General features: G+C 67.1%; 54 protein-coding genes (2 of these 54 only partly in view). 23 read left to right on the forward strand and 31 right to left on the reverse strand.

Annotated elements, in window-relative coordinates; all coding sequences use genetic code 11:
* A protein-coding gene (locus ACX9GQ_RS18580) for a YncE family protein (RefSeq protein ID WP_459631072.1) crosses the window boundary here: on the forward strand, window positions 1–71 show its 3' end. It extends 910 nt beyond the left edge of the window; 71 of the gene's 981 nt are visible here — the last part of the coding sequence; the start codon falls outside the window, past its left edge; its stop codon occupies window positions 69–71.
* Between the two features lie 394 nt (window positions 72–465).
* On the opposite strand, the gene istB is transcribed toward ACX9GQ_RS18580, so the two are convergent.
* From istB to ACX9GQ_RS18610, 6 genes are all read right to left on the reverse strand, one after another.
* Window positions 466–1194 (reverse strand): IS21-like element helper ATPase IstB, encoded by a 729-nt coding sequence (gene istB / locus ACX9GQ_RS18585; protein WP_459631073.1) that lies wholly within the window; start codon window positions 1192–1194, stop codon window positions 466–468.
* The gene (gene istA / locus ACX9GQ_RS18590; protein ID WP_459631074.1) at window positions 1091–2692 is read right to left on the reverse strand and encodes an IS21 family transposase; all 1602 of its coding nucleotides are present in this window, start codon (window positions 2690–2692) and stop codon (window positions 1091–1093) included. Before istA ends, istB begins: the two co-directional genes overlap by 104 nt.
* A gap of 71 nt (window positions 2693–2763) precedes the next feature.
* A complete protein-coding gene (locus ACX9GQ_RS18595; protein WP_459631075.1) occupies window positions 2764–3084 on the reverse strand; it encodes a phosphoribosyltransferase family protein in 321 nt (106 codons plus the stop codon).
* A 39-nt stretch (window positions 3085–3123) separates the two neighbouring features.
* Window positions 3124–3486, reverse strand: coding sequence for a ribose-phosphate pyrophosphokinase-like domain-containing protein (locus ACX9GQ_RS18600; RefSeq protein ID WP_459631076.1), 363 nt, complete (start codon window positions 3484–3486; stop codon window positions 3124–3126).
* A complete protein-coding gene (locus ACX9GQ_RS18605; protein ID WP_459631077.1) occupies window positions 3483–4967 on the reverse strand; it encodes a thymidine phosphorylase family protein in 1485 nt (494 codons plus the stop codon). Before ACX9GQ_RS18605 ends, ACX9GQ_RS18600 begins: the two co-directional genes overlap by 4 nt.
* A gap of 23 nt (window positions 4968–4990) precedes the next feature.
* Window positions 4991–5218, reverse strand: coding sequence for a hypothetical protein (locus tag ACX9GQ_RS18610; protein WP_459631078.1), 228 nt, complete (start codon window positions 5216–5218; stop codon window positions 4991–4993).
* Between the two features lie 587 nt (window positions 5219–5805).
* Between ACX9GQ_RS18610 and ACX9GQ_RS18615 the strand changes: the two genes are divergently transcribed.
* The 5 genes from ACX9GQ_RS18615 (at window position 5806) to ACX9GQ_RS18635 (ending at window position 9377) form a co-directional block, all read left to right on the forward strand.
* Window positions 5806–6402: a hypothetical protein gene (locus ACX9GQ_RS18615; RefSeq protein ID WP_459631079.1), complete on the forward strand. Its 597-nt coding sequence runs from the start codon at window positions 5806–5808 to the stop codon at window positions 6400–6402.
* Between the two features lie 10 nt (window positions 6403–6412).
* Entirely contained in the window at window positions 6413–6679 is a 267-nt protein-coding gene (locus ACX9GQ_RS18620; protein WP_459631080.1) for a DUF2933 domain-containing protein, read from the forward strand.
* A 10-nt stretch (window positions 6680–6689) separates the two neighbouring features.
* On the forward strand, window positions 6690–7352 hold the full coding sequence (locus ACX9GQ_RS18625) for a methyltransferase family protein (RefSeq protein WP_459631081.1): 663 nt from the start codon (window positions 6690–6692) through the stop codon (window positions 7350–7352).
* A gap of 78 nt (window positions 7353–7430) precedes the next feature.
* The gene (locus ACX9GQ_RS18630) at window positions 7431–8876 is read left to right on the forward strand and encodes a multicopper oxidase family protein (protein ID WP_459631082.1); all 1446 of its coding nucleotides are present in this window, start codon (window positions 7431–7433) and stop codon (window positions 8874–8876) included.
* Window positions 8877–9083: 207 nt separating this feature from the next.
* Entirely contained in the window at window positions 9084–9377 is a 294-nt protein-coding gene (locus tag ACX9GQ_RS18635) for a hypothetical protein (RefSeq protein ID WP_459631083.1), read from the forward strand.
* 60 nt (window positions 9378–9437) lie between these two features.
* On the opposite strand, the gene ACX9GQ_RS18640 is transcribed toward ACX9GQ_RS18635, so the two are convergent.
* The 5 genes from ACX9GQ_RS18640 to ACX9GQ_RS18660 all read right to left on the reverse strand — a co-directional run bounded on the left by ACX9GQ_RS18640 (window position 9438) and on the right by ACX9GQ_RS18660 (window position 13931).
* On the reverse strand, window positions 9438–10181 hold the full coding sequence (locus ACX9GQ_RS18640; RefSeq protein ID WP_459631084.1) for an amino acid ABC transporter ATP-binding protein: 744 nt from the start codon (window positions 10179–10181) through the stop codon (window positions 9438–9440).
* An 11-nt stretch (window positions 10182–10192) separates the two neighbouring features.
* Window positions 10193–11293 (reverse strand): amino acid ABC transporter permease, encoded by a 1101-nt coding sequence (locus tag ACX9GQ_RS18645; RefSeq protein ID WP_459631085.1) that lies wholly within the window; start codon window positions 11291–11293, stop codon window positions 10193–10195.
* 1 nt (window position 11294) lies between these two features.
* Window positions 11295–12491, reverse strand: coding sequence for an amino acid ABC transporter permease (locus ACX9GQ_RS18650; RefSeq protein ID WP_459631086.1), 1197 nt, complete (start codon window positions 12489–12491; stop codon window positions 11295–11297).
* A gap of 52 nt (window positions 12492–12543) precedes the next feature.
* Window positions 12544–13575 carry an amino acid ABC transporter substrate-binding protein gene (locus ACX9GQ_RS18655; protein WP_459631087.1) on the reverse strand — a complete coding sequence of 344 codons (1032 nt, stop codon included), beginning with the start codon at window positions 13573–13575 and terminating at the stop codon, window positions 12544–12546.
* A 95-nt stretch (window positions 13576–13670) separates the two neighbouring features.
* Complete coding sequence (locus tag ACX9GQ_RS18660; protein WP_459631088.1) at window positions 13671–13931, reverse strand: heavy-metal-associated domain-containing protein; 261 nt, start codon at window positions 13929–13931, stop codon at window positions 13671–13673.
* Between the two features lie 343 nt (window positions 13932–14274).
* On the opposite strand from ACX9GQ_RS18660, the gene ACX9GQ_RS18665 reads away from it, so the two are divergent.
* From ACX9GQ_RS18665 to ACX9GQ_RS18680, 4 genes are all read left to right on the forward strand, one after another.
* Window positions 14275–16821, forward strand: a complete 2547-nt coding sequence (locus ACX9GQ_RS18665) for a heavy metal translocating P-type ATPase (RefSeq protein ID WP_459631089.1) — start codon at window positions 14275–14277, stop codon at window positions 16819–16821.
* A gap of 4 nt (window positions 16822–16825) precedes the next feature.
* On the forward strand, window positions 16826–17857 hold the full coding sequence (locus tag ACX9GQ_RS18670; protein WP_459631090.1) for a 2Fe-2S iron-sulfur cluster-binding protein: 1032 nt from the start codon (window positions 16826–16828) through the stop codon (window positions 17855–17857).
* A gap of 9 nt (window positions 17858–17866) precedes the next feature.
* Entirely contained in the window at window positions 17867–18382 is a 516-nt protein-coding gene (gene cueR / locus ACX9GQ_RS18675) for a Cu(I)-responsive transcriptional regulator (protein WP_459631091.1), read from the forward strand.
* 67 nt (window positions 18383–18449) lie between these two features.
* Entirely contained in the window at window positions 18450–19619 is a 1170-nt protein-coding gene (locus ACX9GQ_RS18680) for a trans-sulfuration enzyme family protein (RefSeq protein WP_459631092.1), read from the forward strand.
* Window positions 19620–19705: 86 nt separating this feature from the next.
* On the opposite strand, the gene ACX9GQ_RS18685 is transcribed toward ACX9GQ_RS18680, so the two are convergent.
* The 7 genes from ACX9GQ_RS18685 to ACX9GQ_RS18715 all read right to left on the reverse strand — a co-directional run bounded on the left by ACX9GQ_RS18685 (window position 19706) and on the right by ACX9GQ_RS18715 (window position 27584).
* Window positions 19706–19954, reverse strand: coding sequence for a hypothetical protein (locus tag ACX9GQ_RS18685; protein ID WP_459631093.1), 249 nt, complete (start codon window positions 19952–19954; stop codon window positions 19706–19708).
* A gap of 110 nt (window positions 19955–20064) precedes the next feature.
* Window positions 20065–21177, reverse strand: coding sequence for an ABC transporter permease (locus ACX9GQ_RS18690; RefSeq protein ID WP_459631094.1), 1113 nt, complete (start codon window positions 21175–21177; stop codon window positions 20065–20067).
* Between the two features lie 2 nt (window positions 21178–21179).
* Window positions 21180–23927, reverse strand: coding sequence for a ribosome-associated ATPase/putative transporter RbbA (rbbA, locus tag ACX9GQ_RS18695; protein ID WP_459631095.1), 2748 nt, complete (start codon window positions 23925–23927; stop codon window positions 21180–21182).
* Window positions 23924–24997, reverse strand: a complete 1074-nt coding sequence (locus ACX9GQ_RS18700; RefSeq protein WP_459631096.1) for an HlyD family secretion protein — start codon at window positions 24995–24997, stop codon at window positions 23924–23926. The genes rbbA and ACX9GQ_RS18700 overlap by 4 nt, the downstream gene beginning before the upstream one ends.
* A gap of 264 nt (window positions 24998–25261) precedes the next feature.
* On the reverse strand, window positions 25262–26665 hold the full coding sequence (locus ACX9GQ_RS18705) for a sensor histidine kinase (RefSeq protein WP_459631097.1): 1404 nt from the start codon (window positions 26663–26665) through the stop codon (window positions 25262–25264).
* 2 nt (window positions 26666–26667) lie between these two features.
* The gene (locus tag ACX9GQ_RS18710) at window positions 26668–27327 is read right to left on the reverse strand and encodes a response regulator transcription factor (RefSeq protein WP_459631098.1); all 660 of its coding nucleotides are present in this window, start codon (window positions 27325–27327) and stop codon (window positions 26668–26670) included.
* Window positions 27324–27584 (reverse strand): PepSY domain-containing protein, encoded by a 261-nt coding sequence (locus tag ACX9GQ_RS18715; RefSeq protein WP_459631099.1) that lies wholly within the window; start codon window positions 27582–27584, stop codon window positions 27324–27326. The genes ACX9GQ_RS18710 and ACX9GQ_RS18715 overlap by 4 nt, the downstream gene beginning before the upstream one ends.
* 469 nt (window positions 27585–28053) lie before the next feature.
* Between ACX9GQ_RS18715 and ACX9GQ_RS18720 the strand changes: the two genes are divergently transcribed.
* On the forward strand, window positions 28054–29718 hold the full coding sequence (locus ACX9GQ_RS18720; protein WP_459631100.1) for an ethylbenzene dehydrogenase-related protein: 1665 nt from the start codon (window positions 28054–28056) through the stop codon (window positions 29716–29718).
* Entirely contained in the window at window positions 29715–31229 is a 1515-nt protein-coding gene (locus ACX9GQ_RS18725; protein WP_459631101.1) for a 2Fe-2S iron-sulfur cluster-binding protein, read from the forward strand. Before ACX9GQ_RS18720 ends, ACX9GQ_RS18725 begins: the two co-directional genes overlap by 4 nt.
* On the opposite strand, the gene ACX9GQ_RS18730 is transcribed toward ACX9GQ_RS18725, so the two are convergent.
* Window positions 31200–31691 (reverse strand): hypothetical protein, encoded by a 492-nt coding sequence (locus ACX9GQ_RS18730; RefSeq protein ID WP_459631102.1) that lies wholly within the window; start codon window positions 31689–31691, stop codon window positions 31200–31202. The two genes, ACX9GQ_RS18725 and ACX9GQ_RS18730, sit on opposite strands and share 30 nt — an antisense overlap.
* 108 nt (window positions 31692–31799) lie before the next feature.
* Here ACX9GQ_RS18730 and ACX9GQ_RS18735 point away from each other — a divergent pair, with 108 nt between their 5' ends.
* The 7 genes from ACX9GQ_RS18735 to ACX9GQ_RS18765 all read left to right on the forward strand — a co-directional run bounded on the left by ACX9GQ_RS18735 (window position 31800) and on the right by ACX9GQ_RS18765 (window position 38652).
* A complete protein-coding gene (locus ACX9GQ_RS18735) occupies window positions 31800–33038 on the forward strand; it encodes an urea ABC transporter substrate-binding protein (protein WP_459631103.1) in 1239 nt (412 codons plus the stop codon).
* Window positions 33039–33208: 170 nt separating this feature from the next.
* On the forward strand, window positions 33209–34702 hold the full coding sequence (gene urtB, locus ACX9GQ_RS18740) for an urea ABC transporter permease subunit UrtB (protein WP_459631104.1): 1494 nt from the start codon (window positions 33209–33211) through the stop codon (window positions 34700–34702).
* Window positions 34699–35820 (forward strand): urea ABC transporter permease subunit UrtC, encoded by a 1122-nt coding sequence (gene urtC, locus ACX9GQ_RS18745; protein WP_459631105.1) that lies wholly within the window; start codon window positions 34699–34701, stop codon window positions 35818–35820. The genes urtB and urtC overlap by 4 nt, the downstream gene beginning before the upstream one ends.
* Complete coding sequence (locus tag ACX9GQ_RS18750; RefSeq protein ID WP_459631106.1) at window positions 35817–36524, forward strand: ATP-binding cassette domain-containing protein; 708 nt, start codon at window positions 35817–35819, stop codon at window positions 36522–36524. Before urtC ends, ACX9GQ_RS18750 begins: the two co-directional genes overlap by 4 nt.
* A 17-nt stretch (window positions 36525–36541) precedes the next feature.
* Window positions 36542–37231 (forward strand): urea ABC transporter ATP-binding subunit UrtE, encoded by a 690-nt coding sequence (gene urtE / locus ACX9GQ_RS18755; protein WP_459631197.1) that lies wholly within the window; start codon window positions 36542–36544, stop codon window positions 37229–37231.
* 22 nt (window positions 37232–37253) lie between these two features.
* Window positions 37254–38192, forward strand: coding sequence for an acetamidase/formamidase family protein (locus tag ACX9GQ_RS18760; RefSeq protein WP_459631107.1), 939 nt, complete (start codon window positions 37254–37256; stop codon window positions 38190–38192).
* A 115-nt stretch (window positions 38193–38307) separates the two neighbouring features.
* On the forward strand, window positions 38308–38652 hold the full coding sequence (locus tag ACX9GQ_RS18765; protein WP_459631108.1) for a transposase: 345 nt from the start codon (window positions 38308–38310) through the stop codon (window positions 38650–38652).
* Window positions 38653–38709: 57 nt separating this feature from the next.
* Here ACX9GQ_RS18765 and phnE (ACX9GQ_RS18770) read toward each other — a convergent pair whose 3' ends face one another.
* The 5 genes from phnE (ACX9GQ_RS18770) to phnD (ACX9GQ_RS18790) all read right to left on the reverse strand — a co-directional run bounded on the left by phnE (ACX9GQ_RS18770) (window position 38710) and on the right by phnD (ACX9GQ_RS18790) (window position 43329).
* Window positions 38710–39522: a phosphonate ABC transporter, permease protein PhnE gene (phnE, locus tag ACX9GQ_RS18770; RefSeq protein ID WP_459631109.1), complete on the reverse strand. Its 813-nt coding sequence runs from the start codon at window positions 39520–39522 to the stop codon at window positions 38710–38712.
* Window positions 39519–40322 (reverse strand): phosphonate ABC transporter, permease protein PhnE, encoded by an 804-nt coding sequence (gene phnE, locus ACX9GQ_RS18775; RefSeq protein WP_459631110.1) that lies wholly within the window; start codon window positions 40320–40322, stop codon window positions 39519–39521. The genes phnE (ACX9GQ_RS18770) and phnE (ACX9GQ_RS18775) overlap by 4 nt, the downstream gene beginning before the upstream one ends.
* A complete protein-coding gene (gene phnC, locus ACX9GQ_RS18780) occupies window positions 40319–41119 on the reverse strand; it encodes a phosphonate ABC transporter ATP-binding protein (protein WP_459631111.1) in 801 nt (266 codons plus the stop codon). Before phnC ends, phnE (ACX9GQ_RS18775) begins: the two co-directional genes overlap by 4 nt.
* A 65-nt stretch (window positions 41120–41184) precedes the next feature.
* Window positions 41185–42237 (reverse strand): phosphate/phosphite/phosphonate ABC transporter substrate-binding protein, encoded by a 1053-nt coding sequence (phnD, locus tag ACX9GQ_RS18785; RefSeq protein ID WP_459631112.1) that lies wholly within the window; start codon window positions 42235–42237, stop codon window positions 41185–41187.
* A 9-nt stretch (window positions 42238–42246) separates the two neighbouring features.
* Complete coding sequence (gene phnD / locus ACX9GQ_RS18790; protein ID WP_459631113.1) at window positions 42247–43329, reverse strand: phosphate/phosphite/phosphonate ABC transporter substrate-binding protein; 1083 nt, start codon at window positions 43327–43329, stop codon at window positions 42247–42249.
* A gap of 102 nt (window positions 43330–43431) precedes the next feature.
* Between phnD (ACX9GQ_RS18790) and ACX9GQ_RS18795 the strand changes: the two genes are divergently transcribed.
* The 3 genes from ACX9GQ_RS18795 to ACX9GQ_RS18805 all read left to right on the forward strand — a co-directional run bounded on the left by ACX9GQ_RS18795 (window position 43432) and on the right by ACX9GQ_RS18805 (window position 47188).
* Complete coding sequence (locus tag ACX9GQ_RS18795) at window positions 43432–44112, forward strand: response regulator (RefSeq protein WP_459631114.1); 681 nt, start codon at window positions 43432–43434, stop codon at window positions 44110–44112.
* Between the two features lie 2 nt (window positions 44113–44114).
* The gene (locus ACX9GQ_RS18800) at window positions 44115–46562 is read left to right on the forward strand and encodes a sensor histidine kinase (RefSeq protein WP_459631198.1); all 2448 of its coding nucleotides are present in this window, start codon (window positions 44115–44117) and stop codon (window positions 46560–46562) included.
* Window positions 46563–46846: 284 nt separating this feature from the next.
* Entirely contained in the window at window positions 46847–47188 is a 342-nt protein-coding gene (locus ACX9GQ_RS18805) for a DUF1398 domain-containing protein (RefSeq protein ID WP_459631115.1), read from the forward strand.
* 23 nt (window positions 47189–47211) lie between these two features.
* Here the strand turns inward: ACX9GQ_RS18805 and ACX9GQ_RS18810 are convergent, their stop codons facing one another.
* The 6 genes from ACX9GQ_RS18810 to ACX9GQ_RS18835 form a co-directional block, all read right to left on the reverse strand.
* Window positions 47212–48150 carry an FAD:protein FMN transferase gene (locus tag ACX9GQ_RS18810; RefSeq protein WP_459631116.1) on the reverse strand — a complete coding sequence of 313 codons (939 nt, stop codon included), beginning with the start codon at window positions 48148–48150 and terminating at the stop codon, window positions 47212–47214.
* Window positions 48131–50314 carry a PepSY domain-containing protein gene (locus ACX9GQ_RS18815; protein WP_459631117.1) on the reverse strand — a complete coding sequence of 728 codons (2184 nt, stop codon included), beginning with the start codon at window positions 50312–50314 and terminating at the stop codon, window positions 48131–48133. Before ACX9GQ_RS18815 ends, ACX9GQ_RS18810 begins: the two co-directional genes overlap by 20 nt.
* Window positions 50315–50326: 12 nt before the next feature.
* Window positions 50327–50797, reverse strand: coding sequence for a DUF2271 domain-containing protein (locus ACX9GQ_RS18820; protein WP_459631118.1), 471 nt, complete (start codon window positions 50795–50797; stop codon window positions 50327–50329).
* A gap of 29 nt (window positions 50798–50826) precedes the next feature.
* Entirely contained in the window at window positions 50827–51165 is a 339-nt protein-coding gene (locus ACX9GQ_RS18825; protein WP_459631119.1) for a hypothetical protein, read from the reverse strand.
* Window positions 51166–51255: 90 nt separating this feature from the next.
* Entirely contained in the window at window positions 51256–52557 is a 1302-nt protein-coding gene (locus ACX9GQ_RS18830) for an ATP-binding protein (RefSeq protein ID WP_459631120.1), read from the reverse strand.
* Between the two features lie 65 nt (window positions 52558–52622).
* Complete coding sequence (locus tag ACX9GQ_RS18835) at window positions 52623–53294, reverse strand: response regulator transcription factor (protein ID WP_459631121.1); 672 nt, start codon at window positions 53292–53294, stop codon at window positions 52623–52625.
* Window positions 53295–53422: 128 nt separating this feature from the next.
* On the opposite strand from ACX9GQ_RS18835, the gene ACX9GQ_RS18840 reads away from it, so the two are divergent.
* Window positions 53423–53719, forward strand: a complete 297-nt coding sequence (locus ACX9GQ_RS18840; RefSeq protein WP_459631122.1) for a PepSY domain-containing protein — start codon at window positions 53423–53425, stop codon at window positions 53717–53719.
* A gap of 56 nt (window positions 53720–53775) precedes the next feature.
* On the opposite strand, the gene ACX9GQ_RS18845 is transcribed toward ACX9GQ_RS18840, so the two are convergent.
* Window positions 53776–55172 carry the 3' portion of an MBL fold metallo-hydrolase gene (locus ACX9GQ_RS18845; protein ID WP_459631123.1) on the reverse strand. Its footprint extends 187 nt past the window's final position, so 1397 of the gene's 1584 nt are visible here — the last part of the coding sequence; its start codon lies beyond the right edge, outside the window; it ends in the stop codon at window positions 53776–53778.

Consider the following 55172-nt stretch of genomic DNA (forward strand, 5'->3'; position numbering starts at 1 on the left):
ATCTCGCGACCCTGAAGGAGACTGCCCGGTACCCCGTCGGCAAAGGGCCGAACGGGATCGTCTCTCCTTGACTACCGGTCAGGAAGGCCCTGCGCGCGAGCGCCCGCCTAGCTCCGGGTTAGCTGGCGTATTGCTTCCGCAACGCTCGGAGCAATCTCGATGCGGTTCGTAGGGTGGGGCACCGTGTTGGTGCTTGCGATCAGGGCGCTGGATTGGTCGAGTTCGTCCGAGGCGGTGCCTCGCGCCAGATAGTGCACGGGCACGCAGACAGGCTTGGGGAAACGCGCCTGCTGCAACAGCCTCGACGCCTCGACGATCGTCTGTCAATCGGCTTTGGAACGGGACCCCGGATCGGCGTGCAATCGGGACCCCTGTTAGATGAGGCGGAAGATCAGCCCGTCGGAGCTGGTCTGGGTTGCGCAGACGGGCTGATCGCGGTGGAGCGTGGGTTGATCGGGGTGACGATCAGGCTCGGTTCTTGAACCGCCAGCTTTCGTTGCCCGTCTCGACGATGTCGCAGTGGTGGGTGAGGCGGTCGAGCAGCGCGGTGGTCATCTTGGCGTCGCCGAACACGGTGGGCCATTCGCCGAAGCTGAGGTTGGTCGTCACCATGATCGAGGCCTGCTCGTAGAGGCGGCTGATCAGGTGGAACAGCAACTGTCCGCCGGACTGAGCGAAGGGGAGATAGCCGAGTTCGTCGAGCACGATGAAGTCCATGCGCGACAGATAGTCGGCCATGCGTCCCTGGCGGCCGGAGCGGGCTTCGGTCTCGAGGCGGTTGACGAGGTCGACGACGTTGAAGAAGCGGCCACGGGCGCCGTCACGGATGCAGGCGCGGGCGACGGCGATGGCGAGATGCGTCTTGCCGGTCCCTGTTCCGCCGACGAAGACAACGTTTCGCTCGTGAGCGAGGAAGTTGCCGCCGGCCAGATCGCGCACCAGCGTCTCGTTGATCGGTGTGCCATCGAAGGTGAAGTCGTCGATATCCTTGGCCAAGGGTAGCTTGGCGATCGTGATCTGGTACTTGATCGAGCGGGCCTGCTTCTCGGCGATCTCCGCGGTCAGCAGGTCGCCCACGATACGCTGCGGCTCATGGGCCCGCTTCACTGCCGTGGTGATGATCTCGTCGTAGGCCGCCTTCATGCCGAAGAGCTTCAGCTCGCTCATGCTGGCGAGGATCTCGGAGCGTTCCATCACAGGGCCTCCTCAGGCTGTCATAGCGGGCGCAATCGGCGACAGGGGTGTGCTGCAGGCGGAGCGCCTGCGGGGTCATGATTGTCACCGGCGCTGCCGGTTCGCGCTGGCGCGCCAGGATGTTCAGGATGACGTCGGCGGAATGGACGCTCTCGCGCAGCGCCTCGGCACAGGCGGCCTCGACAGCCGGCAGGCCATCGCTCAGCACGGCCGTGAGGATGTCGACCATCTGCCTGTCGCCATCGCTGGATCCCGCCAGCTTGCGGCGGACACGCTCGATGCTGGCGGGCAGGATCCAGTCCTTGAACGGCGCCCCGTTGCGAAGCGCTCCTGGCTTGCGGGCCAGCACCGGGACGTAGTGCCAGGGATCGTAGATCGTCTGGTCACGCCCGAAGCAGCGAGGGTGAGCGGCGACGATGCGCCCGTCCTGGCGCAGTTCGATGCGATCGGCATAGGCGCGAACTTCGACGGGGCGGCCGACGGCATTGGCGGCCACCGAGTACTTGTTGTTGTCGAAGCGGACGAGGCAGGTCTTCGACACAGAGGCTGGGACGGCATGGAATCCGTCGAACCGGCCGGCATAGGGGACGAGGCTGGGCCGCTCCGCCTCGAACATCTCCCAGATGGTTTTGTCCCGGACTTCGGGATGGCGATGGGCCTTGGCGTAGGCGATGCACTGGTCCAGAAGCCACGCGTTCAGCTCGTCGTAGCTCTTCACCCGCAGGCGGGGCGTGAAGAAGCGCTCGCGCACGAGGCCAACCTGGTTCTCGACCTGGCCCTTCTCCCAGCCGGACGCTGGCGTACAGGCGACGGGGTCGACCAGATAGTGCCCGCACATCTGCTGGAAGCGGCGGTTGTAGGCCCGCTCCTTGCCGACGAAGATCGTCTCCACCGCCGTCTTCATGTTGTCGTAGATGCCCCGCGTGCACGCCCCCTTGAAGAAGGCGAAGGCCCGGTCGTGGGCGTCGAACACCATCTCCTGCGTCTCGCGGGGATAGGCCCGTACGAACGGCATGCGGCTGTGGCAGAGCCGCAGGTGGGCCACCTTGACCATCACCGTCGTGCCGTTGATCAGCACGACCTCGTGGCTCCAGTCGAACTGGTAGGCCTCGCCGGCCGCGAAGCTCAGCGGCACATAGGCTTGCTTGACGACCGCGGCTCGCTCCTCCCGCCAGCCCTGGGCATAGCGGCGCACGGCGTCGTACCCGCCACCATAGCCCTGCCGGCGCAGCTCCTCGAAGATCCGGATCAGGGTCAGCCGCTCGCGCGCTGGCTTCGCGTCATTGGCGGCCAGAACTTCGTCCAGCGCCCCCTTGTACGGACCGATCTTCGGAAGCGGCTGAACCGTGCGTTCGTACTCGAACGCAGTGGCGCCAGATCGGATGACCTTGCGGACGACCTTCCTCGACACCCGCAGGTCGCGACAGATCGCCTTGATCGATTTGCCTTCGCCGAAATACGCACGGCGGATCTTCGCAATCGTCTCCACGACCAGCATCCCAAACTCGCCTCCGGTCAGCCCGGAGGCACTGTGGACCCATCAATGCGGGGGTCCCGTTTGGACGCCGATCACCCCGAAAACGGGGTCCTTATTCCACGCCTATCTACAATCGTCCGGCCGGAGGAGACGATATCGTCCACCAGCACAGGTGTGCGGCCGCCAAGACCGGAGAGGTCCGGCAAGGTGATTGCCACATCCGTGTCGCCGGAGCGCTGCTTCACGCAAACCCTGTGCGGCGCTCCAGCCGACGCTGCCACCTCGGCCACCCACTGCTCACTTTCTTCGTCCGGGCCTATGATAACCGGTCGTGAGACATGTTCGCGGATCCAGTCGGCAATCAGGGGGGCGGCATGCGCCACCGCTGTCGGAATGGAGTAGATCTCCGCCAAGGAGCGGTGGCGATGCAGGTGGGGATCGACCGTGACGAGTCAGTCGACCACGCCACTGAGCAGCCTGGCGAACTGGACTGACGTGACGCCCTCGCCGGCGTGAAATGCCTTGTCCTGGCGCATGTAGGACAGGTACGGGGCCACGAGCCCGACGGACCGGGCGCCCAGATCCCGTGCGGTCGCGGCCGTGAACGTCAGCGCCAGGAACTTGGGGTCCGGGTCGTTGAGCGTGCAGACCAGCGCGACTTTCCGATCCGTGAGGTCGTGCTCCACGCGAACCAACGCCTCGCCGTCCGGAAAGACGTGGAACGTGGCCCTGCCGACCTCACTCCCGAGCCTGCTGGCGAGTTCTCCGGCAAGGGCTTCGTTGCCGGGCAATGGCAGAAAGACGTGAGATCTCATGATGCGATCCCGACCATGGCCGTGTGCGCGCGGGCATAGTCGAGCGCGTAGCCCAGTTCGCCAGCGCTTTCCGCATGCACCGTGTAGAGCGGCTGGCCCTTCTGAACGGCGTTGCCGAGCCTCACCCTGAGATACACTCCCGCGGCCTTCACTTCCGGGGCGCCTGCGAGTTTGGCGACCCTGGCGATTTGCCTATTGTCGATGCTACCGACCGTCCCACTCAACTCGGCGACCACGTCATGCCGCAGATCTGCCGAGGCCGGCTCCCGGAAGCCGCCCTGTGCCTCGCAGATGGCGAGGAACTTGCGCAGGGCCCGCCCATCGGCGAGGCAGGCCTGCGCGACCGCATGCCCCGTTCCGGGGTCCGCGTGACCCGACAATTCAAGCAGGGCACCTGCGATCGAACAGGACCGCTCCGCCAGGTCCTGCGGTGCACCTTCTGCCCCACGCAGCACGGCCAATACGTCTTGCGCTTCGAGCGCTGGCCCGATCCCACGACCCACAGGCTGTGTCCCGTCCGAGAACACGATCCGGGTCGAGATCCCGAAGAGAGTGGCCACCCGGTCGAGGCGATCCCCGAGGACCCTGGCAGCATCGGTAGACCTCACTTTCGCCGTGGCTCCGACCGGAACATCGAGCACGAGGTGCGTGGCCCCGGCCGCGATCTTCTTGGAAAGAACCGAGGCCACCAGTTGGCCTTCGCTGTCGAGATCGAGCGCGCGCTCGATCCGGATCAAGATGTCGTCCGCCGGGCTCAGCCTGACCGACCCGCCCCACACCACGCAGCCTCCCTCCCGTTCCACGACCCGGCGGATCGCCGCAATGTCGAGGTCGACGGGAGCCATGGTTTCCATCGTATCTGCCGTTCCCGCCGGTGAGGTGATGGCTCGCGAGGACGTCTTCGGCATCGTCAGGCCGAGTGCGGCCATGATCGGGACGATGATGGGGGTGGTGCGGTTGCCCGGCAGGCCTCCCACGCAGTGCTTGTCGACGACGAGTCCGCTGGGCCAGGTCAGCCTGTCGCCAACGTCGACCATGACGCGAGTGAGCGCGACCGTCTCGGTGTCGTCGAGCGGAAGCGTGGCGCATGCCGTCAGGAAAGCCGAGACCTGCACGTCGGAATAGAGACCCTTGAGGATATCCGAGATGACGGGCTGGAGCGCGCGCTCGTCGAACCGGATGCCATAGATGCGCGATCGGACGCTGCTGAGGGAGGCAACCGGCTCGGGATGGCTGACGGTCAGCATGTCTCCTTCGAGAATTCCGAGATGCTGCCATGCAGCCTCAGAGAGCCCTGCCTCGTGGGGCGGCAGCCAATCCCCGGACACCTGGTACAAGGTCGCGATGATGCTTCGTTCCCTGCACCGGAGCAGAACCCGCGAGCGTGGTGAAAGCCCCTCGGAACGGCAGACGTGGCAGTCAGTCCGCATGAAGACGATCGCCTCGTCCTGCGTGTGGATCCCGATGCGGCGGGCCCTCATTCGGCCGGGTTCGAGGCCGCCGTTCACAGGACGGCCCGCTGGAACGGCTCCGGCACTACGCACGTCCAGCCGAGCTCGTCCTGGATGCGGCGGCGCAAAGCTTCGGAGGCCTCCGGCTCGCGAAGCCTCAGGTTCCTAGGGCCCGGGAACGAGCCGCAGTCGACGAGGACTTGCTGCCCCTTCGCCTCGATCAGGGACCGCGAGCCGGTGACCGTGCCGGCTGCTCCGTGGAAGGTCAGCGAGGAACTCATGTCCGGCCCTCTCTCATGCCGTTTCTGATCGATGCGAGCCAGACAGGAAACGGATCCTGACGCCACGGTATCACCCTCACGCACGACGCATATCCGGATCGTCGCGGACGCGAGTTTGATCGAGCGCAATGCCAGGAGTACGATCCGGGTTTATTTTTTAAACTATGAGTACCCGGCTGCCCCCCCCCCACCGGCCATTGGCCCGCATCATCGCTGTCCTGGGGGTGCTTTGCCTCTCGCTCATGTTCTCAGGTCAGGCCCAGGCACACAGGGTTCCAGACCACGGGACGGCACTGCAGCAGCACCAACCCATGCTGGACGTGTCGGCAGCGGGGCTGCCCGATGAGCAGGCGGCGTCCCAGGCTTGTGCGTGCTGCGTCGCGGGGCCCTGCTGCTGCGCCATGGCGGACGACGCCCTATCCACACCGGCAATGAGCCAGACCACGCTGCCGCACGTCTCCACGACACTGGCTTCCCTGCGCGGTGTGGAGCCTGCACCGGGGGAACCGCCCCCCAAGCCTCGTCGAGTTTGAGCCAATAGCCGTCGCCGCTTGCGACGAACTCAAATCTTCCGATGAGGATCCAACATGCGCACCGCAGCGATACTGCTCGCCATCAGCACGCTTGCCACTCCCGTTTACGCCCAGTCGGCCGAAAGCCAGGACCATTCCGCGCACCACCCTGCCGCCGAGGCGGCGGCAGTTCCCATCGAGAGCGGGGCCGCGACGGCTGAAGCGCCGTCCACGCCGGGGGCACCGGCTCGCAGCGCGGCCTCAGGAGCCATGAACTGCTCCATGATGCCGGAGATGATGCAATCGATGATGCGCGGCATGATGCAGGGCATGCGCGGCTCCGGCTCGGCCGGAATGGGTCCGGGGATGGGCTCTGGCATGGGCGGCGCGATGGCCGGCGGTCAGATGCAACCCGCCGATCAGAGCCTGTCTGCGATCACTTACCGGGCCATCGCCCAGCGCACCGTTTCTGCCATCCGGGTTGCCCCCGCCAAGGGCGACGCGGAGTTCCTCCGACTGGCTGCAGTGCTGGAAGAGGCGCTTGCCGATGCCGCGAAGGCCGCCGCCGCCTTCTCCGACAGTCCCGAGGTTCGGCAGAAGGCGCAACAGATGGTCGCCGCCCATCAGGACGATCTACGAGCCCTGCGCGCCCTGCTCGACGCCCGGAAGTGAGAGGGAAGCCATGTCTCACCATGACCTCCCGCACGGGCCCGATGCCCAGCGGCCGTTCTGGAGCTCGCCCGCCGGACTGGGTCTGGCGGTCCTCCTGGCCGTCGCCGCGTTCTATCTCCTGACGGAGCACCAGGCCCACCTGTTCGGTGTCCTCCCGTACCTGTTCCTGCTCGCGTGCCCGCTCATGCACATGTTCATGCATCGAGGGCATCACCACCACGGGGCAGCCGGAGCCCCACCCCGGGGGCCCGGCGGCGCCGGCCGTCAGGACCCGTGAGGATCAAGCCATGCACGACACCCCCGCGTATGGCCTATGGGCCCTCGTCATCATCAACTCGATCTTCTTCATCGCCTTCGCGGCGAGCTTCAGCGGTCTTCGCTGGGATAAGGACTGGCGTTCGCTTGGTCCGTACTCGGCGTTCATCGTCGCTCTCTTCACCGAGATGTACGGCTTCCCGCTGACGATCTATCTCCTGTCCGGCTGGCTCGGCCAACGGCTTCCGGGTGTTGACCTGTGGTCGCACGACGCCGGCCACCTGTGGTCGACGGTGTTCGGCTTCAGGGGCAATCCGCACTGGAGCGTCCTGCATCTGGGGAGCGCGGTCATCATCGGCGCCGGGTTCTGGCTGCTGGCCGCATCCTGGAAGCGGTTGTTCGATGCCCAACGCAATGGCGTCATGGCCACGAAGGGGCCCTACGCCCGCATCCGGCATCCCCAGTATGTAGCTTTCGTGCTCGTGATGTTCGGCTTCCTCCTCCAGTGGCCGACCATCCCGACCCTGGTGATGTTCCCCGTGCTCGTCGGCATCTACGCGCGGCTCGCGCGCCGGGAGGAGCAGGACAGCCATCGCCGCTTCGGTGGTGCGTACGCCCGCTACGTGGCGTCCGTGCCGGCCTTCATCCCTCGCTTCGGTGGCACCGAGGCATACGGCGGCGCTGCGTCAGCCTGACCGTGGCGCCCCGCGTAGCGGGGCGCGCATCCAACCGTCACCCGCGTGCCCCAGCGCCCGCGAACCGAGAGATCCGTCATGACAACCACTCGCCGTGAATTTCTCCGCACTGCCGCAGTCGGCGCTTTTGCGCTCGGCACCCTTCCACCATTCGTCCGGTCCGCCCTGGCGCAGGCCGGACCAGAGGCGTCACCCAAGGTTCTGAAGGCGGTCACCCGGATCATCGAGGTCAACCGCAAGGCCGCTACGGTGTTCGGCCTGCAGGGGGCCGACGGCCGTTCAGGCCTCACCTTCACGGAAGGCGAAGCTTTCGCCGTCGATCTGCGCAACGAGCTCGCAGAGCCGACCACCATCCATTGGCACGGGTTGACCCCGCCCTGGACCGCGGACGGCGTCGCCAATGCCCCGGAGCCTCTCGTCGCGGCCGGGAGTTCGCGCCGCTACGCCTTCCCGATCGGTAGCGCGGGCACGCACTGGATGCACGCCCACACGCTGCAGGAACAGAACCTGCTCGCCGCGCCGTTGGTGGTGCGGGACAAGAACCAGGCTGCTCGCGACGAGCAGGAGGTTGTCGTGCTGCTCCACGACTTCTCTTTCACACCGGCGGCTGAACTCCTTTCCAAGTTGAAGGGCCCCACGGCGACGGAGACCATGGCCTCCATGAACGGGCATGGCGCGATGAGCCACGCGATGGGCCATGCGGGAATGTCCCATGGCGCCTCCGCTGCCGACATCAACGACATCGAGTACGACGCCTATCTGGCCAACGACCGCACGCTGGACGACCCCGAAGTGGTCCGCGTGGAGAGTGGAGGCCGGGTGAGGCTGCGTGTCATCAACGGTGCAACTGCAACCGCATTCTGGATCGACCTTGGGGCGGCCAGTGGCGAGGTCGTCGCCGTCGATGGCCAGCCGGTCCAGCCATTCATGGCATCGCGCGTTCCGCTCGCCATGGGGCAGAGGGTTGATCTCGTCCTCACCGTGCCCAAGGACGGATCCGCCTTGCCCGTCCTTGCACTGCGTGAAGGCGCTCGCGAGAGGACAGGCTTCATCCTCGCACCGCCCGGAGCGAAGATCGCCAAGCTCACGGCAACGGCAGGTGCTGCGGCGCCCGTCATCGGCATGGATTTCGAACGGAAGCTGCGGAGCGCGGCAGCCGGCCCGGACGCCGGCGGGGTGACCTACACCGTTGATCTCACCGGAACAATGGCCGGTTACCAGTGGGGCATGAACTCCGACAAGCCGATCATCGTGCGGCAAGGGGCTACCGTGGCGGTCACGATGCGCAATCGAAGCATGATGGCCCATCCCATGCACCTGCACGGGCATCGCTTCCGGGTGGTCGCATTGGATGGGCAGAAGGTCGGCGGCGCCTGGCGCGACACCCTGCTGCTCCCCGCCATGGCGTCGGCGACGGTCGTCGTCGAAGCGAACAATCCCGGCCGGTGGGCCTTCCACTGCCACCATCTCTACCACATGGCGGCGGGCATGATGGGCACCTTCGCCTACGAAAACGTCGGATAGGGAGACGGTGCGATGATGGACGGCGGCTCGATGGGATGGGGAATGCCTGGCATGGGCATTCTCGGCCTTCTTGTCCTCGTGGCCCTGATCCTCGGCATCGCCGCTCTCGCGAAGTACCTGATGAAAGGCTGAGCCTGCCCGCGTAGGCGGGCAGGCTCCGGCCGAGCAAGCGAGGGAGCGGCTATCTCAAGCGATGGGAGACAGCGGATGGCGAACGAGCACTTCGGCACGGTCGACCGGGGCGCGGGCAAGCTCGACCTGCTCGCATGCGGGGTCGGGCTGACGGCTGCCCTCGTCGGCCTCTTCCTGCTTTGCGATCTGGCAGCGGTGCTCTGGCCGTCGGCACGGCTCGCCCACGGCTGGATCGGCCTGTTCGCTGCAGATCCTAGCGATGTCGGCCGCACGCTGCTTCAGGGCGTCGTCGGCAGCACAGCCGGAGCCTGGGTCGCAACTGCACTGTTCGTACCCGTCTACAATCGGATGAGCGCACGCCGTCACTGATCTGAGTGCGCGACAAATTTCCGCTGGAAAGCCTGCGGCATCCGGCGCGGTGGCGGATCCTCAGCTGTGCAGGATCGTGCTGAGGAACCGGCTCGCCTCGGGGGTCGAGGGGCGAGAGAAGAAGTCGCACGGCTTCGCCGTTTCGCAGACGCATCCTCCTGTGAGGAAGACCACGCGGTCGGCCACGTTGCGGGCGAAGCCCATCTCGTGCGTGACGCAGATCATGGTCATGCCCGACTTTGCGAGATCGCGCATCACGTCGAGGACCTCCTTTACCATCTCCGGATCGAGGGCTGAGGTGGGCTCGTCGAACAGCATGACCTGCGGCTGCATCGCCAGGGAGCGGGCAATGGCCACGCGCTGCTGCTGACCGCCTGAAAGCTCATGGGGGAACTTGTCCGCCTGCTCCGTAATCCCCACCCGCGAGAGCAGGTCCCGAGCCGCGTCCACGGCCTCCTGGCGGCCCTTCTTGAGAAGCACGCGGGGACCCAGGGAGACGTTGTCCAGGACGGTCAGGTGGGGAAACAGGTTGAAGTCCTGGAACACCATTCCGACCAGGCGCCCGATCTGACCTCGCCGGTGGGCGTTGGCAGCGATGTCGAAACCGTCGACGCGGATTTCCCCGCCGTGCCAGTCCTCGAGGCCGTTCACGCAGCGCAGCAGCGTCGATTTGCCCGAGCCCGAGGGGCCGCAAAGAACCACGCACTCGCCCTTGTGAACGTCCAAAGTCACGTCCGTCAGGACCGGGCGGTGGTGGTACTGCTTGCAGACACGTTCGACCTCAACCAGGCACTGTCCGGTCATGCTGAACCTCCTCAGGCTCTCGCCAGGCCCCTCGAGCGGGCGCTGCGTCGTTCGATGCTGCGCCCCCACCGGGACAGACCGAAGCAGATGATCCAGTAAACGGCGGCCACGAAGACGTAGGCCTCCGTCGGGGAGCCGATCCAGCGTGGATCCGACAGCGCGGCCGTGACGATGTTGATGAAGTCGAAGAGCCCGACAATCATCACGTAGCTTGTGTCCTTCACGAGCGCGATGGCCGCATTGATGACCCCCGGCAACACCTTGCCGAACGCCTGAGGCAATGCCACGTGATACTGCGTCCTCCAGTATCCGAAGCCGAGGGCGCGGGAAGCCCGGAACTGGCCCGCCGGGATGGCCTGAAGGCCGGCTCGCACCACTTCCGCCAGATAGGCTGCCGAGTAGATCGTGAGCGCCGTCATCGCGGTGCCGACCCGGCTCACCTGCGTTCCCGGGGGAAGCACGAGGGGAAGCAGGATCACCGCCATGAACAGGATCCCCACGAGGGGCAGTCCGCGCCAGAGTTCGATGAAGCCTGTCGCGAGCATGCTGATGACAGGCATGTCCGAGCGGCGGGCAAGAGCGAGAAGCACCGCAAGCGGCAACGAGAGGACAAAGCTCGTAATCGCCACGACGACTGTCAGGGACAAGCCGCCCCATTTGTCGGGTGATACGGGCAGCAGTCCCAGGAAGCCGCCGGACAACATGGCAATGCTGACCAGGGGCGTGGCGAGCACGAGCGTTCCGACGATCGCCGACTGGCGGGCGAACGGTCTCGCGACGGCCAACACGAACACGGCAGCCGGCAGCAACAGCACCACGGCAGGCCGCCACCGCTCGGCGGTCGGATAGAATCCGAAGAGGAACTGATCGAGCCTGCTCAGCACGAAGGCCCAGCACGCGCCGCCCGGCGCGCACCCCGCGCGATCGGCGGAGACGAAGGTCGCGTCGAGGACGGCCCAGCGGACCGCCTGCCATGCGGCCCAGCCTGCGACGATACAGAGCCCTATCGTCATGAGTGACTGGCCGGGCGTCCCGAAATATCGGGCAGCCAGTTCATGCCTGATGGGGACGGGCGATGGGCGGCGCGCCTCGAGGTTCCGCTCCTCCGCCATCTCAGTTCTCCACCAAGGCGATACGGCGATTGAACCAACTGGTGAAGAGAGCCACGAGCGCGCTCATCAGAAGGAAAACTGCCATGGTCATCGCGACGATCTCCACTGCGCGCCCGGTCTGGTTTAGCGTTGTCCCGAGGAAGACGTTCACCAGGTCGGGGTAGCCAATCACCGTCGCCAAGGATGATGCCTTCAGCATGTGGGAATACTGGTTGGCCAGCGGTGGCACGATCACCCTGAGCGCCTGAGGCAGAACGACGAGCCTCATCACCAGCCCCGGGTGGAGACCGAGGGAGGATGCTGCCTCCCGCTGTCCCTTTCCGACCGCCTCGATACCTGCCCGAACGATCTCCGCCACGAAAGCGGCGTTGTAGATGACTAGCGCAACGACGAGGGCCACGAATTCAGGAACCAGGGTGACGCCGCCCTGAAAGTTGAAGCCGGCCAGCTCTGGACGCGACCAATGGAGCCCGAAGGTCCCGAAGACGAGCTCGAGCGTGAGTGTGCCGGCAAGGGCGGCAGCGACCCATCGCCGCAACGGTGACGGTGCCTTCCCGCCAAGGGCGACCCACAGCAGAGCTGCTATCGTCAAGGCGAGGACGATGCAGAGCCAACCGAAGGACATGGGAGCCATGTCGTCGCCGGGGCCCGGAAGCACCAGGCCGCGGTTGTTCAAGAAAACCCAGCCGCCGACGCTGAGGCTCTGGCGCACCCCGGGAAGGGTATTCACCAGGAGCTGATGCCAGAAGAGCACCTGGAGCAGGAGGGGCACGTTTCGCCAGCCTTCGACGTAGATGGCTGCGGCCATGGCGGTCGGAGGATGTTTCGAAACGCGGGCGATACCGATCAGGACGCCCAGAACGGTAGCAAGCGCCATCGACACGACGGCGACGAGCACCGTGTTGAGCAAGCCGACCACGAACGCACGGCCGTAAGTGTCGGCTTCACTGAACGGGATCAGGGAGAAGCCGATCGCGAAACCGGCCTCCTTGCCGAGGAAGTCGAACCCCGACGCGAGACCACGCGCCTGCAGGTTCTGGCTGATGTTTTGACCCAGGTAGGTGAGCGCCGCGGCGACACTCACCAGAACGAGACCCTGCCAGGCGAGCGACCTCAGTTGCGGGTAGATGCGCCGGGCCCGGGCCCGGCCGGCGATCTCGCGCGATGCTGGAACGTCCAGTGTCTGAACCAGCGGCACGGCACATCTCCGCGTCTAGAGGTCAGAGGATGCAGCAGGAAGCCAGTGTCGATTAGCGCATGGGCGGAGCATACATCAGGCCCCCGCGGGTCCAGAGGTCGTTCTGGCCGCGCGTGAGGTTGACCTTGCTCCCGGAGCCCAGGTTGCTCTCGTAAAGTTCGCCGTAGTTGCCAGTCGCAGCGATGACTTTGGCGACCCAATCGTTCGCAAGGCCGAGCTTGCTGCCAAACTCGCCGGTCTTGCCCAGAAGTCTCTGTACTTCCGGGTTCTTGGAGTTAGCCACCTCGTCGGCCACGTTCGCCTTGGTGACCCCGAACTCTTCGGCGAGAACGAGCGCATAGAAGGTCCATGCGACGACATCGCGGAAGCGCGGATCGTCCTGCCTCACCACGGGCCCGAGCGGCTCCTTGGAAATGACGTCGGGCAGTACCACGTAATCGTCCGGCTTCGGGAGAGCCGCCCGGTTGGCGGCGAGCCCTCCACGTTCGTTGGAGTAGGCGTCGCAGCGTCCCGCCTCGAGATTTGCCAAGTTCTGCTCGCGGCTGTTCGCTACGATCGGCGTGTACTTGAGGTTCCTCGTCCGGAAAAAGTCGGCGAGGTTTAGCTCCGTCGTCGTTCCACCTGATACGCAGATCGACGCGCCGTTCAGGTCCTTCGCGCTCTTTACGCCGAGAGACTTGCGCACGAGGAAGCCCTGACCGTCGTACATGTACACGACGGGCCATTCGAATTTCATTTCGGCGTCGCGCGTGTAGGTCCAGGTGGCGGAGCGGGCCAGCAGATCCACGCTGCCCGAGCTCAGGGCAGCGAACGCATTCTTGAATTCGAGGGGAATGTACTTGACCCGCTCGGGGCTCCCGGTCACCGCAATCGCCACTGCGCGGCAGAACTCGACCTCGAGACCGGCCCAGTTGCCCTTGTCGTCGAGGGTGCTCATGCCGACGGACGCACCCGTGCTGACGCCGCAGACAAGTTCTCCCCGCTGCTTGATGGCGTTGATCGTGTCGTTCTCGGCGGCAAGCACCACACCTGTCGGAGATGCAGCGGCCAGAAGGGCCGCAAACGTCATGTGACCTAGTTTCATGAGACCGCTCCTGTTCATCCGGTTCGTTTGATCATCCGGCAGGCGGGGCGCGCTGCCGCGTCCCGCCCGTCGGCAGATGGGAATCTGCACTTCGGCTAGTGGGCGGCCGTTGGCGTGTAGCCAGCCATGGAGACGATCTCCTGGAGCCGCGCCATGGAAGCGGGCCCGCTGACCGAGACAAGCTTGGAAGCCGGATCCGCGTGCACCTGCGTCCCGGGCAGCGACGTCTCGATCGCCTTCTTGATCGTCCCAGCGCAGTGCCCGCAGGTCATGTCCTCGACCCGCATCGTCAGTGCTGCCGGATCGTGGGCGTGGCCAGTGCTCTGGCTGTCATGAGGTTGATGAGATGAGCACATCGGCTCTGGACTCCTGATGGTTGACAACGGGATCAGGCTGCGGCTTCCCACTGTTGTAAGGTCAAGCACTGTTTTTTTATAATAATTGCAATGGTTTGGTGCGATGGCGCGCGTTAGTCATTCGTGAACAGGTGCGATTGCAACGAAGGCAAAGCCGCAGGACTGCGCGGATCGCGGGCGCATGGATCATCCGCGGGATTGATGCAAGCGGTTCGGGTCGCTCTTCGCCGGACTCGAGACGCCGTGATTTTGCGGCCGCCACATTTCCCGGAAATTGGCGCTTGACCTTGCCACTATGGGAACCCTCAAACAGGGGGCCATCTGGTTTCCGATGGAGAAGACGATGGCTTCCGCAACCCTCGCAGTTCCGCGGTCTGATCTCGCGCCGACAATCGACATCCCCGTTGGCGGAATGACGTGCGCGTCGTGCGTCGGACGGGTCGAGCGAGCCCTGAAGCAGGTCGAGGGTGTCGACGCGGCCACGGTCAACCTCGCGACCGAACGGGCTCAGGTTCTGCTCAAGCCCGGTGTCCGGGACATAGCGCCGGTTGCAGACGCTATCCGCCGCGCCGGATACGAGCCCGGCGAGGCCAGCCTCGACCTGACCGTCTCGGGCATGACCTGCGCGTCTTGCGTGGGCCGTGTGGAAAAGGCGCTCAGGTCGGTCCCCGGGGTTCTCGAAGCATCCGTCAATCTCGCCACGGAGCGGGCGTCGGTCCGGGTTCTCGGTGGTGAAGATGCAGTGAGCAGGCTTGTCGCCGCCGTGAAGGCCGTCGGCTACGAGGCCGCAAAGGTGAGCAGCGGGAGCAATCAGGCGGATCATGAGCGCGCAGCCCGGGAGGCTGAACTCGCCTCGCTCAGGCGGGCCGTCATCCTTGCTGGGCTCGCGACCCTGCCGCTGCTCGTCTTCGAGATGGGTGCGCACCTCTTCGAGGAGGTGCATCACTTCCTCGCGGGCACGTTCGGTGATTGGAACATTCGGCTCGCGTCGTTCGTCCTGGCTTCGCTCGTCCAGTTCGGCCCCGGACTGCGCTTTTATGCTAAGGGCTGGCCGGCGCTGCGCCGGGGGGCGCCCGACATGAATTCGTTGGTGATGCTGGGCACGAGCGCCGCGTACGGGTACTCGGTCATTGCCACCTTCGCCGGCGATTACTTACCTTCGGGCACCGACTACACGTACTTCGAGGCCGGGGCGGTGATCACGACGCTGATCCTGCTAGGCCGGTGGTTCGAGGCCCGCGCGAAGGGGCAGACGAGCGAGGCAATCAGGCGGCTCCTCACGCTCCAGGCCAAGACGGCGAGGGTGCTCAGGGATGGCCAGGAACTGGAGGTCGACATTGCCGAGGTGCGGCCAGGCGACATCGTCGTCGTCCGTCCCGGCGAGAAGGTAGCCGTGGACGGCGAGGTGACCGAGGGCACGTCGTTCGTCGACGAATCGATGATCACAGGCGAGCCCATCCCAGCCAGTAAGGGTATCGGCTCCTCCGTCATCGGCGGCACCATCAACAAGACTGGCTCTTTCCGTTTCAGGGCCCTGAAGGTCGGGCACGACACCCTGCTTGCGCAGATCGTCCGCACCGTCGAGGCGGCACAGGGCTCGAAGCTTCCCATCCAGGCGCTGGTGGACCGGGTGACGACCTGGTTCGTCCCGGCGGTCATGGCGGCTGCCACCCTGACGGTGCTCCTGTGGCTCGTCTTCGGTCCGTCTCCGGCCCTGACGTTCGCACTCGTGAACGGCGTGGCAGTGCTCATCATCGCTTGTCCCTGCGCCATGGGGCTCGCAACACCGACCTCGATCATGGTGGGGACGGGAAAGGCGGCCGAGCTCGGGATCTTATTTCGCCGGGGCGAGGCCCTCCAGGCATTGAAGAGCGCGCGGGTCGTGGCGCTTGACAAGACCGGGACCCTCACCAAGGGACAGCCCGAGTTGACCGACATCGATGTCGCCGAAGGCTTTTCGTCCGACGACGTGCTCCGGCTGGTCGCCGCCGTTGAATCTCAATCCGAGCACCCGGTCGCGGAGGCCATCGTTGCAGCAGCCCGGTCGAAGGGGTTCACACTCGGCGCGCCGGTGGACTTCATCGCCGAGCCAGGCTTCGGCGTGCGGGCGCGCGTTGACGGCCGTCTGGTCGAGGTTGGCGCCGACCGGATGATGCGGCAGCTCGGGCTCGATGTCGGGGCATTCGCTGCATCCGCTGCCCGGTTGGCTGACCAGGGCAAGACGCCTCTCTATGCAGCGCTGGACGGACGCCTCGCTGCGATCATTGCTGTCGAGGATCCCATCAAGCCGACCACGCCGGCGGCGATCGAGGCACTGCACCGGCTCGGGCTGCGGATCGTCATGATCACCGGCGACAACCGCCGCACAGCCGCAGCCATCGCTCGCCCGCTCGGGATCGACGAAGTGGTGGCGGAAGTGCTGCCGACGGACAAGGCCGAGGTCGTCAAGAAAATCCAGAAGGACGGAGCGGTCCGCGTCGCTTTCGTCGGTGACGGCATCAACGATGCTCCGGCTCTGGCTCAGGCTGACGTCGGCCTCGCCATCGGCACTGGAACCGATATCGCAATCGAAAGCGCGGACGTTGTCCTCATGTCTGGCGACCTGCGAAATATCCCGAACGCGATCGCCCTGTCACAAGCCACCATCCGCAACATCCAGCAAAACTTGGTCTGGGCGTTCGGCTACAATGTTGTCCTGATCCCGGTGGCGGCCGGCGCGCTCTACCCGGCTTTCGGCATCCTGATGTCTCCCATGTTCGCCGGCCTCGCCATGGCGCTGTCGAGCGTGAGCGTCCTGGCGAATGCCCTGCGCCTGCGCCGGTTTGCGCCGCAAATCGCCGCGGAGAGCGGGCGCAACGCCGCTGCTCCGAAGCTTGCACCGGCCGAGTGAACCAATGACCCATCGAGTCCACATAAGAGGCGCCAACGCCGATCTCGATGTCGGGAGTGGCACCACGGTCCTTGCGGCAGCACTGGCCGCGGGGATCGCCTATCCGCACGGGTGCCGGTCGGGGCGGTGCGGAGCGTGCAAAACCCGCCTGCTATCCGGCGAGGTCGCTCTGCTCAGGCACACGCCCTTTGCGCTCACGGACCAGGAGAAGCAAGCCGGTCTAATCCTGGCCTGCCGGGCCGAACCGAGATCGGACTGCTCCGTTACCTGGCTTGACGCACTGGAACAGGAGCACACAGTTCGCGACGAATGGGCCACAGTGACCGGCCTCGAGGACCTTACGCATGATATCAGGCTCGTGCGCCTCGTACTTCAAGGTGTCCGGCTGGCATTTTCCGCCGGACAATATGCGGAGTTGGCGTTTCCGGGCTGTCCGTCCCGCTTCTACTCGATGGCCAACGTCGCCGGCGTTGAGGAGCTCGAGTTCCACATCAGGCGTGTACCGGGCGGCCGTGCCAGCGGTTTCGTGGCGACCCAGCTGGCCGTCGGCGATCAGGTCCATCTTCGCGGGCCGCTTGGACACTCTCAACTTCGGCAAGGCCATGCCGGCCCGATCATTGCGGTCGCGGGCGGGTCAGGTCTCGCGCCCATCGCATCGATCGTGGAAACGGCGTTGGCAAGCGGCATGCGCCAGCTCATCCGGGTATATTTCGGCGTGCGGGGGGAACGGGACTTGTACGCCGAGGATCGCTTCCGGACACTTGTGGCGGCTCATCCCAACCTGACGTTCACGCCTGTCCTGTCAGAGGAGTTCGCCCCAGGCCGGCGCGCGGGCCTGGTCACGCAGGCCATCGCCGAGGATGGACCGGATCTTCGCGGAGCAAAGGCGTATCTCGCCGGGCCGCCCGTCATGGTCGAGGCCGCGACGGCCCTCCTGCTTGCTTGCGGGCTCCCGCCAAGTGACATCCATGCAGACGCCTTCTTCACCACCATCGATCAGTCCATGCCGGTCGCAGAGCCGGCTCCCGCGCCATAGGAGCATGCCATGAACATCGGCGAAGCCGCGACGGCCTCCGGCGTCTCGGCTAAGATGATCCGATACTACGAATCCATCGGGCTGATCGAGCATCCGTCCCGGACAGGGGCCGGTTACCGCGTCTATACGGACGGCGAGGTCAACGCGCTCAGATTCATCAAGCGGGCGCGAACGCTGGGCTTCTCAATCGAGGAGACGTCCGAGCTTCTGGCCCTCTGGCGGGACAAGAGTCGCGCGAGTGCGGACGTCAAGACTTTTGCGATGAAGCACGTCCAAGACCTCGAAGCGAAGGTACGCGAACTGCAGGCGATGGTGCGCACATTGCGTCACCTGGCGGACTGTTGCCATGGCGATAACCGGCCGGATTGCCCGATCCTGGACGACCTCGCTGATCCGACTGCTGGCAAACTGCCTGCGGCAAAGAAGCCCCGCGGGCGCCGCGGAGAGACCCACATTGATTGCAGCTGCCCCGATCATGCACGGGCAATGACGACGCCTAAGTCTGGGGCGAGACAGCGCCACTGAGGAGAGGTTCCGCTACAAGCGCCTCCCGCGCTTCGTTAGCGGCCAGTGCCAAGTGAGGACGAATCCGATGCGGGATGAAACGCGGCTACTCCAGAGCGGGGCCGGGAACCCACCATTTTCGTGTCTTTCAACGCCCCTGATCCGCGCGTCGACTGTAATTTTTCCTACCGTCGACAGCTTTCTTCGTCGGCAGGAGCAGTTCTACGACGGTTTTACTTATGCTCTGTACGGACACCCTGTCTCCCGTGAACTTGAGGCGCGACTATCGACCCTTGCGGGGGGGACCCACACGCTTGCGGTGCCATCCGGCCTCGCCGCGATCGCGCTGACGCTGATGACGACCCTGCGGCACGGCGATCACGTGCTAGTGCCCGACACGGTCTACGGGCCAGCTCGTATGCTCTGCGGCGGATTACTCAGGGGGCTCGGCATCGAAACCACGTTCTACGACCCGCACGCGACCCGTGAGTTGGTCCATCTCATTCGGCCGCAGTCAAAGCTGGTATGGGTCGAAACGCCTGGATCCCTGACGATGGAGATGCAGGATCTTCCAGCCATCGCGGACATCGCTCATTCCTATGGCTGCCTGGTCGCCGTGGACAACAGCTGGGCGTCCTCCCTCCTGCACAAGCCGCTCCGGCTCGGCGCCGACATCGTAGTCGAGGCCCTCTCGAAACACGTGGGCGGGCATTCCGATCTAATCCTTGGAGCAGTCACTGTGGCCGACGACGACCTGTTCCGCCGGCTCAAGGATACCGCTCGGTTCCTAGGCTACGGCGCATCGCCAGACGACTGCTGGTTAGCGCTGCGGGGTCTGGAGAGCCTGGGACCCCGTCTCCGCCAACAGGGTGCTTCCGCTCTCGAGGTAGCGACCTGGCTGGCGCGACATCCTCTCGTCCGCGACGTCCTGCACCCCGCATTGGCGACGCATAAGGGACATGACATCTGGCTGAGGGACTTCGAGGGCTCCAGCGGCGTCTTTTCTGTTGTGTTCGATCGCGTCCCGAAAGGCCCGTTCCACCACGCGCTCGAGAGCCTTGACCTGTTCCGCCTCGGAGCAAGCTTCGGAGGCGTCCACAGCCTCGTTGCGCCCAGCTCTCCGGGCAGCTCGCGCAGTGTCGTCCCATGGTCATCGGACGGACCGCTGGTTCGATTCAGCATTGGTCTTGAGCATCCGGCCGATCTGATTGCCGATCTCGAAAGGGCGCTGGATCGGTTGCAGGCGGCCATGACCTGAGCGAGCGGAGCATACGGGCTGCTCGTCTCCTTGTATGCCTCCCTTGCCACATCGGGTTGCATCCTGCTCCGGCAACGAGCCTGCCGTCAGAAACTGCAACTGTGCGGACGACCACGCCCGACAATCGTTCGGTAAAGGTGGTATCGCGTCCCCGCAACCACCGACAATTGACTCCCCGGCTCCAGCAATGGACCGGGGAGTTTGCTTTTGTCCGACGCTCCGCCGCACGCCGCCAAGATCGCCGCCAGGTCCCCGTGCAGCACGGCATCGACGCCGCTGCCGTCCGCCCGCGGCGTGAGGTCGACCCGCTCGATCATCGAACGGATCAGATCCATCGCCTCCGCGCGAACCTCCGGCTGGTCGAGGCCGCATAGAGCCGCTCAACCTAAAGCCGCTCGACCCGCTCCCGCTAGACCTCGGCCATCGCAGGCTGGAGCGCCGGCGCTCAGGTCAGGAACCGCTTGAACTTCGCCAGCGAGAGGGCGAACAGCGCGCAGCCGATGGCGGCGAGCGCAGCAAGCTGCGGCCATACCACGTCGAGCCCTGCGCCTCGGAACAGTACGGCTTGGGCGAGCGACACGAAATGCGTATTGGGCGCGATGGACATCACCGCGTAGATGGGGGCGGGCAGGCTTTCCAGCGGCGTCATGGCTCCCGACAGCACCTGCAGCGGCAGCAGGACCATCATCAGCAACAGCCCGAACTGCGGCATGGAGCCGGCCACCGTCGCGAGGAACACGCCCATGCTGGTGGTGGCAAAGAGTTGCAGAACGGCGCCGGCCAGGAACAGCGGTATGGAGCCCTGGAGGGGCACAGCCAGCACACCCTGAACGACGAAGACCAGCGACAGCGCCGAGGCGACCAAGACCGCAAGGCCCATCGACCAGATCTTGCTCACCATGATCTCGGCGGGCGTCACAGGCATGACCAACAGGTGCTCGACCGTGCCGTGCTCGCGTTCCCGGATCAGGGCGGCCCCGGTCAGGATGATCGAGAGCATCGTGATGGACGAGATCACGTGCGTGACAGCGCCAAACCACGACGGGCTGAGTTCCTGGTTGAAGCGGGCGCGGATGGTGAGCTCCACAGGATTGATGCGTGCCTGCCGATGCCTCTGACGGAATTCCGCCACCTCGCCGGCGACGATCGATTGGATGTAGCCGCCGCCATTGAAGGCCTGGGTCATCCGCGTGGCGTCGATGTTGAGCTGGACGGCGGGCGAGCGCCCGGCGAGGAGGTCGCGCTGGAAGTTCGGGGGAATGTCCAACGCGAAGGTGTCCAGGCCCTGGTCCATGCGCCGGTCCATCTCTTCCTGCGTGATGAGGCGCGGCGGCAGGAAGTACGGGGGGCCGAAGGCCGCGACGATGCGGCTCGAGGCAGGGGACTGGTCCTCGTCGACGATCGCGATGGGAGCCTTGTTCAGCACCTCGGGCATGGCGCGGGATTCGGCGTAGATCGCCAGCGTGAAAGCGTAGACGATGAGCGCCAGCAGCATTCGGTCGCGACCAAGCCCGCGCAGTTCCTTCACGCCAAGGTACAGGACATTGGCGGCTCGCATGCTCAGCGCGCCTGCTTGGGAAGGAGGAGGGCGCCGAGGCCCAGCAGCACCGGGATGGCAAGCAGCAGGGGCAGGAAGGAGCCGCCGAGGTCGGCGAAGCCGAGGGCCTTGGAGAAGGTGCCGCGAGAGATCGTCATGAAGTAGGTGGTCGGGTAGATCCGCCCGATCAATGCGCCGACCCCCTGCAGGGACGAGACCGGGTCGATCATGCCGGAAAACTGGGAGGCGGGGATGATGGTCAGCAGGGCCGTGCCGAAGATCGCCGCGGCCTGGCTGCGCATGAAGCTGGAGATCACCAGCCCCATGGCCGTGGAAACGATGACATAAAGCAGCGCCGCGGCGGCAAAGGCCGGGAAGCTGCCCGTGAACGGCGTCCGGAACAGCGCGAGCGCCACGCCGGTCAGCATCAGGAAGTTGAGCATGGCGATGGCCACGTAGGGCAACTGCTTGCCGACCAGGAACTCGAGGCGGGTCACCGGCGTGACGTAGAAGTTGATGATGGACCCGAGCTCCTTCTCCCGCACGACGCTGAGCGCCGTGAGCATGGCGGGGATCAGCATGAGGAGCAGCGGGATGGTCGCCGGCGCCATGGCGACCAGGCTCTCGACGTCGGGGTTGTAGCGGTAGCGCAGCTCCAGCCGGAACAGGGGCGTGTCCGCCGCCTTGCCGTAAAGTTCGCGCGCCTTCTGGGCGAGCCAGGTCGCGTGCACGCCCTCTACGTAGCCGCGCACGGTTTCGCCGCGGGCCGGCATGGCGCCGTCGATCCAGGCGCCGATCTCCACGTTGCGGCCGCGCGCCAGGTCCCGGCCGAAGCCGGGCGGGATTTCGATCGCCAGGCTGATCTCTCCCGTGCGCATGCGCCGGTCGAGATCGTCGTAGTTGGCGATGGGCCGCTTTTCAGTGAAGTAGCGGGAGCCAGCGATCTGAAGGGCATATTCGCGGCTGATGGCGCTGTCATCGCGGTCGAGCACAGCGAAGCTCAGGTTCTCGACATCCATGTTGATGCCGTAGCCCACCACGATCATCAGGATGACACTACCGAGCACGGCGAGGGCGGCCCGGATCGGGTCGCGCCGCAGTTCGAGGCCTTCGCGCCGCGTATAGGCCAGCATGCGGCGCAGGTCGAACCTGCGCCGGCGTGGCTCCTCGCCCCCGGCCGGAATGACGGGGGAGGTGGCCTCGACGGCGGTCTCACCCTCGGCCGTCGCCTTCTCCAGGCAGGCGACGAAGGCCTCCTCCAGGGTGGCGGTTCCCATGACGCGCCGGATCGCCTCCGGCGCGTCGCTGACCAGGACTTTGCCGGCGTGCATCAGGGATACGCGATCGCACAGCTCGGCCTCGTTCATGAAATGGGTGGAGACGAAGATGGTCACGCCGTCCCGACGGGACAGTTCGGCCAGGATCTGCCAGAAGGCGTCGCGAGCGACGGGATCCACGCCGGAGGTGGGCTCGTCCAGGATCAGCACCTCGGGGGCGTGAATCATCGCCACCGCGAGCGACAGGCGCTGGCGCATGCCGAGCGGCAGCGCATCCGGCAGGGCGTCGATCACGTCGACGAGACCGAACCGCTCCGTCATCTCGCAAACGCGTTCCGGCAAGGAGGCCTCGGCCAGCGCAAACAGCCGGCCGTGAAGCTCAAGGTTCTGACGCACCGTGAGCTCGCCATAGAGCGAGAAGGCCTGGGACATGTAGCCGACGCGGCTGCGGATGCGAATGTCGGTAGCTTCCACCGGCTGGCCGAACAGCCGCGCCTCGCCCTGCGTCGCCGGCAGGAGACCGGTGAGGACCTTCATCGTCGTGGTCTTGCCGCAGCCGTTTGACCCCAGGAAGCCGAATATCTCGCCCTTTCGGATGCGGAAGCTCACGTCGTCCACGGCGGTGAAGTCGCCGAAACGGACCGTGAGATGGTCAGACTCGATGGCCGGCTCGCGCCCGTCCTCCGGCCGCGGCGGGATCGTCACGGCGTGGTGACCCGCGCGGGAGGCCTGGGGCAGGAGCGCGATGAAGGCGGCGTCCAGGGTGACCGTCCGGGTCCGTTCCAACAGCTGGGCCGGGGTCCCCTCGGCCAGCACCCGTCCTGCGTCCATGGCCACCAGCCAGTCGAAGCGCGCCGCCTCTTCCAGGTAGGCCGTGGAGACGACCACGCTCATTCCCGGGCGGCTCTCGCGGATGCCGTCGATGAGGCGCCAGAACTGCCGCCGTGACAGCGGGTCCACGCCCGTGGTGGGCTCATCGAGGATCAGCAGGTCAGGGTCATGGATCAAGGCGCAGCAGAGGCCGAGCTTCTGCTTCATGCCTCCCGAGAGCTTGCCGGCAGGGCGCTCGGCGAAGGGCGCCAGGCCAGTGCCGCGCAGGAGGCGGATCACGCGTTCGCGGCGCTCCGCGCCGGCGTAGCCGAACAGTCGACCGAAGAAATCGACGTTCTCGAAGACCGAGAGCGTCGGGTACAGGTTCCGGCCGAGCCCCTGGGGCATGTAGGCGATCCGCGGACAGGCCATGTCGCGATGCCGTGCGCTGGCCATGTCGCCGCCAAGCACCTCCACCTTTCCGTCCTGGATGGTTCGGGCCCCGGCGAGGAGCGACAGCAGGCTGGACTTGCCAACGCCATCCGGGCCGATGAGGCCCACCATGCAGCCGGAGGGGATCTCCAACGTGATCGCGTTCAGGGCGCGGACGGCTCCGTAGGTCTGGGTGAGACCCGCGACCCGCGCCACGGGCGACAACACCTGGGCTGCGGGGGCGGGCGTCATTCAACAAGCTTCCCTGGCAGGCTTGCGGGCCAGCGCGCCTTCGGGTCGAGACGCACATACGCGACGCCGGGCAATCCAGTCTTCACCTGGCTGATGTGCTTGCGCAGCAGGTCCGGCGGGATTCGCGCCTTCACCCGGAACATCAGCTTGAGGCGCTCCTCCTCCGTCTCCACGCTCTTGGGCGTGAACTGGGCCACATCGGACACGAACGTGACGGTGGCGGGAATGACGTAGGCCGGCGCGGCGTCAAGCACGAGGCGGACATCCGTGCCGATCGCCACCCGGCCGGCTTGCGAGGTGGGCAGGAAGAACGTCATCGAGACCTCTGTGAGGTCAACAATGTTGAGGACGCGGCCGCCGCTGGAGAGCACCTCGCCCGGCTGGGCCACCCGGTACTGGACGCGGCCGTCCCGGGGGGCGCGCAGCACGCTGTCCTCCAGATCGGCCGCGATGGTCTGCACCGCGGCCTTGGCCGCCTCCACGGCTGCCTGGGAATCCACGACGGCAGCGCGGGCGGCCCCGATGGCGGCTTCGGACGCAGCGAGCTGGGCCTGGGCGGCGCTCAGGGCGGCCTGGGCCCCGCGGGCCGCAGCGAGGTCGTCGTCCAGCACCTGGTCGGAAACGTTGTTGCTCAGTTTGAGCTGCTCGGAGCGTCCCAGCTTCTTCTGCGCGGCGTCGAGCTGCGCTTCGCGCTGGGCGATCACGGCCCGCGCCGCGTTCCGCTCGGCCTCGCGCTGGGAGACCAGGCTCCCCGCGGTTTCGACAGCGATCCTGGCCCGGGTGAGCTGGGCCTCTGCTTGTCGCTGCTGCGCCTCGAGCTGAGTGGTGTCCATCCGGGCCAGGATCTGGCCGGCCGTCACGACGTCACCCTCGTCGGCCAGGATCTCCTTGATGCGCCCCGGCATCTTGGCCGCGATGTCGATCTCCACGGCCTCGATGCGGCCGTTCCCTGAAGCCAGCCCCTCGGGCAGGGCACGCGCATTCAGCCGCGTCCAGGCGTAATACCCGGCGGCGGCAAGCATGACCGCCAGAACAGCGAGGAATGGACCTGTCCAGTGCTTGGGCGCCATGCGGACCTCTGTGGGCGCCGGGGGATTGGCGCTCGAAAAGCTTCGCATGGAAGCGCGCGCGAAGCATTGTGCTGCATCAATTCTGGCCCGAGACGCAGCCGGAACGCGCGGGATCGCGGAGCCTCTGCGATGAGCGGCACGATTGCGGCTCGATGAGCTCGCTTTGCGGCGTCGACAGACCGCCTTGCTCGCCGTCGGCGAGGCCGCGATGGCGGCCTCAGCTGCTGCGGGTGGTCCGGGTCGCGCTGACGGGGGCCTGGTCCTCTAAACAGCTTGCGCCTGCACAGGCACCCGTGGGCTGATGGTCTGACCTCCCGCCGGTTTGGGCAGAGTGAACCTGATCCTGCAGCCGGAGACCGGGCGATCCTCGATCGCGAAGGGCGCCCCGTACTCTTCGAGCACGTCGCGCACGATGGCGAGGCCCAACCCGCTGCCTTCGCCGTCCATCGTCCCTCGCTCGCCGCGCGCCAGGCAGTGCGGCCGCAAGTCTGCCGGGATCCCGGGGCCGTCGTCCTCCACCACCATCTCGATCCTGTCGGGCCGCTCGACGCAGCGGATCGAGACCTCGCTGCGAGCCCACTTCCGGGCGTTGTCGAGGAGGTTGCCGATGATCTCGCTGAAGTCCGCAGGATCCATCGTCAGCATCGTTCCAGCGGGAACGTCACAGTTCCAGGTGAGGCTCTCGCTGCGGGGCAAATGCTGCATCAGCATCAGGAGGCGGTCGATCGCCTGCGAGGCGTCGAATGACGATCCGACAAGGCCGATGGGGCCGACGATCTGGGCCCGGGCCAGTTCACGTTCCAGCGGGACCCGCATCGCGTCGAGGTGCGACTCCAGCACACGGGCCTCCTGGGATCGCCCCGTGGCCCGCAGGCGCCCGACAAGTCCAGAGAGACCCGTCAAAGGCGTCTTCAACGCATGGGCCAGCGAGCCGGCGCGCTCCCGTGCGCGGACGGTCAGACGCCCCTGGTGATCGATCAGGTCGTTGAGACTGGTCACCAGCGGCTGCAACTCGACCGGGAAGGGGCCGGTCAGGCGTCGCTCCGCCCCGCTCCTGATGCCCTCGATCCGTCGCTCCACTTCGGCCACCGGCCGAAGACCGACCTGCACCTGCACGACCGCCCAGAGGAGAAGCACGAGCGCGATGAGGGCCAGTGCGCCGGCGACGTCGATGCTGAAGGACTGCCGCGTCTGCAGCAGATCCCGGTAGTCGAGCGCCGTGGTGACGATCAGCGGGGTCAGTCCGCGGTCCGTGGGTACGCTGACCGTGCGAGTCAGGGTGTAGAGCCCACCGTCGATGCCCGGGACGTCGATCACGACCGCCTCCGGCGCGTTGGCGGCCGGTATGGCCGGCGACGGCAGAACGATGTCCCAGAGCGAGCGCGAGCGAAGTTCGGGCACCCCCCGCTGGCTCACCTGCCAGTAGGCTCCGCCGTAAGGCTGCTCGTATCGGGGGTCGGGAAGCCGCGATTCCACGAGGGCGTGTCCCTCGTCGTCGATGCGAAGGGCCGCGGCGACGTCACCCAGCATGCGCTGCAGCTCGTGTTCCGCAAAACGCTCGACATGACGTTGAAAGCTGACGACCAGCGCGATTGCCGCCACGCCCACGGTGATGGCGATCCCCAGCGTCGCGAGGCCCAGCAAGCGCAGTCGAAGCGAGCCGGTCATGCCTAGTCCGTCTCCACCCAGTAGCCGAAGCCGCGGCGCGTCTGGACCAGTTGCACGCCCAGCTTCCGCCGGATGCGCCCGATCAGCACCTCGATCGCGTTGCTGTCAGGCTCGCAGTCATCGGCATAGAGGTGCTCGTGCAATTCCTGCCGGCTGACGACGCGCCGGCCGTGATGCATGAGATAGCGAAGCAGCCGGAACTCCATCGGCGAGACCGTCGCGGGGATGCCGTCGACGCTGACCGTCAGCCGGCGCGTATCGAGCTCGATCCGTCCTGCCCGGAGGACTGGCGTGTCGTAGCCCACGCTCCGGCGCATGATGGCGGCGAGCCGGGCGAGCAGTTCGTCGGCGTGGAACGGCTTGGTGAGATAATCGTCGGCACCGGCATCGATCCCGGCCACCCGCTCGACCCACGCACCGCGTGCCGTGAGGATGAGGACGGCTGTCGGAAGCCGCGCTGTCCGCATCCGGCGCAGGAGCGTGAGGCCGTCAAGAAGGGGCAAGCCCAGGTCGAGGACCATGGCCGCGGGTGTCTCGGTGAACACCTTGTGGCAGGCATCCTCCCCGTTGACCGTGAGGTCGACGATGTAGTTCGAGGCCTCCAGGGCCCGTGTCACCACGTCTGCAATGGCAGGATCGTCCTCGGCGATCAGGATCCTCATGGCACGTCCCGCAGTTCGAGGACCTTGTTCGACCGCGCGTCGATCACGACACGGCGTACGACGCCATTGGGGGCGAGCACGGAGAAGTCGTAGGTCCACCCGCTTCCCTTCTGACGCAGCGCGACCGAGAGCCGCCGCCCCGGTGCGACGCGCTCGAGTTGGTTGATCACCGTCGAGAGGGCGAGGATCTGGCCGCGGGCAACCGCGTCCTTGGCGAGTTCGTGGTCGGCAGGCCGGTATGCGTCCTGCCGTGTCATCAAGGAGTCCGAGGTGCCGCCGGAGAAGGACCCGGGGCCACCCGCGGAAGCGGGCCCCGTCGCCCCGCCGCCAGCCACCGATCCGCCCGTGGACGATCCGGTCGCGCTACCGCCGCTGGCCGACCCCGATGACCGTCCACCCCCGTCGTCGCTGCGGCCTGCCGCGGATCCGCCGCCGCGGGAGCCCTCCCGTTCGGCCTCGGCTCCCCGAGCCGTTGCGGCCGTCAGGACGATGAGCGCCGCAATGGCAGAGATCGCGCCTATCGCCTTGTGTCTATCCACGCCATGATCCACGTCGTATTTCGTCAAATTATTGCTTTTATTTCGCCATCATGGCTTCAGCTTAAGTGCAATATGCCCTGAATGTTGAAAAACTAAGGCAGTTCAACTGAACACTTCATGACAATCACTGTCATCACGGTTCTAGGTCGAGCTGCTTATCACTCCTCCAGGCATGGAGGGATGACGCATGACGGTCTATCGCGCTCGACCACGAACGGACGCCGGGACGATCGTGATCCATTGGGGCTTGGCCCTGAGCGTGATGGCGGCCCTCGCGACGGGCCTCCGCATCGAGGCCGAGGGGCCGTCGGCGACGGCGGTCGACCGCCTCCTCGTGCCGCTTCTGCCGACATGGCGCCTCTGGCTTGTCCACATCGTCGCCGGCATGGCGCTCGCCGGCTTCCTGGCGGCCCATGTCATGCTTCTGCGGACGGCCGGCCTGGGAGCCCGTCTCCAGTTGCGGTGGGACAGGATCTCGGGCCTCGCGGTTCCGGGGCGGGCGCGGTGGAGTGCCGCCAGCCTGATCCTCACGTGGTTCTTCCTCGTTCTCGCCGCAGGACAGGTCTTCAGCGGGCTGCTGATACACACGGATCTGGCGCCGGGCCTGATGCCGGCACACCGCCTCGCCTCGTGGGGGGTCGCGCTCTTCGTGCCCGGCCATGTCGCTCTTCATGTCGCGATGGGCGGGACGCAGCAGTTGCTGCGGATCGTCCGGCCGCGCCCGCGCGACCTCTCCTCGGTTGCGGGCACGAGGGGCAGCGTGATCCGGCGCCTCTGCGCGCTCGTGTCCCGCCATGGGATCGCCGTAGCGACAGGGTTGGCCTTCTTCGCCGCCGTTTCAGCCTATCTGGTGGCGGAGCGGCACGCGCATCTGACGCTGCGGACGGTCCGCGTCCCGGAGCTGCCGGGTCGAACCGGGACACTCGACCATCCGGCGTGGCAGAACGCGATCCCGCTGCGGGTGCGGACGTATGGCGGGGCCAACCTGGAGGACGGCTTCTCCGAGGTCGACGTCAGGGCGATCCACGATGGCAGGCGTATTGCCCTGGCCTTCACGTGGCAGGATCCCGTCGCCGACGTCGCGGCGCCGGTCCTGGTCAAGACCAGCGCCGGCTGGAGGATCCGTGCGGGAACCGGCGGCGGCGCCGTGGATCAGTTCGCCGTCATGGTCTCCCCCGCTCCGCCCAGCTTCGGGCCGGGCGCCTTCCATCCGGGGCAGCGGCCCCTCCATGACAAGCCGCCGTCGGGGTCCGGCCATGGCCTTCACTACACGACCGACGGCTCCGCGGTCGATGTCCTGCACTGGTTTGCCGGACCGGCGGGAGGCTGGTGCGACCTCGAGGTCTTCGGGCCTCCTGCGTCGCCCACGGCCGGTCAGCATGCCGGCCGCGAGCCCTATCGCGGCGGGATCGTCCCGGTGGCGACGTATGGCCGGATGAGGCCGAACTCCGCGCTTGCCTTCTATCCAGGCGGTCCTGCAGCGCCGCGGCGGCTTCCTTCGCCAGGGGTTCCTTCGTCAGCGCTTGCAGCGCCTGCATCGGCTGCCGGAAGTCTCCCGGCCACGGCAAGCATCCCCTATTCGGCGGACCGGGATGCCGAGATCGAGCTCGGAGACACGCTCGCGGGCCTTCTGGCCTTGCCGGCCAAGGTGGTCGCGGGCCAGCCAGTGGCTTGCCTGGGGTCGTGGTCGGCAGGGCGGTGGACCCTTGTCGTGGAGCGGCCTCTCGCCCCCCTCAGGCCTGGGGGGCAGCCGATCGACGACGGCATGTCCATCTGGGTCGCGCCCTTCGACCGGACATCATCAGACCACGCCCGCCACATCCGTGCTGTCAGACTGGAGGTGCTTCCATGACCATTCATCGGGTCACCATCGCCAACGGCGAGACGTTCAAGGCGCCGCGCGGCCAGACCCTCCTTGCCGCCGCGCGGATGAGCGGGATCGAGTTGCCCCATGACTGCTGTGCCGGCGTATGCGGGACGTGCCGCGTCCGCATCGTCGAGGGTCGGGCGCATGGTGGGGACACGGGAGACCCGGCGGCGGTCCTCGCCTGCCAGGCCCGGCCGCAGGGCGACCTGACCATCGAGGTCGAGGACGTGCCGCCGCTCGAGGCCTCGAGCGGGCGCGTGGTGGCCGTCAACGATCTCGGGTGGGGCGTCGTGGAGGTGGTGGTCGAGCCCCGCCGCTGGATCCACTACCTTCCCGGGCAGTACATGCGCTTCGAATGGAAAGGCTTCCCGGCGCGGAGCTACAGCCCGACCGCGCCCTTGTCGGGCGCCTCCACGCCAGGTGTCCTGCGCCTGCACGTGCGACGTGTGCGCAACGGCCTCGTCTCGAATGCCTTCGGCCGCGACATCGTCGCGGGCCATCGGGTCAGGCTGCTCGGGCCCTACGGGTCGGCCTACCTGCGCAGCCACCATGCCGGCCGGCTGGTCCTGGTGGGCACCGGGACGGGTTTCGCGCCCATCTGGTCGGTTGCCCACCAGGCCCTCTGCGAGCGTCCCGACCGCGAGATGGTCGTCGTCGCGGGGGCGCGGAGCCCGGCGGGCCTCTACATGATCCCTGCGCTGGAGCGGCTGCAACGCTTTCCCCGGGTCCATGTCCGGCCGTTCGTCTCGCTGCCGGAAGGCCATATCGGCCGCGAACTCGTCGCCAGGGTCGCGGAAGCCCTTCCCCTGCTGCGGACTGATGATCTCGTCTACGCGGCAGGTTCTGCCGATACCGTCCGGGACACGATGGCGATCTGCCGCGCCGCCGGCGTTCCCTGCCACGCCGATGCCTTCTCCTCGATGGCGCTCCTCGACGAGCGGGCCGAACGACGGGCCGTCCGTCGCACACGGCCCGCGGATCGCGATCGGACGCCGCCCGACCACGCGGCTGCGGAGATCGTTCTGCGGGCCCGTCAGGAGCCGCTCTGCGTCCTGGTCTGCGGAGCCGACTGCGAGGACGTGGCCGACCTTTGTGACACCATCGCGTCACGGGTGATCGAGTCGGTCCGCACCGTCATCCTTGGGATCGATGTTCCCATTCCACGACGGGGGCCGGGTCCGGCCCGAACGACGGCGCCATGGCACTATCTGCCGGCACCGCCGGGGACAGAGCCGTCGGCCGGGCCGGATCCCTGGTCACGCCACGCCGCGGACGCGATCGCCCGACTTCGGACCGAGCAAGGCGTCATCCTCATCGCCGTCCCGCCGCTCGCCGCAAGCACCCTGGCATGGAGGGTCGCCCGCGTGTGCGACATCGCCATCCTCGCCGCGGCCGATGGCCAGACAAGCGCACTCGCCCTCCGCGGCCTCAGCGCGCAGGGCCTGTCGCGGATCATCGAGATGTCCTCACGCCCGCCATTGGCTGCTGCCGCCTAGGCGCAAGCGCTGTCCGCGGCATTCCACTCCAGAGGCGCCGGCCAGCGCGTGTTGCCCGCCCGCCGCCTGCTCGATGAGCCAGCGGATCAGGTCCATCGTCTCCGCACGATCCGGGCCTTCCAGCACGCTCTCCAGCTCTGCCACCCTGCAGCGGCAGAGTTCCGGCAGGCTCCGGGGGACGCAACACGCCGACTTCGGCCGAGAATCCGCCTCGGGCTCAGCCGCCAGCGCCTCCGGGTCCATTTGCGCCGTCCGGATCAATCGAGCCCGGACTGCAAGACGGTATGGATCATGCAAGGTGTCGGCGAGGTCGACCCGGACCGCCGACGAAGTCGTCCGCCACGTTCCAAGCGACTGATCAGGGCCGATCCGGTCCATCTCAGGCGAAACCGCCGCGCTGCGCGAGCCGGCATTTCCGGCGAAGCAAAATGTCAAAACTGCCAACTGAACCTGTAGGTGCATGTTCCTTGTTCAGCAGCACAAAAATCACCTATCGCTTTGAATAACATTAGTGCTTGTGTATCTACGGCGCTGGTTGTTTGATGGAGAAGAACAATTCGGAGGCAATCGATGAGCAACATTACGCGTCGTAATCTTCTGAAGTCGACTTTTGTTGCGGGATCAACTCTCGCAATGCCGGGTATCATCAAGTCTGCCTTCGCTGCGGATACGGTGAAGCTTGGTTGCTTGTTCTCATCTTCGGGCACGATGGCCAACCTGGAGGGGCGCCTGAACTTCGTCGCCAGGATGGCTGCAGACGAAATCAACGCAAAGGGCGGCGTTCTCGGGAAGACGGTCGAGGTCATCACCGCCGACCCGGCCTCCGACTGGCCTCTCTACGCCCAGATCGGCAGGCAGATGCTGCAGCAGGAGAAGGTGGCGGCCCTGTTCGGCTGCTGGACCTCCGTGTCCCGCAAGTCGGTACTGCCGGTGGTCGAGCAGAACAACGGCCTGCTTTTCTACCCGCTGCACTTCGAAGGCGACGAGAACTCGGCGAACGTCGTCTACGTCAACTCGCCGCCCGCGAGTTCGGTACTGCCGGCGGTCGATTACCTGATGAGCGCCGAGGGCGTCAGCGCCAAGCGCTTCTTCATGCTCGGCTCCGACTACGTGTGGCCGCGAACCATCAACAAGCAGCTCAAGGGCTACTTCAAGACCAAGGGCATCGCCGAGACGGCCTGGCGCGAGGAGTACGTGCCGCTCGGCTTCTCGAACTTCCAGACGTTGGTCAACCAGATTCGCAAGTTCGCCGATGAGCCCGGCGGCCAGCCCGTGGTCATCCTGACCACGGTCGGATCCTCTATCCCGGACTTCTTCCGCGAGTTCATCAACCAGGGCATCAAGGCGACGGAAGTGCCGGTGCTCGGCCTCGACGTGGTGGAGGCCGACCTCGAGGGCCTCGACACGAAGCCGCTGGTCGGTCATCTCAACTGCTGGGCGTACCTGCAGAACGCCAAGGGGCCGGCGAACGAGAAGTTCCTCAAGGACTGGGCGACCTACGTCACCACGAAGAAGGTTCCCTTCAAGCCGGACGTCGCCATCGATCCGATGGTGTCGACCTACGATGCGGTCCACCTCTGGGCCATGGCGGCGGCCAAGGCTGGCTCCTTCGCCGTGCCTGAGGTGCGCAAGGCCTTTGCGGGTCTCAGCTTCGACTGCCCGTCGGGATACAAGATCAGCATGACCGGCGAGAACAACTACGTCGCCCGCGGCGTGTTCATCGGTTCGGTCAACGAAAAGCAGGGCTTCGACATTCTCTGGCAGTCGAAGGACACGCCCAAGCCAGTGCCTTTCAGCCCCTACGGCTGAGTGGGCACTGAAGGACGGCTCCGGGCCCTGACACGATGACGCTCCCGTTCCGTCTCTTCCGGAGATTGGCCGTCCTGGCTCTCCTTGTCGCGGGCTTGGCGCAGCCCGTCATGGCTGCCTCCCTCGCCCGCGACAGCGTGGTCGCAGCTCTCTGCGGAGAGCCTGCTGCGTTGACGAGCGCAACAGGCCAGGTGCTCTCCGATCTTCCTCGCGCCGACGCCGCCGACGTCGCCTGGGTCCGGTCCCTGGCGAGGTCGGCGCTCGACCGCAAGCTGCAATGCGATGGGGCGGGAGCGACCGTCGATTCTGCTTCCGGGGTTGTGGATGCGATCACCGGTGCGGCACGGACCCCTGACGCCTCGGGGCGCGCTCCGGTGCTCAACCTTCGGTCCCGCGCCGCCGTCGAGACGCTTGAGGCCGCCGCGCAGCTGCTGTCCGGCACGGCCGTGGCGGAACGGACCGCGGCATTGAGGCTGCTGGAGCGGCGGGCCGACAGTCTGCCGATCGGACTCTTCGAGCGCGCGGTATCCGCAGAGCCCAACCCTGCCCTCCGACAGGCGCTCGAGGCCGTGGTCCAGGCGGCCGAGCTGCGCTCGCCCGATCCCGCGAAGAGGATCGCCGCGGTTCAGCGCCTCGTCGATACACCGACGACGCGGACGAGGACCCAACTGGAGAAGCTCGCGCAGGATCCGCTGTACAAGTCCGATCCGGCTTTCGCCCGCGCTGTCGATGCGGGTCTCGCCAAGGTCGATCGGGCGCTCGCCATCACAGGTGCCCTCACGACGATCTACAACGGCATCAGCCTGGCCAGCATCCTGTTCATGGCCGCCGTGGGGCTGGCGATCATCTTCGGGCTCATGGGCGTGATCAATCTCGCGCAGGGCGAATTCATCATGCTCGGCGCGTACGTCACCTACGTCGTGCAGCAGGCCCTCAGGACCATCGCACCATCGCTCGTCGACTACTACCTGATCCTGGCGATCCCGATCGTGGCCGTCGTCGTGGGCGCGATCGGAATGCTGTTCGAGGCGGTGCTGATCCGGCACTTCTACAAGCGTCCGCTCATGAGCCTCCTCGTGACGTGGGCGATCAGCCTCTTCCTGATCAACATCGTCCGCGTCGTCTTCGGCACCCAGAACCTGCAGTTCGAGACACCCTTCTACGTCAAGGGGGGCTTCCAGGTCCTGGGGGACTTCATCATGACGTGGAACCGCCTTTTCGCGATCGGCTTCGCCGTGCTCACGCTGGCGGTGACGGCCTTGATCCTGCGGCGCACCCCGCTCGGCCTCAACATCCGTGCCACCACGCTCAACCGGGACATGGCGGGCTGCATCGGGATCCCGACGCGGCAGGTGGATCGCCTCGCCTTCGGCTTCGGCTCCGCCCTGGCGGGGCTGGCGGGACTGGCTCTCTCGCCGATCTACAACGTGAATCCGCAGATGGGCACGCTCTTCGTCATCGACAGTTTCATGGTCGTCGTGCTCGGCGGCGTCGGCACCCTCACCGGTACCGTCATCGCGGCGCTGGGCGTCGGGCAGATCAACGTCGTGATTGAGCCGCTCTACGGCGCGGTCGCCGCCAAGGTCATCGTGCTCCTGATGATCGTTGCCTTCCTGCAGTGGCGACCGGAGGGCCTCTTTGCCGTGAAGGGACGCCGCAAATGACCGGCGTTCTCGCGTCCCTTCGCTCGGACACGCTACTCGCCTCGACCCTCGCGGCCATCCTCGCGGTCGCCGCGGTCATCCTCGCCGTTGGGGGGCTCGCCGGACCCGGCCTGCTGTCGCCCTACCTCGTCAACGCCATCGGCCAGCTCGCGGCCTTCGCGCTGCTGGCTCTCTCGCTCGATCTGATCTGGGGTTACCTCGGCATCCTCAGTCTGGGCCACGGCGTGTTCTTCGCCATCGGTGGCTATGCCATCGCCATGTACCTGCTGAAGCACAGCTTCGTGGTGACGGGCGTGGTCCCGGATTTCATGCAGTTCATGGGCTGGAAGGCCCTGCCGGCCTACTGGTGGGGGTTCGAGAGCTTCCCCTATGCCCTCGTTGCCGGTTTGCTCGTCACGCTGATCGTCGCGTTCGCGATCGGCTACACCTCCTTCCGGTCGCGCGTCGGCGGCGTCTATTTCGCCATCGTGACCCAGGCCCTCGTCTACGTTGCCATGCTGCTGATGTTCCGTAACGACACGGGCTTCGGAGGCAACAACGGCATGACCGGATGGAGCCTCGTCCTCGGCTTCCCCGTCGGTTCACCGCAAGCCGCCGCCGGGCTCGCCTTCGTGTCGCTCGTCGTTCTGTTCCTCGCCCTGTTGTGCTGTTTCCTGATGACGCGCGGGCAGACCGGGCGGCTGATGCTGGCATGTCGGGACGACGAAGCGCGTCTGCGGACCCTCGGCTACGAGACGCTGTCAATCAAGCTCAGGGCCTGGTGCCTCTCCGCACTGCTCGCGGCGCTCGCCGGCATCCTGTACGTGCCGCAGGTCGGCATCATCAATCCGCGCGTGCTCTCGCCGGAACTGTCGCTCGAGATCGCGGTCTGGGTGGCCATCGGCGGGCGAGGTCGGCTGGCCGGTGCCGTCATCGGCGCCGTGCTGATCAACGGCCTGAAGTTCTGGCTGTCGTCCGCGGCACCCGACCTGTGGCCCTTCATCCTTGCGGCTCTGATCGTCATCGTGGCGCTCGCCTTTCCCAATGGATTGATCGATCTGCCGAAGCTGCGGCAAGCATCCCTCCCGAGTCTCGGCGACCGCGTCCAGAGGCTCGTGCGGGCCGGAGGCGCGCGATGAGCCAGGCGCCAGCCATTGTGGTCGACGGACTGCGCGTCACCTTCGGACGGTTCAATGCGATCGACGGGCTGTCGATGGCGATCGAGTACGGGAACGTCCACGCCCTGATCGGTCCCAACGGGGCCGGCAAGACCACGCTGCTCGATGTCGTGTCCGGGATCACGCGTGCATCCGACGGAACGATCTCGCTGGACGGAACGGTGGACCTCACCCGCGCCAGCGAGGCTGCGATCGCACGGGCCGGCGTGCGCCGCAAGTTCCAGAAGCCTAGCGTCTTCGATGCCCTGACCGTCATGGAGAACCTCGCGGTCGGTGCGGGCTTCGCGTCCGGTCGGGAGGCCGGCGAGGACCTGCTGGAGACCATCGGCCTGGCGGCCGAGAGGGATCGCCTGGCCGGCGAACTCGCTCATGGTCAGAAGCAATGGCTCGAGATCGGCATGGTGCTGGCTGGCTCCCCGAAGGTGCTGATGCTCGACGAGCCCGTCGCTGGCCTGACCGACGAGGAGACGGAGCGGACCGCCGAACTCGTCCTGTCCTTGAGACGCCCCGACCGGGCGATCGTCGTGGTGGAGCACGACATGGATTTCGTCGACCGGATCGCCGACCGGGTCACCGTCCTGCACGAGGGCCGGCCGCTGTTCGAGGGCTCCATGGCCGCCGCCCGCGCCGATGCACGCGTCATCGACGTCTATCTCGGGCGCTAGAGCGGGAGGCCGGGATGATGCTCACGGTGGAGGCGCTGGACCAGCACTACGGCAGCGCCCAGGTTCTTCGGAAGGTCAGCTTCACGCTCGGGCCCGGCGAGTGCCTGGCGGTCCTGGGTCGAAACGGGGCGGGGAAGACGACCCTGCTCAAGTGCCTCATGGGGCTACTGCCTGCCTCCGGCGGGACCATCCGGCGCGATGCCGAGGTCATCACGACCTGGATGCCCTACGAACGCTCCCGCATCGGGCTCGCCTATGTGCCGCAGGGGCGCGAGATCTTCTCCGAACTCACCGTGGCCGAGAACATCATGGCCGCGGCCCGAGCCCATGGGCACGAGCACGACGGCACCATCGAGGAGGCAGTGGCGCTCTTTCCGGCCCTGCGCGACCTGTGGCGCCGCGCCGGTGGACAGTTGAGCGGCGGCCAGCAGCAGCAACTCGCCCTGGCGCGGGCGCTGGTGACGAAGCCCTCGGTCATCCTCCTGGACGAGCCCACGGAGGGAATCCAGCCCAACGTCGTCAAGGTCATCGAGGATGTGATCGCCGGGCTCAAGGGGCGGATCTCGATCATCCTCGTCGAGCAGTATCTCGACTTCGCGACTGCTCTCGCCGACAGCTTCCTCGTGCTCTCCCGCGGCTCCGTCGTGGATGCGGGGCCGCGCGGCGACATGACCCGCGAGCGGCTCGCCCGCTTCATTGCCGTCTAGGCTCCCATCCCCGGAGAATTGCATGTCCAAGCACCACGAGATTCCCGCCGTCGCCGAGACCATGGTCTGGGGTTACCTCGACGCCACCACGAAGCCCGTTCTGGAAATCGCCTCCGGCGATACCGTGACCCTCTCGTCCTTTCCTGCCGGCGGCAAGGAGAGCCTGCCGCCCGATCTGAGCAAGGTTCCGCCGGCGTTCATGCATGCGCTCGACACGCTTCAGCAGGGAGCGGGGCCGCACTTCATCACCGGACCGGTGGCCGTGCGCGGGGCGAAGGCCGGAGACACCCTGCAGGTCGACATCCTCGATGTGAAATGCATCTTCGACTGGGGTTTCATTGCCATCCTGCCCCTCCTCGGCACCCTTCCGGATGAGTTCACGGACTACGAGACGATCCACCCCGCCATCGATCACCAGCGGCAGGTGATGGTCCTGCCCTGGGGCAAGGAGGTGCCGCTCGATCCCTTCTTCGGCATTCTCGGCGTCGCGCCGCCCAAGGCCTGGGGACGCTGCGGCTCGCCGGTCCCGCGCAGCTTCGGCGGCAACCTCGACAACAAGGAGCTGAAGCCGGGCACCACCCTGTACCTGCCCGTCTTCAACGACGGAGCGCTGTTCTTCGCCGGCGACGGGCACGGTGTGCAGGGTGACGGCGAAGTGTGCATCACGGCGCTGGAGACGGCAGTCACCGGCACCTTTCGCCTGACCGTCCGCAAGGACATGGCCATCGACTTTCCCTTCGCCGAGACCGAGACGCACTTGATGACGATGGGTCTCGACGAGGACCTCGACGATGCCGCCCGCCAGGCCGTGCGGGAGATGGTGAAGCATATCTGCCGGCGGACCCGGCTGACGCGCAACGAGGCCTACATGCTCTGCTCGGTGGCCGGGAACCTTCGCGTGACCCAGCTCGTCGATGGCAACAAGGGCATCCACATGCTGATCGAGAAGCGCCTCCTCTAGGGGCGGTCCAGACTAGCCGGACTTGGTCTCCATCTTGCACCCACCTCCTGGCGGGGGGTGACCCAGGGCTCGCTGCTGCGTCCTTGTCACCCGCTGTACGCCGGAGGATGGATGCATGCGACGATCCCAGCACACGGACGAGGAGATTGCCGCGCTTCTCGCGGAAGCCGACCGCGGAGTGCCGGTGGAGACCATCTGCGCCGATGCGCGTGTGTCGCTCAGAACCTTCTATCGATGGCGTCAGCGATTGGGGTCGTTGCCGCCCCCCGCCGTCCGTCGTCTGCAGGAGCTCGAGCAGGAGAACCGGCAGCTCCGTGCCATGCTCGTTCGCCTTGCCGGCGCTCCCCCCCGTATCGAGGAAGGATCAATCTCGGGATTGATGCAGGCGAGGGCCGGCGGCAGTCGAAAGGAGCCCGGAAGCCGCAGCGCGGCCGGATATCGAAATTGCCGTCGAGGCTGAAACCCCACGGGACCAGCCATTCCTCATCCAGCGTAAGGGCCGGGTACCAAGAACTGTCTAGATGATGCGCGAGCGGATCGACGAGGTGATGATCTCGGTCACGATCACGACGGCGAAGATCACCGCGAGGATGAGACCGACCTGATCCCAGTAGAGGTTGTTCAGGGCCGCATCGAGCGCCACGCCGATCCCCCCCGCGCCGACGAGGCCGAGGACGGCGGACTCGCGGATGTTGATGTCCCACCGCAGGAGCGCCACCGACCAGAAGGCCGGTTCGACCTGCGGCCAGTAGCCCTTCACCAGGATCATCGAGCGCGGCGCGCCGGTTGCTTCCAGCGCCTCGATCGGACCGGCATGCGCCTCCTCCAGCGCCTCGCCGAAGAGCTTGCCGATGAAGCCCACCGAGCGGAAGGCGATCGACATCACGCCGGAGAGCGCGCCGGGGCCGAAGATCGCCACGAACAGCAGGGCCCAGATCAGCGAGTTCACGGAGCGCGAAGACACGAAGATGAACTGCGCCAGGATGTTCAGCGCCCGGTTCGACGTGAAGTTCCGGGCAGCCAGAAAGGACAGCGGCAGCGCCAGGACGATGGCCAGAATCGTCCCGAGGGTGGCGATGTGGAACGTCTCGATCAGCGTCTCGTGCACGACCTTCGGGTAGAACCCCCAGTCGAACGGCCACATCCGCTTGAAGAGGTCGGCCGTCTGCTCGGGAGCGTCGTAGAGGAACTCCGGAATGACTTCGACGGTCCGGGCCGACCACACGACGGCCACGACCGTGAGGATATAGATCATCGAGCGCGCGATGCGCTCGGTGGAGGTGAAGCGGTGCCAGATCCGGGGCGTGCCGGCCGTCGTCGCAGTGCTCACTGGAAGATCCTCCGGACGCGGGCCGAGACGAGCTCCATCGTCATGATCAGTCCGATGATGATGAGCAGGATCGTCAGCACCACGTCGTAGTCGAACCGCTGGTAGGCGGTGAACAGCGCGGCACCGATGCCGCCGCCGCCCACGATTCCCACCATCGTTGAGTTCCGCAGGTTCGAGTCGAGCTGATAGACCGAAAGCCCGATGAAGCGCGCCATCACCTGCGGCGCCACCGCCATGATGAGGACATTGAAGAACGACGCGCCCGTCGCCCGCACGGCCTCCACCTGCTTTGGGTTCATCTCCTCCACGATCTCGGCGAACAGTTTCGACACGAAGCCCATCGACGAGACGATGAGGGCGAGCACCCCGGCGAGCGCCCCGAACCCGACGGACTTCACGAAGAGGATGGCGACGATGACGGGATGGAAGGACCGCAGCACCGCGATCAACCCCCGCGCGCTCCACGACAGCCAGGACGGAGCCAGGTTGCGGGCCGCCATCAGCCCCAGCGGCAGCGAGAGCAGCACGCCGAAGAAGGTCGCCAGGATCGCGATCTGGATGCTCTCGACCATGCCCCCGGCGATGAGGGACAACTTGTCCGCTGCCGTGTTGGGCGGAAACATGCGCGCCAGGAAGACGCCTCCGTTCTCGAGCCCCTTCGCGAAACGTTCCCAGGTGATGGCAAGGATCGACGTCGCGTAGACCGTGTAGATCGCCAGCGCGATCCACGCGATCCGCGCGATCCAGTTGGCCGGAAAGGCCGCCGGCCGCACCCTCGGAGACGACGGAGCGGCGCTCATTGCCAGTCCTCGCCGCCGTAGATCGTCGCGAGGTGATGGCCTTCCAGTCCGGCGGGTGGACCGTCATACACGACGTGGCCTCCCGTCATGCCGATGATCCGGCTTGCGAAGCGACGCGCGAGGTCGACGTTGTGGATGTTGACGATGATCGGGATCGCGCGGGACGCGGACAGGCTGGCCATCAGTTCCATGATCTCGACCGAGGTCTTCGGGTCGAGCGACGACGTCGGCTCGTCGGCCAGCACCAGTGCCGGGTCCTGCATGATGGCCCGGGCGATGCCGACGCGCTGGCGCTGTCCGCCGGACAGCTTGTCGGCACGGCGGGTGGCGAAGTCCTCGTTGAGCCCCACGGCATCGATGAGGTCGAAGGCGCGCGTGACGTCCGCCTCGGGAAACTTCCGAAGGAAGGCCCGCCACGCCGGGACGTAACCGAGCCGGCCGGAGAGCACATTCTCGATGACCGACAGGCGCTCGACCAGATTGTACTCCTGGAACACCATCCCGATGCGACGCCGGACGAGGCGCAGGGCGTTGCCGTTCACCTTCGCGATGTCCTGTCCCTCGAACCAGATCTCGCCGGCGGTGGGGTCGACGAGGCGGTTGATGCAGCGGATCAGGGTCGATTTTCCCGTGCCCGAGGGCCCGATGATCGCCGTGATGCCGCGCGGCTCGAAGTTCAGCGTGATGTCCTTCAGCACGGGCTGGCCCGGCCGGTACTCCTTGCGGAGATTGCGCACGCTCAGAAGGCTGCCGGCCTTGGCCTGCACTGCGGACATGTTCAGGGGTTGCGCCGTCATGGCATGCGCCTCGCCGATCGAGAAGGCAGCGGGACGACGGCCTTCCCGCCGTCGTCCCGGTCGGATCAGGGCTTGGGAGCTGCGGGCTGCGCGGCCTTAGCGGCAGCCTCGGCCGCCTTCTTGGCCTCGGCCTCTGCTTCGCGCTTCGTCTGCGCCTCGTACGCGGTCTTGTTGTAAGGGGTGCCCGACTTCTCCGCGACCTCGCGGATCGGTCGCCACGTGTCCTTGTAGGTCATCGGCAGGAAGCGGTCCTCGCCGGCGTATTCCTTCTTCAGTCCGTCCGACCACTTGTAGTCGAGGAAGCAGGCCTTGATCTTCGCCGCGAGTTCCGGCTTCAGGTCGTGCGGCATCGACCACGACGAGGTGGGGAAGGTTTCGCTCTGCCAGATCACGCGGAACTGGTCGCCCTTCACCGCGCCACGCGCCACCATGCGCTCGAACACGTCCGACGCCACCGGGGCCATGTCGTAGTCGCCCGAGGCGACGCCGAGCACCGACTTGTCGTGGCCGCCCGACATCAGGACCTTGTAGTCGTCGTCGGGCTTCAGGCCCTGCTCGGGAAAGAACACGCGTGGCGCGAGGTTGCCGGAGTTCGACGACGGCGCCGTGTGCGCGACCTTCTTGCCCTTGAGCTCGGCGAGCGTCTTGTAGGGGCTGTCACTCTTCACGATGGCGAAGAGCTTGTAGCCGGACACGCCCTTCTCGGAGCCGATCACCGCGAAGGGCACCGCTCCCGCGAGGTTGACGGCGAAGCCGACGACACCGGTCGCAAAGCCCGAGATGTGCAGGCGGCCCGACCGCATGGCCTCGATCTGGGCGGCGTTGTTCTGCACCGGGAAGAAGACGATCCGCTTGCCGGTGCACGTCCCCAGGTAGTCCATGAACGGCTGGTACACCGTCTGGTAGACCGCAGGATTCTCGACGGGCGAGTAGGCGAAGATCAGCGTCGAGGGATCCTTCAGCTTGGACGGGTCTTTCGGCGTATCGGCGACGAGGTCGTTGTCGGCATCGCAATAAGCCGTGTCCAGCTGTCCACGGTTGGAGCAGGCGTCCTGGGCCATCGCGGGCAGGGACGCCCCGGCGAGCAGGAGGACGGCGAGGAAGGTGGCGCGGGTCATGGTCGATCCTCAGGGCTTGGGAGCTGCGGGCTGCTCGGCGGGCTTGGCGGCCTCGGCGGCCTTCTTGGCCGCGGCGTCTGCCTCGCGCTTGGACTCGGCCTCGTAGGCCGCCTTGTTGTACGGGGTGCCCGACTTCTCGGCGACCTCGCGCACGACGGCCCAGTCCTTGGCGTAGGAGATGGGCAGGAAGCGGTCGTCCCCGTTGAACTCCTTCTGCATCTCCGGCGTGAACCGGAAGGAGAAGAAGCAGCTCTTCAGCTTCTCGGCGAGCTCGGGCTTCAGGTCGTGCGCGTAGGCGAAGGAGGAGGTCGGGAAGACGGGGCTGCGGTACAGCACCCGGATATCCGCCTCCTTGATCGTGCCGCGGGTGATCATCCGCTCCATCACGTCCGAGGCCACGGCCGCCATGTCGTAGTCGCCCGAGACGACGCCGAGCAGCGACTTGTCGTGGCCGCCCGACATCAGGGGCTTGTAGTCCTCGTCCGTCTTCAGGCCCTGGTCGGGGAATAGGACGCGCGGCGCGAGGTTGCCCGAGTTCGAGGACGGGGAGGTGTGCGCAACCTTCTTGCCCTTGAGATCGGACAGCTTCTGGTAAGGGCTGGACGCCTTGACCACTGCTGCGAGCGTATATCCCCGCACCTCGGTCCCCAGCCCCTTCGCCGCGAAGGGCACCGCTCCGGCGAGGTTCACCGCAAAGCCGGTGGGACCGGTCGAGAAGCCCGCGAAGTGCAGGCGGCCGGACCGCATCGCCTCGATCTCGGCCGAGTTCGACTGCACGGGATAGTAGACCGTCCGCTTGCCGACGCACTTCTCGAGATGGTCGGTGAACGGCTTGAAGATGTTGGCGTAGACCGCCGGGTCCTCGACGGGCGTGTAGGCCCAGACCAGCGTGGACGGATCGCGCCAGCGCTTGGGATCCTTCGGCGCGTCGGCGACGAGATCCTTGTTCTCGTCGCAGTACAGCGTGTCGAGCTGTCCGCGGTTGGAGCAGCTGTCCTGCGCGGCGGCCGGGGCCGCGGCGGACAGGGCCAGCAGCACGAGCCCGCTTCCGGCGAGAAGGGATCGGCGAAGAAGGACGGACGGGGTCCTCATGGTTTCCTCCGGTTCAGATGGGCGCAATGCCTTGCGCTCTCCAGTTGCTTGCCGGCATCGTAGGCACGCAAACCTGTCGCCAACCTGTCGTGATCTGCCCGGATGAGGATCCTGCTCGCCGAAGACACCGCCGACCTTGCCGAGGCCGTCGCCACGCAACTGGCGAGGGCTGGACACGCGGTGACCCTCGCCGGCGACGGCGATGAGGCGAGCGCCCTTCTGCGGGGTGACCGGTTCGATCTCGTCATCCTCGACCTCACCATGCCTCTAAAGGACGGGGCGACGGTGCTGACGGAGATGCGTGCCCGGCGGGATCGGACCCCCGTGCTCGTGACGACGGCCCGTTCCGCCATCGACGACAGGATCTCGCTGCTCGACCTCGGCGCCGACGACTATCTGGTCAAGCCGTTCGACCTGCGCGAGCTCGAGGCGCGCATCCGCGCCCTCCTGCGCCGCCCCATGGGGATGGGCTCGAGCGCCGAGGTCTTCGGCAACATGACCTTCGACGCCGGGTCGCGGCAGGTCTTGGTGGAACGCGAGCCGGTCGACCTGAGCCGCCGGGAGTTCCGGCTGCTGGAGATCCTGCTCGGGCAGATCGGCAAGCCCGTCCGCAAGGAACGATTGATCGACCAGCTCTTCGGCCCGGACGACGACGTGGCTCCGAATGCCATCGAGCTGTACGTCTCGCGACTGCGCAAGAAACTCGGCAACGCGAGCCTCGACATCGCAACGCTGCGCGGGGAAGGCTACATGGCCCGCCTGCGCGGAGGCGCCGCGCCGTGACGATGGCCGGCCGGCTTCCCTCCGTGCGACGCAGGATCCTCCTCGGCGCCACGCTGATCCTCGGCCTCCTGCTGGCCGCCCTCGCGGTGATCGCACGGCAGTACTCGGAGCGGGCCGCCGACGAGGCCTTCGACCGAGTGCTGTCAGCCGCCGCGCTCTCCATCGCCGATGCGCTGCAACTGGAGGAAGGCTTCGTCACGGTGGACGTGCCGCAGGCGGCGTTCGACATGCTCGCGGCATCCCGCTCCACGCGGGTCTTCTACCGCGTGGTCGCGCCGAACGGGGCCTTCCTCACGGGGTATCCCGATCTGGCGGCGCAGGAGCCCGATCCCCGCACCGCCACGGTGCACCTCAAGGACATCCGCTACCGGGGCGAGACGGTGCGGCTGGTCAGCGTCGGTCGCTTCATCGCCAGCGGCGATACCGCGGACTGGGCCGTCGTGCAGGTGGCCGAGACGCGGGAGGCGCGGGATGCGCTGCGTGACGAACTCTTCCGTACCATCCTGCTGCCGTCGGCCCTCGCCGCACTGCTCGCCTTCGGCCTCGTCTTCATCGGGCTCAATCGTGCCTTTGCGCCTTTCGCCCGGCTGCGGGCCGAGGTGGCCTCGCGGACCTCGACCGACCTTGCGCCCATCGAAAGCCCCTATCCCCGGGAGGTGGCTGCGCTGGTCAGTGTGCTGAACGCGTTCATGGGCCGCCTGTCCACCAGCTTCTCGACGACGCGGACGCTGGTGGCGGATGCCGCGCACCAGTTGCGCACGCCCATCGCCGCGCTGCAGGCCCAGGCCGAACTCGCCCTGCGGGAGACCGATCCCGCGGCCCTCGAAAGAAGGATCGGGCGCATCCACGCGAACGCGCAGGTGATCGCCCAGCTGCAGGGACAGCTCCTCGCGTCGGCCAACGTGTCGCATCGCCTCGACGCGCAGCCGCGGCATGCGGTGGCGCTGGCCAGCGTGGTATCCGCCGTGATCGACGGGCTCCACGACGACCAGCTCGCCCGCATCGACCTCGCCATCGAGGCAGGCGACGCGGCGGTCCTCGCGGAACCCGTCGCGTTGCGCGAGATGCTGCGCAACATCGTCGACAACGCCTTCGCCTACGCGCCAGCCGGCCCCATCCGCATCCGGCTGTCAGCAGGCGAGGCCTACGCGACGCTCACGATCGCGGACGCGGGGCCGGGCATTCCCGAAGAAGAGCGAGCGGCCGTGCTGGAACGCTTCCGCCGCGGCAGCCAGTCGGCTGGAACCCCGGGCAGCGGGCTCGGCCTCAGCATCGCGCGGGACGTCGCCGAAGCGCTCGGTGGACATGTCGAACTGGACGAGACGCCGGGCGGAGGGCTCACCGTCCGTATCGTCCTTCCGCTGGCCGCGAGGGGTGCCGTGGCCGTGGCCACCCATGGGGGGCGGGTGGGGACTGCGGTCGTGCTGTCCGCCACGATCATCGCCTTCGGCCTGACCCTCACAGGCCAGCCCGCGCTGGCCGAGATCCGCCGATTTCCCGTCCAGGGCGCCGCCGAGGTCCTCCGGATCGCGTCGGACGGCGAGCATCCGGTGATGGCTGCGCTCATCACCGCGTTCCAGGCCCGGCATCCCGGCATTGCGGTGGAGTATGACGCCCTCCCGAGCGGCCTCGTCTATCAGTCCGTCGTCACGGCGCCCGTGTCGGGGCGCGGTCCCGATCTCGCCATCGGCGGGGCGGTGGACATGCAGGTCCGTCTCGTCAACGACGGCTATGCGCAGGCCTTCACGTCGCCGCGACTCGCGTCCGTTCCAGACTGGGCCCGCTGGCGAGACGAGCTGATCGGCCTCACCTACGAGCCGCTCGTGCTGGCCTACGATCCTCGCGCGCTCGCCGTCGAGGAGCGTCCGCGAACCCGTCTCCGCCTCGCCCAACTGCTGGAGGCCAGCAAGTCCTCGTTTCGTGGCAAGGTGGTGACCTACGACATCGGCCGATCCGGGATCGGGTACCTCCACGCGGCGCTGGAGGCGAGCGTCTCGCCGGTGGCCTGGCGCCTGATGCGCTCCTTTGGCGAGGTCGAGGCGCAGATCGCGGAGACGGGCGTCTCCATGCTCGAGGCGCTCGCGCGGGGCGACGCCAGCATCGCCTTCGGCCTCGCGGCCTCGCCCGAGGTCAGGCTGCGCGCGGCTGAGCTGGGCATTCCGCTGGTGGAGACGGAGGACTACCAGATCGTCACGACGCGGACGGCATTGATCCCGCGCACCGCGCGCTCTCCCGATGCCGCGCGCCTGTTCCTGGAGTTCGCCCTGTCGCCCGAGGGGCAGACCGCATTCGGCGCGTCGGCGCTGCTGGGCGCCGATGCACCGGCGGGCCGGCGGGCCGGGGGGCCCGTCACGACCCTGCCGCTCGGCGTCGCCATGCTGAGCTACAGCGACCAGCGCAAGCGCGGGCGCTTCCTCGACACGTGGATCCAGCTCGTCCTGAAGCCGTGACGGGCCACCAAAGGCCCTGCGGCTCTCGCCCGGCCTCGGGCGGCGAGTTGAGGTGCTGCCAGGGCCTCATCGCGAACGGCTCCGGGTTCTTCGGCGTACTGTCGGACAAGGAACGCCGCACCCTCGAACGTGCCCTGGCCGCCCTCGTCGAAAGACGAGGACTAGGGCGTGCCGATCGACTGTCTGGCGCGGTCGGATCCACCCAAGCGAAGGAGAGGAACGCCATGGACGCGGACCAGATCGGCGTTGCAACAACCTGCCTCCGTTCCGCTCACGACGGCAGCATGAGTTTCCCCGACATCGTGGGAAGGCTGATCGCGGCCGGCTTCGAGGGCTATGCGGTCGACTACCGCCGCAACAGTCAGACCTTCTACCGGCCCGACGGCGAGAGCCTCGCCCTGGACGTGCCGGAGCACGGACGGACGGTCCAGCCGACCTTCGACGCCAACGCCCTCACGGCGCTCGTGCGCTGGGCGCAAGCGAACGGTCCCGATTACAGCTACGCCGCCGTTTCGGAGCAGGCCAAGGCGGCCGGCTGCGCGGGTTACCTCGTCTCCTTCCCGGGAAGGCGTGTCGTCTACCATGGCCGCACGGCCGAGGTGCAGGTCGAACCGTTTCCCGACTGATCGCACGGGTCACCGCGATCGGCTCAAAGCGTTCCGAGGACTGTCCAGTCGGTTCGAATGAGAATGGCTTCCAGACCGAACCGGCTGGCGAGCGCCATGCCGCGTTTCGACCCCGCCACCATGATCGCGGTGGCCCACGCGTCTGCCGCCATGCAGCTGTCGGCCATCACCGTGACGCTGGCGAGGTCGCCCGCAAGTGGCGCGCGGCTTCGCGGATCCATCGTGTGGGACACCGGGGTTCCACCGTGCTCGACCACGTGCCGGTACGTGCCTGACGTGGCGACGGCCATGTCTTGAAGCGCAAGGACGCCCGCAAGGTCGCGTCGACCGGGCGTCGCGGCCTCGTGAGCCACGATCCACGACGACCCGTCCGGCTTGGTCCCGCAGGCCTTCAACTCGCCGTCGATGCCGGCGAGCCAGGATGTCAACCTCGCCTCGGTAAGGACGCGGCCGAGTTCGTCGACCCCGTACCCCTTGGCAATTCCGCTGAGGTCGAGCTTCAGCGGCGCGAGCTTTCGTGCACGTCCCGCGCCGTGGTCGAGCTGCAATCCCCGCAAGGGCGGGATGGCAGGACCGGCGACGCTGCGGATCATCGCGTCATCGGGCGACCGGCGTTCGCAGCCGAAACCCCAGGCGACCACCAGATCGCCGACGCCGATGTCGAAGGCGCCTTCGGACGCCGCCTCGATCTCCAGGGACGCCGCCAGCACCGTCATCAACTCCCGCGGCACCGTGATCCAGGATCCAACGGGTGCTGCATTCAGGCGGTTCAGGTCGGAACCGGGCTTCCAAGTGGACATCTGCGCGTCCACGCGGTCCACGGCGGCCTGGAGTTCGGACTGCAGGACCCCGCTGTCGCAGCCGGGCGGCACGAAGGTCACCACCGTCCAGCGGGAGCCCATCGTGGGGCCGTGGAGCGACAGGCGACGCAGGCCTACGCCTTCAGTAGACGTCTTCGACATAGCGTCCGCTCGCTTTCAGGGCTGCAAGGTCCGTCCCGAGGGGGTGCAGGACGCGCTCCAGGGTCTGGGCCACGGCATGCGCCATCTCCCGCCCGCCGCAGACGAGGACCTGCGCGCCGTGGTGGATCAGGTCCCTCAGGTGCGCTGCATCCGCGGCGATGCGATCCTGCACGTAGGCTGGCTCGGGCGTGCGCGAGAAGGCGGTGCGCAGGGATGTCAGGCGCCGTTCGGCCAGATGCTGTGCGAACTCGTGCTCGTACAGGAAATCGGATGCCGGGCTGCGCCCACCGAAATAGAGGTGAACCGGCCTCCCTGTCGCGTTCGCACGGACGAAGCCCGCCAGCGGACCGACGCCCGCGCCCGCTCCGATCAGGATGAGCGGCGCGCTGCCGTCAGCCGGACGGAAGGCTGGGTTCTCCCTGATGAACGCGTCCATCCGGTCGCCGGGCTGCAGGCCATGGAGGAAGGTCGAGCAGAGCCCTTCGGGGCGAAGCCGCACGCAGATCTCCAGGACGCCGTCCGCATCGGACGAGGCGAGCGAATAGAAGCGGGGCATGGCGCTGCCGGGGGGAACGACGCCCACGAGGTCGCCGGGTGCGAAGACCGGGAGCCTGCCCCGGCTTCCGTCGGCGCGTGCCGGCGCGGCGAAGCGCAGGATGGCAACGGGCGCGCCGACCTCGTTGCCGAAGTCTTCGCGGGAAACCAGTTCAAGGGCATTCGTGCGCGGTCGAGCCGCGACATGCTCCAGGGTCAGTTCGTGACCAAGGACCGATCCGAGATCGCGTCCCCACGCGGCGAACTCCTGGGCCGACTGTCGGTCGACCCGCTTCATCGGGAGGATCTCCGGCCAGCCCTTGCGTGCGAGCGCGGCCTGGACGTCTTCCGCGAACTGGCAGAACCGGGGAAAGCAGCGATCGCCGAAGCCGAGAACGGCCACGGGAACGGGCCCGTCGAGTTGACCGAGGCGCTCCAGGAACGTCGTCGCCGATGCCGGGGCGCCCCCGTCTCCCGCCGTGGCGCAGAGGACGAGAAGTCGCCGGGCCCCCGCGTGAACCGGCGCGAGGTCGTTCATCGGGGCGACGTGAACCCGGTGACCGTTCGCCTCGAGGCCTGCCTGGAGCGTGGCGGCGAAGCCCCACGTCGCACCGCCTTCGCTGCCCACGAGGATCACCGTGTCGGCATCAGCCGCCGGCAGGGACGCCCGAACGAGACGGCTGTTGGTGCGACGGCGCCACCAGATCGCCGCGCCGGTGACCGCGAAGGCCGGGACACTCGACGCGCACAGCCCGAGGACGAGGCCGAGAACCCATGCGCCGCGCCCCGTGTGAAGAGTGACGACGACGGCTCCGACCCGGTCCCAGGTGGTGGTCGGGACCATGGAGAGCACTGTCCCGCTGACACGGTCGATGCTTGCCTCTCCTTCCGTCGTGCGGAGCACGAAGACATCGGAAGGATCGTCAGGCGACGGGAAGCTGAGGTCGCGCAGCGTCGAGACGTCAACGGACCGCAGGCCCTCAAGCGACGCGACCGGCGCGGAAGGTCCGCTCGGCGAAGCCACCGTAACGGGGCTGGCCGCTTCTTCCGGAAGAAGTCCGAAGGTTCCCGCAGACATCCAAGCGCCCGTCAGGGCAGACAGGAGGAGGCCCATGGCGGCGAGCCGGCCCAGCTCGGTATGCCAGCGCTGGCTCGGCGAGCCGCGCATGGGGCTTATCATCGCTCGCCATGAACCGGTGCGCCGCACGAGAAGGAGCACGCCCGAAACAGCGAGCAGGACCATCGCCAGCGACCCGGCACCGGCCAGCAGGCGTCCCGCATCGTCGGCGAGGAAGGAGCGGTGAAGATTGGTCAGCCAGCGAGTGGTCGGCGACGGCTCGTAGGCGCCGAGGGCCGTCCCGGTGGCGGGATCGATCACTTCGATGCCGCCGTCACCGTCGTCGAAGGCCGCGGTGATCGCGCCGTTGGGCCGCACCGCAATGCGGGTGACGCCCGGATGGCGCGCAGCGACGTTGGCGGCCAGGTCGGCCACGGTGCCGCCGGGCCGGATCACCGGATAGGTCATGCGGTCGAGCGCCGGCACCAGCGAGAGCGCTGCGCCGCTCGCAGCCGTCACGACGAGGACAAGGGCGAGCAGCAGGCCGGGAGCGGAGTGAAGGCGGCGAAGCATGGTCGTCGCTCCTCAGAACGTGACCTTGAACGACTTCACGTAGCCCTTGCCCGCGACGGCCGTTCCTGCGGCCTTTGCGGAGAGTGGCACGACGACCTCGGACGGGTTGTCGGTCCCGTCCTCCACGGCTGTGTCGACATGGATCTCGTAACCTGCGTCGATGAGGGCGTCGGCCAGGTCGAGGCTGATCTTCAGCGTCTTGCCGGATCCGACACTCGCGCCGGTGATGCCGTCGATTTCGGTCGTCGCGCCGCCAGAGGCCCGCTGCCAGTCAGCGAGGTGGCGATAGTACTTGGCCTTGCCGCCCGCCATCCACAACGTGCCCTTGTACTTGCCGGCCGCGTCTGTGACGTAGAGGACGACATAGGCGCCGTTGCCGCCATACGGCTTCAGGGTTGCCTCGAACGTCACGGGCCTGGCTTGCGCCATGACGGGCAGGGCGATCGCCGTGGCCGCGGCGAGGGTGGGGAGGAGCATCTTCATGTCGTTCGCCTTCCTTCGGCTTGGGGGGATTACTGGACGTCCACCTTCGGACGGGCCTTGCCGCTGAAGAGGCCGTTGTCCGGCACGGGTGCATCGGGGGCCGCCGCACGAGGCGGGCGCATGCCGCCACGGCCGTCTTCCCCGTCATCGTCGTCGTCATCGTCGTCGTGGTGGTGCCGGCGGTTGCGATCGTGGTGCCGCGACCGGCTTTCGCTGGCGAAGATCAGTCGGCTGGTTTCGTGGGCTTCGGCCACGTCCTGCCCGGCCGTCTTGCGACCATCGGCGTGAACCGGCGCGACGGCGATCGCGACGCCGAGTGCCGTGGTGGACAGGAGGAGGATGGCTCCGAGGCGGAGGCTCTTGGTCATGGGGTCACCTGTTGGTCTGCAACAGGGACACCCTGACGTCGGCGGCTGACGGGAGCCTGACGGCGGGCGGCGAGGTCCGTCAGCTTCGCGTCAGGCTTGTGGCAGGGCCGTGGCAGCCGCAGCCGTGGGAATGCGGACGCTCGCGCGGAACCCGTCGGCTTCCCCGGGAACAGGGGAGGCCAGCGTGAGCTCGAGCCCTGCTCCACGGCAGATGGAGGCGACGATTGCGAGGCCGAGGCCGGATCCCTCCGCTTGGGTGGGACCCCGTTCGAAGGCCCTGGTCAGGATGGCCAGGCGGTCGGGCGGGACGACGGCACCGCGGTTGGTCACCTCGAGGAGGCCCTGTCGCAGGACCACGCTGATTCCGCTGCCCGGGTCGCCGTGGCGCAGCGCGTTCTCGATCAGGTTCCGGGCCAGGATTGCAAAGGCGTCCGGATCCAGGTCGGACGGCATGCCGTCAGGCGGAACGGACAACACGATCCGGTCCGCCGGCACCGTCTCCCGGCGTATCTCCTCGACGACGAGCGCGAGGATGGGCGCCAGAGGAGCCGCTGCGGGCGCGATCAGTCCGCCGCCTTCCGCCTTCGCGAGCTGGAGCAGCTTCTCGGACAGGCGGGAGAGGCGGCGCAGGGAGGTCGCGATCGCGAGAGCCCGCTCCCGGTGTCCCTCCTCGCGCAGCTCGGAAATCAGGCGTTGTGCCTGTGCGAGGGCGGCCGCGATGGGCGTGCGGAGTTCGTGCGCACTGTTCGCGGTGAAACTTCGCTCCGCTTCCAGGGCCCCGCGCAAGCGCACGATGAGGTCGTTGACGGCGTCGGCGAGGGGAATGATCTCGGCGGGAAGGTCGTCGGCGATCACGGGCATGAGATTGCCGCGCCCGCGCACGTCCAGTGCGGCGCGGAACTTCACGACCGGTCGCAACGCAAGACGGACCGCGAGCCACACGGCGCCGGCCGAGATGGGGATGAGCGCAGCGAGGGGCCAGACCAGCGCCCCGACGGCCCGCATAACGGCCGCGCGCCTGTGTGCGAGGTCTTCCGCCGCGGTGATCACGAGCGTGCCGCGGACGGCCGTCTCGGTGTAGGTGCGCAGGCGCCCGGTCGTATGGAAGCCCGGAGGAAGTCCCTGCGGGATCTGCATCGCGTCCGCATCGCTCGACTGCAGCAGGGCCCGGCCCGCCGCATCCCGCACCACGTAGGTGATCGTCTCCCGGTGCGCGGCGACGGGGGGCATGTGCTGCGTCGCGTCCTGCGGATCGCGCGAGAGCACCTCGGAATAGGCGAGCGGGAGGATGCGCTGTGCCACCTCCTGCAGGGCGCTGTCGAAGACCTCGTCGATCTCCCGGGTCAGCAGGAGCCCGGCAATCAGCGCACCCGTGAGCCAGAGTCCTGCCATGCCCAGGGTCAGGCCGATCACAAGCCGTCGGCGCAGGCTCCCTCCATGTGACGTCGAGGGTCGGGTCACGCCGCCGGTCCGGGCGTTCCAAGGCGGTATCCGAGACCGCGGACGGTTTCGATCATGTCGGCGCCGATCTTCTTGCGGAGCCGCGCGATGTGAACCTCGATCGTGTTGCTCTCGACCTCCGCGTCGAACGAGTAGAGGCGCTCTTCCAGTTGCGTCTTGGACAGCAGGGTGTGGGGGCGCTGCACGAAGGCCTCGAACAGCGACCACTCTCGCGCGGTGAGCTGGACCGGACGGCCCTGCCGGCGAACGGACCGCGCCGCAAGGTCGATTTCCAGATCGCCGATGCTGACGAGCGGGTTCGGATTGCCGGCGTAGCGCCGGCCTACGGCATTGATCCGCGCCGACAGTTCGAAGAGGTCGAACGGCTTGACCAGATAGTCGTCTGCCCCGGCATTCAATCCGGCGATGCGGTCCGATATCTGGTCTCGGGCCGTCATGATGATCACCGGCGTCACGTCGCCCGCCAGTCGCCGTCCCTTGAGGAAGTCGAGGCCCCGGCCGTCAGGCAGCATGAGGTCGAGCAGCACGAGGTCGAACACGGCCGCACGGATGGCGGAATCGGCGTCCCCGAGCCGCTGCAGCCAGTCGACGGAGTGACCGTCCGCGACGAGTTGGTCGCGCACGGCCATGCCCAGAACGGCGTCGTCTTCGATCAGCAGGATTCTCATGCGTCGGCTCCGGTGGCAGGATAGCCCGTTGCCGACGGCGACGGCGTGCGGAAAAACCTGTACGGCCTTCAGGCCGGCGTCAGGTTGGCGTGTCAGTCTCTCCGCTCGACGATCGCGAGGGGTGGCGGATGGGCGTGAAGCGAACGGCGGTCGCGGCCTTGCTGCTGATGATGTTGGACACTTCTGCGGTCCTGGCCGGGCCTCGTTGTCGCGTGGCCCTGAGCGAATGGCAGCCGCGGGACGCACTTCAGGCGAAGCTGGAGAAGGACGGATGGACCGTTCAATCCATCCGCACGGATGACGGCTGCTACAAGGTCCGGGGCGTGAGCCCTTCCGGCGAGCGCAGAAGCGCCCTGTTCAATCCCGCGACGCTGGAGCGCGTCGGGCGGCGCGATGACGACGAGCAGGACGACCGTGACGATTGACCGGGTGGGAAGCCGCTTGTGGAATCAACGGCGGCGGCACGTGTGCTGCGGTCGCGTCAGTCCAGATCGAGGGCGCGGCGCAGTTTGCGGATGATGATCCGGCGAACTCGTTCATCCGCAGCGTCGCGGACGGCTTCATCGATGTCGAGGAGAAGCCGGGACAGGTCGTTGTGCCAGTCCAGCCGCGCGATCTGGTCCGGCCTGAGCCGGCCCGGCTCGCCCGTTTCGACGAGCACCGCGCCCTGCGCGGTCAGCGTGTAGGTCGCATCGAGACCGGGCGTGATGATCCGTTCCGCATCGACGAGGCTGGAGACGCGGGTCTTCAGCGCCGTGATTGCCGGCTCTTCGCCATGCACGAGGAACAGGTTCCGGCGGATCGGGAGGCGTGCCTCGACCCAGTCGGCAAGCTCCGGTGCGTCAGCATGACCGGAGTAAAGATCCAGGGACCGTATCCGGGCCCTTACGTCGATCTGCTCGCCCTGGATCCGCACGCGCGATGCGCCGTCCTGCAGGATGCGGCCGAGGGTGCCCTGGGCCTGGAAGCCCACGAGCAGCACCGTTCCCGTTTCGCGCCAGAGCCAGTCCTTCAGGTGATGCCGGATGCGTCCGGCCTCGCACATGCCGCTGGCCGCGATCACGATGTGAAATCCGCGGGTGCGGGCGATCGACTTGCTCTGCTCCGCCGTCTCTGTGAACCGCACGTGGCGGGAGTTCAGGGCACGCACGAGGGCGTCGCCGTTCTCGCCTTCACCCGCGTGAGCCTCGAACACGGCACTGGCCCGCATCGCCAGGGGACTGTCGATGAAGATCGGCGCCGCCGGGACGTCGCGGGCCTCGATGAGGGTGACGAGGTCGACCAGCAGTTCCTGAGTCCGTTCGACCGCAAAGGACGGGATCAGGAGAGCGCCACCCTCGGCATGGGCGGACAGCACCTCCTCCTTCAGCAGCCTGCGTCGGACGTCCGGTGACGTGTCCTCGCGGTCGCAATCGCCGTAGGTGGCCTCGCAGACCACGTAGTCGAGCTCACGAGGCCCTTCCGGATCGTGTCGCAGCAGCTTGTTGGCGGGCCCGATGTCTCCGGAAAACAGGATGCGCGTCATCTCTCCGCCCTCGGTGACCTCGACCTCGATGGAGGCCGATCCGAGGAGATGCCCGGCGTTCCAGAACCGCGCCTTCAGGCCCGGCGCAGCCTGGATCCAGCGCCCCGCCTGGACGGTTCTGAAGTGCCGCATGCAGGCTTCCGCGTCCTCTGCCGTGTAGATGGGTTCGACCGCCTTCGCCCCTCCACGACGCGCGCTTCGCCGGTTGAGTTGCTCGACCTCGATCTCCTGGATGTGGCCGGAATCGGGGAGCATGACGGAGCACAGGTCCTTCGTCGCAGGCGTCGCCAGGATCGTGCCCGCGAAGCCCTCCCTTGCGAGCCGGGGCAAGAGCCCGCTGTGGTCGATGTGGG

This window comes from Alsobacter sp. R-9, from assembly GCF_054612375.1.

Coding starts and splice junctions, on each gene's coding strand:
- ACX9GQ_RS18725 (WP_459631101.1), top strand. CDS start 29,715: ATGACCATTCATCGGGTCACCATCGCCAACGGCGAGACGTTCAAGGCG.
- ACX9GQ_RS18660 (WP_459631088.1), bottom strand. CDS start 13,931: ATGTGCTCATCTCATCAACCTCATGACAGCCAGAGCACTGGCCACGCC.
- istB (WP_459631073.1), bottom strand. CDS start 1,194: ATGGAACGCTCCGAGATCCTCGCCAGCATGAGCGAGCTGAAGCTCTTC.
- ACX9GQ_RS18835 (WP_459631121.1), bottom strand. CDS start 53,294: ATGAGAATCCTGCTGATCGAAGACGACGCCGTTCTGGGCATGGCCGTG.
- phnD (WP_459631112.1), bottom strand. CDS start 42,237: ATGACCCGCGCCACCTTCCTCGCCGTCCTCCTGCTCGCCGGGGCGTCC.
- ACX9GQ_RS18710 (WP_459631098.1), bottom strand. CDS start 27,327: ATGAGGATCCTGATCGCCGAGGACGATCCTGCCATTGCAGACGTGGTG.
- urtC (WP_459631105.1), top strand. CDS start 34,699: ATGACCGGCGTTCTCGCGTCCCTTCGCTCGGACACGCTACTCGCCTCG.
- phnC (WP_459631111.1), bottom strand. CDS start 41,119: ATGACGGCGCAACCCCTGAACATGTCCGCAGTGCAGGCCAAGGCCGGC.
- ACX9GQ_RS18735 (WP_459631103.1), top strand. CDS start 31,800: ATGAGCAACATTACGCGTCGTAATCTTCTGAAGTCGACTTTTGTTGCG.
- ACX9GQ_RS18610 (WP_459631078.1), bottom strand. CDS start 5,218: ATGAGTTCCTCGCTGACCTTCCACGGAGCAGCCGGCACGGTCACCGGC.
- ACX9GQ_RS18800 (WP_459631198.1), top strand. CDS start 44,115: ATGGCCGGCCGGCTTCCCTCCGTGCGACGCAGGATCCTCCTCGGCGCC.
- phnE (WP_459631110.1), bottom strand. CDS start 40,322: ATGAGCGCCGCTCCGTCGTCTCCGAGGGTGCGGCCGGCGGCCTTTCCG.
- cueR (WP_459631091.1), top strand. CDS start 17,867: ATGAACATCGGCGAAGCCGCGACGGCCTCCGGCGTCTCGGCTAAGATG.
- ACX9GQ_RS18645 (WP_459631085.1), bottom strand. CDS start 11,293: ATGGCGGAGGAGCGGAACCTCGAGGCGCGCCGCCCATCGCCCGTCCCC.
- ACX9GQ_RS18620 (WP_459631080.1), top strand. CDS start 6,413: ATGTCTCACCATGACCTCCCGCACGGGCCCGATGCCCAGCGGCCGTTC.
- ACX9GQ_RS18795 (WP_459631114.1), top strand. CDS start 43,432: ATGAGGATCCTGCTCGCCGAAGACACCGCCGACCTTGCCGAGGCCGTC.
- ACX9GQ_RS18685 (WP_459631093.1), bottom strand. CDS start 19,954: ATGGATCTGATCCGTTCGATGATCGAGCGGGTCGACCTCACGCCGCGG.
- ACX9GQ_RS18810 (WP_459631116.1), bottom strand. CDS start 48,150: ATGTCGAAGACGTCTACTGAAGGCGTAGGCCTGCGTCGCCTGTCGCTC.
- ACX9GQ_RS18680 (WP_459631092.1), top strand. CDS start 18,450: ATGCGGGATGAAACGCGGCTACTCCAGAGCGGGGCCGGGAACCCACCA.
- ACX9GQ_RS18630 (WP_459631082.1), top strand. CDS start 7,431: ATGACAACCACTCGCCGTGAATTTCTCCGCACTGCCGCAGTCGGCGCT.
- ACX9GQ_RS18750 (WP_459631106.1), top strand. CDS start 35,817: ATGAGCCAGGCGCCAGCCATTGTGGTCGACGGACTGCGCGTCACCTTC.
- ACX9GQ_RS18640 (WP_459631084.1), bottom strand. CDS start 10,181: ATGACCGGACAGTGCCTGGTTGAGGTCGAACGTGTCTGCAAGCAGTAC.
- ACX9GQ_RS18600 (WP_459631076.1), bottom strand. CDS start 3,486: ATGAGATCTCACGTCTTTCTGCCATTGCCCGGCAACGAAGCCCTTGCC.
- ACX9GQ_RS18815 (WP_459631117.1), bottom strand. CDS start 50,314: ATGCTTCGCCGCCTTCACTCCGCTCCCGGCCTGCTGCTCGCCCTTGTC.
- rbbA (WP_459631095.1), bottom strand. CDS start 23,927: ATGACGCCCGCCCCCGCAGCCCAGGTGTTGTCGCCCGTGGCGCGGGTC.
- phnD (WP_459631113.1), bottom strand. CDS start 43,329: ATGAGGACCCCGTCCGTCCTTCTTCGCCGATCCCTTCTCGCCGGAAGC.
- ACX9GQ_RS18805 (WP_459631115.1), top strand. CDS start 46,847: ATGAGTTTCCCCGACATCGTGGGAAGGCTGATCGCGGCCGGCTTCGAG.
- ACX9GQ_RS18830 (WP_459631120.1), bottom strand. CDS start 52,557: ATGGCAGGACTCTGGCTCACGGGTGCGCTGATTGCCGGGCTCCTGCTG.
- istA (WP_459631074.1), bottom strand. CDS start 2,692: ATGCTGGTCGTGGAGACGATTGCGAAGATCCGCCGTGCGTATTTCGGC.
- ACX9GQ_RS18840 (WP_459631122.1), top strand. CDS start 53,423: ATGGGCGTGAAGCGAACGGCGGTCGCGGCCTTGCTGCTGATGATGTTG.
- ACX9GQ_RS18730 (WP_459631102.1), bottom strand. CDS start 31,691: ATGCACCTACAGGTTCAGTTGGCAGTTTTGACATTTTGCTTCGCCGGA.
- ACX9GQ_RS18690 (WP_459631094.1), bottom strand. CDS start 21,177: ATGCGAGCCGCCAATGTCCTGTACCTTGGCGTGAAGGAACTGCGCGGG.
- ACX9GQ_RS18825 (WP_459631119.1), bottom strand. CDS start 51,165: ATGACCAAGAGCCTCCGCCTCGGAGCCATCCTCCTCCTGTCCACCACG.
- ACX9GQ_RS18720 (WP_459631100.1), top strand. CDS start 28,054: ATGACGGTCTATCGCGCTCGACCACGAACGGACGCCGGGACGATCGTG.
- ACX9GQ_RS18665 (WP_459631089.1), top strand. CDS start 14,275: ATGGCTTCCGCAACCCTCGCAGTTCCGCGGTCTGATCTCGCGCCGACA.
- ACX9GQ_RS18635 (WP_459631083.1), top strand. CDS start 9,084: ATGGCGAACGAGCACTTCGGCACGGTCGACCGGGGCGCGGGCAAGCTC.
- ACX9GQ_RS18820 (WP_459631118.1), bottom strand. CDS start 50,797: ATGAAGATGCTCCTCCCCACCCTCGCCGCGGCCACGGCGATCGCCCTG.
- ACX9GQ_RS18765 (WP_459631108.1), top strand. CDS start 38,308: ATGCGACGATCCCAGCACACGGACGAGGAGATTGCCGCGCTTCTCGCG.
- ACX9GQ_RS18760 (WP_459631107.1), top strand. CDS start 37,254: ATGTCCAAGCACCACGAGATTCCCGCCGTCGCCGAGACCATGGTCTGG.
- ACX9GQ_RS18700 (WP_459631096.1), bottom strand. CDS start 24,997: ATGGCGCCCAAGCACTGGACAGGTCCATTCCTCGCTGTTCTGGCGGTC.
- ACX9GQ_RS18625 (WP_459631081.1), top strand. CDS start 6,690: ATGCACGACACCCCCGCGTATGGCCTATGGGCCCTCGTCATCATCAAC.
- urtE (WP_459631197.1), top strand. CDS start 36,542: ATGCTCACGGTGGAGGCGCTGGACCAGCACTACGGCAGCGCCCAGGTT.
- ACX9GQ_RS18705 (WP_459631097.1), bottom strand. CDS start 26,665: ATGACCGGCTCGCTTCGACTGCGCTTGCTGGGCCTCGCGACGCTGGGG.
- ACX9GQ_RS18670 (WP_459631090.1), top strand. CDS start 16,826: ATGACCCATCGAGTCCACATAAGAGGCGCCAACGCCGATCTCGATGTC.
- ACX9GQ_RS18615 (WP_459631079.1), top strand. CDS start 5,806: ATGCGCACCGCAGCGATACTGCTCGCCATCAGCACGCTTGCCACTCCC.
- ACX9GQ_RS18605 (WP_459631077.1), bottom strand. CDS start 4,967: ATGAGGGCCCGCCGCATCGGGATCCACACGCAGGACGAGGCGATCGTC.
- ACX9GQ_RS18715 (WP_459631099.1), bottom strand. CDS start 27,584: ATGACACGGCAGGACGCATACCGGCCTGCCGACCACGAACTCGCCAAG.
- ACX9GQ_RS18655 (WP_459631087.1), bottom strand. CDS start 13,575: ATGAAACTAGGTCACATGACGTTTGCGGCCCTTCTGGCCGCTGCATCT.